At 71.9% G+C, this 57,671-nt stretch carries 41 protein-coding genes (1 of these 41 running past the window's edge); 24 read left to right on the top strand and 17 right to left on the bottom strand.

Annotated elements, in window-relative coordinates:
- From LPA41_RS30810 to LPA41_RS30795, 4 genes are all read left to right on the top strand, one after another.
- On the top strand, window positions 1-1,782 hold the 3' portion of the coding sequence (locus tag LPA41_RS30810; protein WP_229074544.1) for a SpoIIE family protein phosphatase. Its footprint begins 51 nt before the window's first position; only the last 1,782 of its 1,833 coding nucleotides appear in the window; its start codon lies off the left edge, out of view; it ends in the stop codon at window positions 1,780-1,782.
- Window positions 1,783-1,823: 41 nt separating this feature from the next.
- Window positions 1,824-3,092, top strand: coding sequence for an erythromycin esterase family protein (locus LPA41_RS30805; protein WP_229074543.1), 1,269 nt, complete (start codon window positions 1,824-1,826; stop codon window positions 3,090-3,092).
- A 166-nt stretch (window positions 3,093-3,258) separates the two neighbouring features.
- On the top strand, window positions 3,259-4,362 hold the full coding sequence (locus LPA41_RS30800; RefSeq protein WP_229074542.1) for an alpha/beta fold hydrolase: 1,104 nt from the start codon (window positions 3,259-3,261) through the stop codon (window positions 4,360-4,362).
- Window positions 4,363-4,543: 181 nt separating this feature from the next.
- Window positions 4,544-6,157, top strand: coding sequence for a methyl-accepting chemotaxis protein (locus LPA41_RS30795; RefSeq protein WP_229074541.1), 1,614 nt, complete (start codon window positions 4,544-4,546; stop codon window positions 6,155-6,157).
- Window positions 6,158-6,221: 64 nt separating this feature from the next.
- Here the strand turns inward: LPA41_RS30795 and LPA41_RS30790 are convergent, their stop codons facing one another.
- Together LPA41_RS30790 and LPA41_RS30785 are read right to left on the bottom strand one after the other, a co-directional pair.
- Complete coding sequence (locus LPA41_RS30790; RefSeq protein ID WP_229074540.1) at window positions 6,222-7,052, bottom strand: hypothetical protein; 831 nt, start codon at window positions 7,050-7,052, stop codon at window positions 6,222-6,224.
- Between the two features lie 57 nt (window positions 7,053-7,109).
- The gene (locus LPA41_RS30785; protein WP_229074539.1) at window positions 7,110-8,168 is read right to left on the bottom strand and encodes a spore photoproduct lyase family protein; all 1,059 of its coding nucleotides are present in this window, start codon (window positions 8,166-8,168) and stop codon (window positions 7,110-7,112) included.
- 165 nt (window positions 8,169-8,333) lie between these two features.
- Between LPA41_RS30785 and LPA41_RS30780 the strand changes: the two genes are divergently transcribed.
- Window positions 8,334-8,660, top strand: a complete 327-nt coding sequence (locus LPA41_RS30780; protein ID WP_229074538.1) for a hypothetical protein — start codon at window positions 8,334-8,336, stop codon at window positions 8,658-8,660.
- A gap of 25 nt (window positions 8,661-8,685) precedes the next feature.
- Here the strand turns inward: LPA41_RS30780 and LPA41_RS30775 are convergent, their stop codons facing one another.
- The gene (locus tag LPA41_RS30775; RefSeq protein ID WP_229074537.1) at window positions 8,686-9,246 is read right to left on the bottom strand and encodes a dihydrofolate reductase family protein; all 561 of its coding nucleotides are present in this window, start codon (window positions 9,244-9,246) and stop codon (window positions 8,686-8,688) included.
- A gap of 159 nt (window positions 9,247-9,405) precedes the next feature.
- Window positions 9,406-11,514 carry a glycogen debranching protein GlgX gene (glgX, locus tag LPA41_RS30770; protein WP_229074536.1) on the bottom strand — a complete coding sequence of 703 codons (2,109 nt, stop codon included), beginning with the start codon at window positions 11,512-11,514 and terminating at the stop codon, window positions 9,406-9,408.
- Between the two features lie 140 nt (window positions 11,515-11,654).
- Between glgX and LPA41_RS30765 the strand changes: the two genes are divergently transcribed.
- Window positions 11,655-12,722: a DUF2855 family protein gene (locus LPA41_RS30765; protein ID WP_229074535.1), complete on the top strand. Its 1,068-nt coding sequence runs from the start codon at window positions 11,655-11,657 to the stop codon at window positions 12,720-12,722.
- A gap of 38 nt (window positions 12,723-12,760) precedes the next feature.
- Here the strand turns inward: LPA41_RS30765 and LPA41_RS30760 are convergent, their stop codons facing one another.
- From LPA41_RS30760 to LPA41_RS30750, 3 genes are read right to left on the bottom strand one after another with little or no spacing between them, the layout of a single operon-like run.
- Window positions 12,761-13,657, bottom strand: coding sequence for an NAD(P)/FAD-dependent oxidoreductase (locus LPA41_RS30760; RefSeq protein ID WP_229074534.1), 897 nt, complete (start codon window positions 13,655-13,657; stop codon window positions 12,761-12,763).
- A 36-nt stretch (window positions 13,658-13,693) separates the two neighbouring features.
- Window positions 13,694-14,053 (bottom strand): VOC family protein, encoded by a 360-nt coding sequence (locus LPA41_RS30755; protein WP_229074533.1) that lies wholly within the window; start codon window positions 14,051-14,053, stop codon window positions 13,694-13,696.
- Entirely contained in the window at window positions 14,026-14,403 is a 378-nt protein-coding gene (locus LPA41_RS30750; protein WP_255690680.1) for a MerR family transcriptional regulator, read from the bottom strand. The genes LPA41_RS30755 and LPA41_RS30750 overlap by 28 nt, the downstream gene beginning before the upstream one ends.
- A 41-nt stretch (window positions 14,404-14,444) precedes the next feature.
- On the opposite strand from LPA41_RS30750, the gene LPA41_RS30745 reads away from it, so the two are divergent.
- From LPA41_RS30745 to LPA41_RS30720, 6 genes are all read left to right on the top strand, one after another.
- Window positions 14,445-15,374, top strand: coding sequence for an aldo/keto reductase (locus tag LPA41_RS30745; RefSeq protein ID WP_229074532.1), 930 nt, complete (start codon window positions 14,445-14,447; stop codon window positions 15,372-15,374).
- An 80-nt stretch (window positions 15,375-15,454) separates the two neighbouring features.
- On the top strand, window positions 15,455-18,379 hold the full coding sequence (locus LPA41_RS30740) for a M36 family metallopeptidase (protein ID WP_229074531.1): 2,925 nt from the start codon (window positions 15,455-15,457) through the stop codon (window positions 18,377-18,379).
- Between the two features lie 54 nt (window positions 18,380-18,433).
- Complete coding sequence (locus LPA41_RS30735) at window positions 18,434-19,255, top strand: SDR family oxidoreductase (RefSeq protein ID WP_229074530.1); 822 nt, start codon at window positions 18,434-18,436, stop codon at window positions 19,253-19,255.
- A 67-nt stretch (window positions 19,256-19,322) separates the two neighbouring features.
- The gene (locus tag LPA41_RS30730) at window positions 19,323-19,472 is read left to right on the top strand and encodes a hypothetical protein (RefSeq protein ID WP_229074529.1); all 150 of its coding nucleotides are present in this window, start codon (window positions 19,323-19,325) and stop codon (window positions 19,470-19,472) included.
- 18 nt (window positions 19,473-19,490) lie between these two features.
- The gene (locus tag LPA41_RS30725) at window positions 19,491-19,910 is read left to right on the top strand and encodes a DUF1810 domain-containing protein (RefSeq protein ID WP_229074528.1); all 420 of its coding nucleotides are present in this window, start codon (window positions 19,491-19,493) and stop codon (window positions 19,908-19,910) included.
- A gap of 9 nt (window positions 19,911-19,919) precedes the next feature.
- Entirely contained in the window at window positions 19,920-20,387 is a 468-nt protein-coding gene (locus LPA41_RS30720) for a DUF1707 domain-containing protein (RefSeq protein WP_229074527.1), read from the top strand.
- Here LPA41_RS30720 and LPA41_RS30715 read toward each other — a convergent pair.
- Together LPA41_RS30715 and LPA41_RS30710 are read right to left on the bottom strand one after the other, a co-directional pair.
- Entirely contained in the window at window positions 20,375-21,934 is a 1,560-nt protein-coding gene (locus tag LPA41_RS30715) for an alkaline phosphatase (protein ID WP_229074526.1), read from the bottom strand. The genes LPA41_RS30720 and LPA41_RS30715 overlap by 13 nt on opposite strands.
- 100 nt (window positions 21,935-22,034) lie before the next feature.
- The gene (locus tag LPA41_RS30710; RefSeq protein WP_229074525.1) at window positions 22,035-22,862 is read right to left on the bottom strand and encodes an NAD(P)H-binding protein; all 828 of its coding nucleotides are present in this window, start codon (window positions 22,860-22,862) and stop codon (window positions 22,035-22,037) included.
- Window positions 22,863-22,993: 131 nt separating this feature from the next.
- Here LPA41_RS30710 and LPA41_RS30705 point away from each other — a divergent pair, with 131 nt between their 5' ends.
- Window positions 22,994-23,992: an AraC family transcriptional regulator gene (locus LPA41_RS30705; RefSeq protein WP_229074524.1), complete on the top strand. Its 999-nt coding sequence runs from the start codon at window positions 22,994-22,996 to the stop codon at window positions 23,990-23,992.
- A 22-nt stretch (window positions 23,993-24,014) separates the two neighbouring features.
- On the opposite strand, the gene LPA41_RS30700 is transcribed toward LPA41_RS30705, so the two are convergent.
- Window positions 24,015-24,884 (bottom strand): metallophosphoesterase, encoded by an 870-nt coding sequence (locus tag LPA41_RS30700; protein WP_229074523.1) that lies wholly within the window; start codon window positions 24,882-24,884, stop codon window positions 24,015-24,017.
- A gap of 160 nt (window positions 24,885-25,044) precedes the next feature.
- Here LPA41_RS30700 and LPA41_RS30695 point away from each other — a divergent pair, with 160 nt between their 5' ends.
- Together LPA41_RS30695 and LPA41_RS30690 are read left to right on the top strand one after the other, a co-directional pair.
- Entirely contained in the window at window positions 25,045-25,698 is a 654-nt protein-coding gene (locus LPA41_RS30695) for a 4'-phosphopantetheinyl transferase superfamily protein (RefSeq protein WP_229074522.1), read from the top strand.
- 85 nt (window positions 25,699-25,783) lie between these two features.
- On the top strand, window positions 25,784-26,206 hold the full coding sequence (locus LPA41_RS30690; RefSeq protein WP_229074521.1) for a cold-shock protein: 423 nt from the start codon (window positions 25,784-25,786) through the stop codon (window positions 26,204-26,206).
- 22 nt (window positions 26,207-26,228) lie between these two features.
- On the opposite strand, the gene LPA41_RS30685 is transcribed toward LPA41_RS30690, so the two are convergent.
- The 4 genes from LPA41_RS30685 to LPA41_RS30670 all read right to left on the bottom strand — a co-directional run bounded on the left by LPA41_RS30685 (window position 26,229) and on the right by LPA41_RS30670 (window position 29,553).
- Window positions 26,229-26,582: a DoxX family protein gene (locus LPA41_RS30685; RefSeq protein ID WP_229074520.1), complete on the bottom strand. Its 354-nt coding sequence runs from the start codon at window positions 26,580-26,582 to the stop codon at window positions 26,229-26,231.
- 33 nt (window positions 26,583-26,615) lie between these two features.
- Window positions 26,616-27,371, bottom strand: a complete 756-nt coding sequence (locus tag LPA41_RS30680; protein ID WP_229074519.1) for an ABC transporter permease — start codon at window positions 27,369-27,371, stop codon at window positions 26,616-26,618.
- Window positions 27,368-28,105, bottom strand: coding sequence for an ABC transporter ATP-binding protein (locus tag LPA41_RS30675; protein ID WP_229074518.1), 738 nt, complete (start codon window positions 28,103-28,105; stop codon window positions 27,368-27,370). Before LPA41_RS30675 ends, LPA41_RS30680 begins: the two co-directional genes overlap by 4 nt.
- A gap of 80 nt (window positions 28,106-28,185) precedes the next feature.
- Window positions 28,186-29,553 (bottom strand): glycosyltransferase, encoded by a 1,368-nt coding sequence (locus LPA41_RS30670; protein ID WP_229074517.1) that lies wholly within the window; start codon window positions 29,551-29,553, stop codon window positions 28,186-28,188.
- Between the two features lie 227 nt (window positions 29,554-29,780).
- On the opposite strand from LPA41_RS30670, the gene LPA41_RS30665 reads away from it, so the two are divergent.
- A complete protein-coding gene (locus tag LPA41_RS30665; protein WP_229074516.1) occupies window positions 29,781-30,539 on the top strand; it encodes a thioesterase II family protein in 759 nt (252 codons plus the stop codon).
- A gap of 90 nt (window positions 30,540-30,629) precedes the next feature.
- The gene (locus tag LPA41_RS30660; protein ID WP_229074515.1) at window positions 30,630-31,280 is read left to right on the top strand and encodes an NAD(P)-dependent oxidoreductase; all 651 of its coding nucleotides are present in this window, start codon (window positions 30,630-30,632) and stop codon (window positions 31,278-31,280) included.
- A 43-nt stretch (window positions 31,281-31,323) separates the two neighbouring features.
- Here the strand turns inward: LPA41_RS30660 and LPA41_RS30655 are convergent, their stop codons facing one another.
- Together LPA41_RS30655 and LPA41_RS30650 are read right to left on the bottom strand one after the other, a co-directional pair.
- The gene (locus LPA41_RS30655; RefSeq protein WP_229074514.1) at window positions 31,324-32,196 is read right to left on the bottom strand and encodes an ROK family protein; all 873 of its coding nucleotides are present in this window, start codon (window positions 32,194-32,196) and stop codon (window positions 31,324-31,326) included.
- Window positions 32,193-32,618, bottom strand: coding sequence for a type II 3-dehydroquinate dehydratase (locus LPA41_RS30650; protein WP_229074513.1), 426 nt, complete (start codon window positions 32,616-32,618; stop codon window positions 32,193-32,195). Before LPA41_RS30650 ends, LPA41_RS30655 begins: the two co-directional genes overlap by 4 nt.
- A gap of 146 nt (window positions 32,619-32,764) precedes the next feature.
- Between LPA41_RS30650 and LPA41_RS30645 the strand changes: the two genes are divergently transcribed.
- From LPA41_RS30645 to LPA41_RS30620, 6 genes are all read left to right on the top strand, one after another.
- A complete protein-coding gene (locus LPA41_RS30645) occupies window positions 32,765-33,931 on the top strand; it encodes a DegT/DnrJ/EryC1/StrS family aminotransferase (protein ID WP_229074512.1) in 1,167 nt (388 codons plus the stop codon).
- Window positions 33,928-34,995, top strand: coding sequence for a Gfo/Idh/MocA family protein (locus tag LPA41_RS30640; RefSeq protein WP_229074511.1), 1,068 nt, complete (start codon window positions 33,928-33,930; stop codon window positions 34,993-34,995). The genes LPA41_RS30645 and LPA41_RS30640 overlap by 4 nt, the downstream gene beginning before the upstream one ends.
- A 32-nt stretch (window positions 34,996-35,027) precedes the next feature.
- Window positions 35,028-35,726 (top strand): HAD-IA family hydrolase, encoded by a 699-nt coding sequence (locus tag LPA41_RS30635; protein ID WP_229074510.1) that lies wholly within the window; start codon window positions 35,028-35,030, stop codon window positions 35,724-35,726.
- A gap of 95 nt (window positions 35,727-35,821) precedes the next feature.
- A complete protein-coding gene (locus tag LPA41_RS30630) occupies window positions 35,822-48,793 on the top strand; it encodes a type I polyketide synthase (RefSeq protein WP_229074509.1) in 12,972 nt (4,323 codons plus the stop codon).
- A gap of 29 nt (window positions 48,794-48,822) precedes the next feature.
- A complete protein-coding gene (locus LPA41_RS30625) occupies window positions 48,823-50,409 on the top strand; it encodes a bifunctional 3-(3-hydroxy-phenyl)propionate/3-hydroxycinnamic acid hydroxylase (protein ID WP_229074508.1) in 1,587 nt (528 codons plus the stop codon).
- Window positions 50,410-50,438: 29 nt separating this feature from the next.
- Entirely contained in the window at window positions 50,439-51,317 is an 879-nt protein-coding gene (locus LPA41_RS30620) for a cyclopropane-fatty-acyl-phospholipid synthase family protein (RefSeq protein WP_229074507.1), read from the top strand.
- 17 nt (window positions 51,318-51,334) lie between these two features.
- Here LPA41_RS30620 and LPA41_RS30615 read toward each other — a convergent pair whose 3' ends face one another.
- On the bottom strand, window positions 51,335-53,989 hold the full coding sequence (locus tag LPA41_RS30615) for an AAA family ATPase (protein ID WP_229074506.1): 2,655 nt from the start codon (window positions 53,987-53,989) through the stop codon (window positions 51,335-51,337).
- 318 nt (window positions 53,990-54,307) lie between these two features.
- Here LPA41_RS30615 and LPA41_RS30610 point away from each other — a divergent pair.
- A partial coding sequence (locus LPA41_RS30610) for a type I polyketide synthase (protein WP_229074505.1) occupies window positions 54,308-57,671 on the top strand: 3,364 nt, incomplete at its 3' end.

The following is a 57,671-nucleotide window of genomic DNA, read 5'->3' as shown; positions in this document are numbered from 1 at the left end:
GGTGACGAGTCCGCGGGCACGGCGCAGATCGGGGTCGACCGTGCCGTCGGCCTGCTCGCCGGGCGGGCCCGGTGCCGGCTTGCCGACGCGCACCGGCAGATGCTGCGGATGGCCGCCGAGCAACGCTGCGACGTGTCCGAAGTGGCCGGCCGGGTGATCCGGCTGCTGGACACCACGCAGGAGCACACCGACCTGGCCGAGGTGGTCACGGTGCTGAGCCGCGCCGAGACGGTGAGCCGCCGGGTCACGCCGTGGCCGGCCACCGTTCAGGGCGTGCTGGACGCGCTGCCCGGCATGTCCGGGTACTTCACGGCCGACCGTGACGAGGCCGGCCGCCTCATCGACCTGGTCTGGGTCGCGGCCAGCCCGGAGGCGATCACTCCGGACGGCCGGCGTGGCACGCAACTGCTCGGACTCCCGGTGAGCAGGCACAGTCCCGAGGTGATCGGCGGCGAGCGCTGGCAGACCTATCAGCGGGTGCTGGACACCGGTGAACCCGCCGACCTGGGCCCGCTGCGGATCGGCGAGGGTGAGTTCACGGTCCGTGCCCGGCTGCTCGGGCCCGGTCTGCTGCTCAGCTGGGAGCGCCGCGCCGACCCGGGCCGGGAACGCGACCGGCTGGACGGCATGGAGCAGCTCGGCAAACTCGGCTGGGGTGAATGGGACCTGGTCAGCGGCGAGATCTACTGGTCGCCGCAGATCTATCGGATCTACGAGCGGGACCCGGCCCTGGGCCCGCTCAGCCAGGAGGAGGCCGACCGCATCGCGGTCGCCGACGACCGGCCGCTGCGGGACGCCGCGCTCGACGCGTTCCGCCGCTCGGAACGGGTCGACCTGATCACCCGGATCCGGGTCGGCAACCGGGTCAAGCACGTGCGCACGGTCGCCGACGCGGTGCGCGACGCCGAAGGCCGGCCGCTGCGCATCCACGGCGTCGTGCAGGACGTCACCGACCAGCAGGCCGGGGCGGAGCGGCTCGCCGAGGTGGAGCTCCAGCTCGACCGGCAGAGCCGGACCCTCGCCGCCGAGCACGATCTCGCCGCACGCCTGCAGCGGATCATCCTGCCGATCCCGGACCAGCCGATCGAGCTGCCCGGCCTGCGCGCGGCCGTGCGTTACCTGCCGGCGACCGAGGAGACCACGGTCGGCGGCGACTGGTACCACGCGGCGGCGTTGCGCGACGGCTCGGTGCTGCTCGCCGTCGGCGACGTGGCCGGGCACGGCACCTGCGCGGCCACCACGATGGCCCAGCTGCGCAACGCCCTGCGGGCCCTGTCGGTGATCACCGGTGATCCCGGCGCCCTGCTGGGCCATCTCAACCAGCTCACCTGCGAACTCGAGTCGCAGAACCCGGAGCTGGCCGCCACGGCGGTGATCGCCCGGTTCGACCCGGCCCGGCGGGAGCTGGTGTGGGCGCAGGCCGGTCATCCGCCGCCGCTGCTCACCCGAGCCGGCCGGACCCGCCCGCTGGCCCGCCCGCCGGGTCCGATGCTCGGCGTGGTGGACGGCGCCACCTACTCCGACGCGGTCACCGACTTCCTCCCCGACGACGTGCTGCTGCTCTACACCGACGGCCTGGTCGAGCACCGCAGCCGCAGTCTCGACGCGGGCCTGGACGCGGTGATCGCCACGATCGACGACGTGGTCCGGGCGGCGCCGCGGCGGCCGCTCGGCGAGTTGCTGGGCCGGCTGCACCGCGCCAACCCGGACGACGACACGTGCATCCTGGCGGCCCGGCCCCTGCCCTGCCCGGTCTCCGCCGCGCCCTGCGCTGCCGGATAAATCGGACGTATGGGGCGGGCTGGGCCGGGTACCGGATCGGCATGATCCGGTACGGGGACGAAGTGGCGTCGATGGCCCGGCCGTTGCGCGACCCGGGCGACCTGGAGATCCTGCTGGACCGGGCGGCCGGTGCGCGGGTCGTCCAGATCGGCGAGGCCACCCACGGCACGCACGAGTTCTACGCCTGGCGCGCTGCGCTGACCCGGCGGCTGATCGAGGAGCGCGGTTTCTCGTTCGTCGCGGTCGAGGGGGACTGGCCGGACTGCGCCCGGGTGGACGCCGCGGTGCGGTGCGCGCCGGGCGCCCCGGCCGACCCGCGGGCCGCCCTGGTCCGCTACGACCGGTGGCCGACCTGGATGTGGGCGAACGAGGAGACCGTCGACTTCGTCCGCTGGCTGCGCGACCACAACGCGCGCCGGCCGCCGGACGACCGGGCCGGCTTCCACGGGCTCGACGTCTACTCGCTGTGGGAGTCGATGCGCGAGATCCTGGTCTGGCTGCGCGAGCACGACCCCGACCTGGTGCCGGCGGCGCTGGACGCCTACCGGTGCTTCGAGCCGTTCGCCGAGGACCCGAACGCCTACGGCTGGGCCACCCAGTTCGTGCCGGCGAGCTGCGAACAGAAAGTGGTCCGGATGCTCACCGAGGTCCGCGACCGCGACTTCGGGGTGTGGCAGAACGCCGAGGTGGTGGCCGGGGCGGAGGGCTACTACCGGAGCATGGTGCGAGGTGGGCCGGACGCCTGGAACATCCGCGACCGGCACATGGACCAGACGCTGGACCGCCTGCTCACCCGGTACGGGCCCACCGCCAAGGCCGTCGTCTGGGCGCACAACACCCACGTGGGCGACGCCCGGGCGACCGACCAGTCGATGTACGGCGAGGTCACCCTGGGACAGCTGGCCCGGGAGCGTTTCGGGGACGACGAGGTCGTGCTGGTGGGGTTCGGGACGTACCGGGGAAGTGTCGTCGCCGGGCCCGCCTGGGGTGGGCAGGCGGAGGTGATGGGGGTGCCGGAGGCGCGGCCCGGTTCGCTGGAGGACGTGCTGCACGAGTCCGCGCCGCCCTGCGGCCTCTTCGTCTTCCCGGCCGGGCAGGACCGCCCGGACCTGCTCACCACCGAGCTGGCGCACCGGGCGATCGGGGTGGTCTACCAGCCGCGCAAGGAGCGGTGGGCGAACTACGTGCCGACGGTTCTCGGTGATCGCTACGACGCGTTCCTGTGGTTCGACGAGACCCATGCGCTGCGGCCGTTGCACACCCTGCGGGTCGACACCAGGGAGCCGGAGACATTCCCGTCCGGGGTCTGAAATCAAATCCCGCTTAAATGGATCTTCGCTTTGCCGCAACCGATGAGTCCACATCGGATAGGTGGCCACGCATATGTGTCCCTGAATACGGATCCCGCCGGCACTGATCGGTTTTACGCTGTGCCCTCACCGACCACAACTCGGAACTCCTGGGAACGGGGTGCACATGAGAACAGTGTCACGCGTGCTGCTGGTGGTGCTGCTCACCGTCTGCGGCACGGTCACCACGGCGGCCTCCCCAGCCACCGCGGCAACATTGCCCGGCCTGGTGCTGACGAATGCGGCCACCGCGCTACCGGCCGAACTCGCACCGCTGGCCACGGGTCGCCGCATCCAATACGTCACCACCGGAGTGACCGGCGGCGTCATCACGGCGACCGGGCTGGTCCTCACTCCGAAAAGCGGAAAGAACAACAAGATAGTTGCCTGGGGGCATGGAACGACCGGGCTCGCCGACCAGTGCGCGCCGTCGTCCAATCAGGGGGTGTTCTGGGAGGAGGCGCGAATCGCGGTCGCCGAACTGCTCAGTCGCGGATGGACGGTTACGGCGCCGGATTACCCCGGTTTGGGTACGGTGCAGGCGCACCCGTACCTGATCGGTGCCAGCGCCGGCCGCTCCTTGATCGACAGTGTCCGGGCGGCGCGCAATCTGGACGCGTCCCTCGGCACCGGCTATGTCGTCGACGGCCATTCCCAGGGTGGTCAGGGCGCGCTGTTCGCCAGCCAGCTGGCACCGTCCTATGACGGGAATCTTGTCCTCAAAGGAACGGCGAGCATCGCGCCGGTCTCCAACACCGAGCAGATCACCCCGTACATCGCGGGCACCGAAGGCCAGGGATACCTGGTGATGGCCCTGTACGGGCTCGCCGCGGTGGATACGGGCTTCAACCCGTACTCGGTGCTTGCCGCTCCCGCGGAGGCCAAGACCGGGGTGCTGCAGACCGGCTGCCTCTACGAGATCCTGAACACCTACCGCACCTTCACCGACAAGCAGCTGGTCACCGGGGGCACCGTGCCACCCGCGGTGGTCGCCAGGATGGCGGCTCTGCAGAACCCGGCGCAGACCGCCCCGAGCGCACCGGTACTGATCGTGCACGGCACCGCGGACGAGGCCGTGCCGTACTTCCTCTCCGCGGATTACCTGGTTCCGCAGATCCAGGCCTACGGCGTCGCGGTGGACTTCCTCGGCATCGCCGGCGCCAACCACGACCAGGCGGTCATCGACTCCGCCGAGTATGTGGCGGATTGGATCGCCGGCCGGTTCGCCTGATCGGCACCCTGTTTCCCGTGGAGCCCGGCGGCGATCCCGCCGGGCTCCCGCACGTTGTCCGGCAATCCATCTGCGCAGGGTGAGGTCCGATGACAATGCTGTGACAGGTGGTGTCGAAACGGCCCGCCGCATGTCCGCCGATGTGCCCCTACCGGCCCGGGCGGCGTCTTACGGTGACGTCGTGAGCTCGGAAGCAACCCGCACGCCCCGGTGGTCCCCGGACGACATCAGCGTGAAGGTCAAGATCATGGGCGCCGTCCTGATGGCCGCCGTGGTGGCGGTCCTGGTCGGCATCGGCGGGCTGTTCGCGCTGAGCGAGAGCAGCGACAAGGCCAACCTCATCTACACGAGCAACGTGGCGAGCATCCGGGCGGTCGGTCAGGTCAAGGCCATAGCTATGCAGACCCGGTCGGACGTCGCCAACCAGGCGCTCTCGCCGGACGAGGCGTCGACCACCAAGTTCACCAATGCGGTGAACAAGGATGTGGACGCCTTCGAAGCGGCGATGACCAGCTACCGCAACAGCATGCCGTCCGGTAACCCGGAAACCATCGATCGCCTGGCTACTCACTGGGACACCTACGTCACCCTGGTGCGGGAGAAACTGCTGCCGGCCGGCGCCGCCAACCAGCTGACCACGTGGGCGAAGGTGCGGGACACCGAGACCATCCCGGTGCTCACCAAGATCTACGCCGACATCGACGAACTGGACGCCACCGAGACCGCCGACGCCTCCAAGAACGCCGCAGCGGCACGGTCCAGTTTCGAGTCCAGCCGCATCGTGCAGATCGCCACCCTGGTAGTGGGCCTGACGCTGGCGCTGGGCATGGGGTACTACGTCGCGTCCCGGATCGTCCGATCGCTCTCCGCCGTGCAACGGGTCTGCGAGGCCCTCGAAGCCGGTGACCTCACCCAGCGCACCGGCCTGCACAGCAACGACGAGACCGGCCGGATGGGCCGTTCGCTGGACGCGGCGACCGTCTCGCTGCGCGACGCGGTCCATACGATCGAAGGCTCCGCCGCCTCGCTGGCCGGCGCCAGCGAGGAGATGACCAGCACCGCCGCGCAGATCGCCCGGTCCGCGGAGCAGGCGTCCGACCAGTCCGCGGCCGTCTCCAGCGCCGCCGAGGAGATCTCCCGCAGCGTCGACACCGTCTCCGCCGGTGGCGAGGAGATGGGCGCGTCCATCCGCGAGATCTCCCACAACGCCAGCGAGGCCGCCCAGGTCGCCGCCGAGGCGGTCGGCCTCGCCGCGGTCACGTCGAGCACCATGAACAAACTCGGCGAATCCTCGGCGGAGATCGGCAACGTCATCAAGACGATCACCGCGATCGCCGAGCAGACCAACCTGCTGGCCCTCAACGCCACCATCGAGGCGGCCCGCGCCGGTGACGCCGGCAAAGGCTTCGCGGTGGTCGCCTCCGAGGTCAAGGACCTGGCTCAGGAGACGGCCCGGGCCACCGAGGACATCTCCCGGCGGGTCGAAGCCATCCAGGCCGACACCGAGGGCGCGGTCGACGCGATCGGGCGCATCTCCGACGTGATCGCCCGGATCAGCGACTTCCAGACCACCATCGCCTCCGCTGTCGAGGAGCAGACCGCGACCACCGCCGAGATGAACCGCAGCGTCTCCGAGGCCGCCACCGGCACGAACGACATCTCGCGCAGCATCGTCGGCGTGGCCGAGGCCGCGCAGAGCACCAGCCAGGGCGTCGCCGAGACGCAACAGGCGATCGCCGAACTGGCCCGGATGTCGACCGACCTGAACACCCTGGTCTCCCGCTTCCGCGTCTGACGGGCCGGATCGCGGTCGTGGTCGCCGCGGCCGCTCCCGGACGACCGGCCGTGCGGGGAGGCGGCTACCCGGCCGCCCTCGCACGGAGCCGCAACACCACGGCGTATCCCCAGCCGATCAGACCGAGAACGGTCAGCAACTTGAAGATCACGTAGCCCTCCCAAGGCGCCCCCGGCACGTCCGGCGGGACCGCCCCGGTGGGAGAGACCAGCTCCGACCCGGCCGCGATCGACGGCAACGCCAGCAACGCGCCCCCACCCCAGGCCGGCGCGTTCCACGGCCGGCGCCCGACATGCCGGGCCGTGAACCTCGACGCCGCCCACCCGCCGAGCAGGAGCCCGACGAGCCCGCCGGCCAGGGCCGTCGGCCGGACCAGTGCCGGCTCGGGACGCTGGAAGACAACGCCCGCACCGCCGTCGCCACTGCTGCGGAAGACCGCCAGCTCCACACCGGCGCGGCGCGCGGTCACCGACTCCACGGTGTCGGCGTCGGAGAGCCGCTCGCTCCTGACGGCCGGTGGGACCCGCCACCCGGCCCGCTCCAGCGTCCCACGGACCACGGCGAGGTCGCCGACCGGAACCGGCACCAGCACCGACCCGCCGTCGTACTCGTCATCGCTGATCAGGCGGGTCATCCAGTCCGGCGCCGGGTCGCCGAATATCGCGTCCCACCGCTCGCTGGGGCCCACCGCGGTGCCCGGCAGAACCTCGGCGACGATCTCACGGGCGCGCTGATCGCTCGGCAGCGGATCGGCGCCCCGCCAGCCCAGCCAGGCGCCGGCCGAGCCCATCCCGGCAGCGACCGTGAGTGCCACGAGGACCACCGCGACCCAGCGGACGAGCCGGTGCCAGGCCTGGGGCCGGGCGCGATGCATATGAATGGCGGGATCCGGCATTCGAGCACCTTAAAAGGCCGCAGGAATCGGATGCCTCTCCAGGGCCCGGCGAGGTGCTCAGAACGCGTAGCGCACGCGCAGGTACGGCGTCCGCTCGGCGATCAGGTCGGTCAGCTGGCGGACGTAGGCGCCCTTGTCGCCGGTGCGGTAACGGACGTTGAGGTCGCCGTTCTGAGACCGCTTGACCTGTTGCAGGTCGGGCCGCCACAACAGTTCCTCCGCCTTCGGGTGCCAGCCCAGGTTCACCTCGTGCAGGCCGCGGTTGTGCGTCAGGAAGATGATTTCGCAGGCGAGCTGCTTCTTCGCGGCCGGCCCGATCCCGGCGTCCAGGTGGTCGAGCAGGTCACGCCAGTCGGCGAGCCAGCCGTCGCGGACCACGACCGGGCTGAAGTTGACGTGCACCTCGTACCCTGCCTCGACGAAGTCGTCGATCGCCGCGATCCGGTCCGGGATCGGGCTGGTCCGGATGTCCAGCAGTTTCGCGTCGGCCGGCGGCATCAGCGAGAAACGGATCCGGGTGCGGCCCCGCGGATCCCAGTCGAGCAGATCGCGATTGACGTGCTTGGTGGCGAAACTGGCCTTCGCGGTCGGCAGATCACGGAACAGCGTGACGAAATCCCGTACGTTGTCGCTGATCCGCGCGTCGAGGGAACAATCGGAGTTCTCGCCGATGTCGTAGACCCAGCTCACCGGATCGCACTCGTTCGGCTCCGGTTTCTCGCCCTGCCGCCCGGCGTGCCGTTTCGTGTATCCCAGGATCTTCTCGATGTTGGCGAACACCGTGATCGGATTGCTGTAACCCTTGTGCCGGGGAACGTAACAGTAGGCGCAGGCCATCGCGCAGCCGTTCGCCGTGGAGGGCGCGATGAAATCCGCGGACCGCCCGTTCGGCCGCGCCGCGAGCGTCTTCTTAACCCCCAGGACGAGTGCTTCCCGCTTGATCCGCACCCAGCGCCGGACGTTCGTCTCGTCGCCGTAGACCTCGGGGATCCGCTGGTGGCTCTCCACCTCCACGATCGTGGCGTCCGGGAAACGGTCCAGCACCTCCCGCCCGCGCGGCAGGTCGGCCGCCGCCGGTTCGAGATAGATGCGCCGGATGTCCAGGAGGTCGCTCACCGGTCAATTGTCCGCTGTTCCGGCCCGTGACGCCGGGAAGGACGGGCAGGAAATCGGTGAGCGAGCCCACGCAGGCCTGCCGCCCTGCCGGTGCGGCCTGCCTCGCTGCCGGTCCGGCCCGCCGAACTGCCGGTCCGGCCCGCCGATCTGGCGCAGAATGACGGGGTGAGTGTCATCGCGCAGGCGTACCCGCTGTGGTGCGCCGCCCAGGACGGCGACGACGTGCGCGTCGGCCGGGTGTTCGGCTGGATGTCGGACCAGACGTCGCCCGAGGCCGTCGCGGCGGAGAAGATCGCCGACTCGGTGGCGGCCTCGGGTGCGGAAGCCAGGTTCTCCCCGCTGGTGACGTGGGACCCGCCGCGCGGCGGCCTGGTGGCGGGCATCCTGGTGCGGTGCGGCCGGGACGGCAAGGGCCATTTCCTGCCCCTGCACTTCGGCGAGACGCGCGAGCAGGCCCTGGCCGCGGCGCAGCAGTCATCGGGCCGCTCCTGAAGAAGCTCGGGCGCCCCGGCCACGCTCAGCTGTTCACCCGGTAGCGGGCGAAAACCGTACCCTTCGCGAAAGTGCGCTGGTCGAGCAGGGTGAGGTCGCGGCGAACGCCGTCGGGGAGGGCTCGCGTGCCGCCGCCGACGATCACCGGGCAGATGATCAGGCAGACCTCGTCGATCAGGCCCGCGCGGTACGCCTCGCCGGCCAGGGTGGGCCCGCCGATCGCGAGATCCCGGCCGGCCGACTCCTTGAGCGCGCGGACCGCCTCCGGGTCGAAGGTGCGCTCGATACGGGTACGGGCACTGCGCGGCTCCGTCAGCGTCGACGAATACACGATCTTGTCGGCGGCTCGCCAGATCTCGCTGTAGTCGAGGATGTGGCCGGGGAGGCCGGGCTCCTGGTGGGCGGTCTCCCAGAAGGACATCACGTCGTACATCCGGCGGCCGTACAGGTGGGTTCCGATGCCCCGGTCCAGGTCGTTGCAGAAGCGGTGCACCTCCTCGGTGGGTTCGCCCCAGTCGAACTTGCCGCCCTCGTCGTTCACGAATCCGTCGAGCGACACGATGTTCATGGCGATCAGCTTGGCCATCTCCGGCCCTCCGCATCCTGGCATCCTAAATCCAGTTGCATGTTGCAACCGGTCCAGCCTAGAGAGGTCGATGGGGGCGCGCAACCGGTGCGGGCCGGAAAAGCAGCCGGCCACCGCACGAACCGAAGCCCGCGCGGTGGCCGGATGTGCGCCTGTGGCTCAGTACCTGCAGCGCAGGATCGTCAGGCTGTGCCGCATCACGTTGACCTGGCTGCCCGCCTTCGCCGTCCGCCGCCGGCCGGCCAGCAGCGGGTCGGCGGTGTTCGCGACGACCTCCCAGGTCCGGCCGTAGTCGCGGCCCGGCAGGGTGAACGCCACGTCCTCGCCCAGCGGGTTGAACAGCACCAGGAACGAGTCGTCCTTGATCTCCTCGCCGAGCGCGTCCCGCTCCGGGATACCGCGCCCGTTGAGGAACACCGTCATGGTCATGCCGCTGCGGGTGCTCCAGTCGGACTCGGTCATCACCTCGCCGTCGCGGCGCAACCAGGCGATGTCCGGCAGCTTCGAGTCGCCCGCCGGTTCGCCGGTGAAGAACCGCCGGCGCCGGAAGATCGGATGCTCGGCGCGCAGCTGGAGCAGCCGGGTCACGAAGCCGGTGAGCACGTCGAAGTTGCGGGCGTCGTCCCAGTCCACCCAGGAGATGTCGTTGTCCTGGCAGTAGACGTTGTTGTTGCCGCGCTGGGTGCGTCCCAGCTCGTCGCCGTGCGCGATCATCGGCACGCCCTGGCTGAGCAGCAGCGTCGCCAGGAAGTTGCGCTTCTGCCGCTCCCGTAGCATGACGATGTCGGCGTCCTCGGTCGGCCCCTCGACCCCGCAGTTCCAGGACCGGTTGTGGCTCTCGCCGTCCCGGTTGCCTTCGCCGTTGGCCTCGTTGTGCTTGTCGTTGTAGGAGACCAGGTCGCTGAGGGTGAAGCCGTCGTGCGCCGTCACGAAGTTGATCGACGCGATCGGGCGGCGGCCGTCGTCCTGGTAGAGGTCGGAGCTGCCGGTGAAGCGGGACGCGAACTCGCCCAGGCTCCACTGGTCGCCGCGCCAGAAGTCGCGCACCGAGTCGCGGTACTTGCCGTTCCACTCGGTCCAGTTCGGCGGGAAGCCACCGACCTGGTAACCGCCGTCGCCGACGTCCCACGGCTCGGCGATCAGCTTCACCTGCGAGACCACCGGGTCCTGGTTGACCAGGTCGAAGAAGGCGGCCAGCCGGTCCACCTCGTGGAACTCGCGGGCCAGCGCGGCGGCCAGGTCGAAGCGGAAGCCGTCCACGTGCATCTCGGTCACCCAGTAGCGCAGCGAGTCCATGATCAGGCGCAGGGACTCGTGGTGCCGGACGTTGAGGCTGTTACCCGTACCCGTGGTGTCGTAGTAGTAGGACTTGTCCTGGTCGACCAGCCGGTAGTAGGCCGGGTTGTCGATGCCCCGGAACGACAGCGTCGGGCCCAGGTGGTTGCCCTCGGCCGTGTGGTTGTAGACCACGTCCAGGATGACCTCGATGCCGGCCGCGTGCAGGGCCTTCACCATCGACTTGAACTCCTGGACCTGCCCGCCGCGCCCGCCGAACGACGAGTACCCGTTGTGCGGCGCGAAGAAGCCGATCGTGTTGTAGCCCCAGTAGTTGGTGAGCCCGCGTTCCACCAGCCCGCTGTCGTGCACGAACTGGTGCACCGGCATCAGCTCGACGGCCGTGATCCCGAGCCGCTTGAAATACTCGATCATCCGGGGGTGGGCCAGCCCGGAGTACGTGCCACGGACGTCGTCCGGGATCTCCGGGTGCTGGATCGTCATGCCCTTGACGTGCGCCTCGTAGATCACCGTCTCGTACATCGGGATCTTCAGCGGGCGGTCGTTGCCCCAGTCGAAGAACGGGTTCACCACCACGGACTTCGCGGTGAAGGGCGCCGAGTCGGCGTCGTTGTACGACATCGGGTCACCGAAGTCATACGAGAACAGCGCCTGATCCCACCGGAAGTCGCCGTCGATCGCCTTGGCGTACGGGTCCAGCAACAGCTTGCTCGGGTTGCACCGCAGTCCGCGGGACGGGTCGTGAGGTCCGTGGACGCGATAGCCGTACCGCTGCCCCGGCACCACGCGCGGCAGGAAGCCGTGCCAGACCAGCGCCTCACGTTCCGGCAGGTCGACCCGGGTCTCCCGGCCCTCCTCGTCGAAAAGGCACAGCTCCACGCGGGTGGCCGCCTCGGAGAAGATGGCGAAGTTGGTGCCACCGCCGTCATATGTCGCACCCAGCGGATACGGGTTGCCAGGCCAGATTTTCATGGGCCACAGACTGCCCAATAAATGTGTTCTGGAAAACACCGTTCGATGTGACGGATGTCCTGCGTGTCGGGGGCCCCGGCGTGGGATTTTGCACTCCCAGTGCACTTGTGTGCTCCACGCTGGGCGTTTAGCGTCCTTCCATGTCGGATACATGGACGTTTGCCGTTGCCCGCGAGGACCTCGGCCGGACCGCGCTCGTTGACGGCGCGACACCGGAACCAGGCGCCGGTGAGGTGTTGCTCCGGGTCGATCGCGTCGGGCTGACCGCCAACAACGTCACCTACGCGGTGCTCGGCGAGTCGATGCGGTACTGGCAGTTCTTCCCCGGCGGCCCGCGCGGCCTCGGGCCCGAGTGGGGCCTGCCGCCGCTGTGGGGCTTCGCCGACGTCATCGAGTCACAGGTGCCGGGCATCGAACCGGGACTGCGGGTGTACGGGTACCTGCCGCCCGCCGGCCACCTGGTGGTGCGGCCGGAACGCGTCGACGCCGCCGGTTTCCGGGACGGCAGTGCGCACCGGGCCGAGCTGCCGTCACCGTACAACGCCTACCGCTCGACCGGGTCCGACGCCGCCTACCGCGCCGACCAGGAGGACCTGCTGATCCTCTACCGGCCGCTGTTCTTCACCTCGTTCATGCTCGCCGACCAGGTCGCCGACAACGACTTCTACGGTGCGCGGCAGCTCGTCCTGTCGTCGGCCTCCAGCAAGACGGCGTACGCCGCCGCCTTCGAACTCCACGGCCGGGGTCCCCGCGTGGTCGGCCTCACCTCACCCGGCAACGTGTCCTTCACCCGGTCCCTGGGCTGCTACGACGACGTGCTCTCCTACGACGACATCGACAACCTGGACGCCGTGCCCACCGCGTACCTCGACCTCTCCGGCGCGCCGGCCACCCGCGCCGCCCTGCGGCAACGGCTCGGCGACCTCCTCGTCCGCGACATCGCCGTCGGACTCACCAACCAGGTCCCCAACGCCGACGCGGCGGGCGAGGTGTTCTTCGCACCGGTGCAGATGCGCAAACGCAGCCGGGACTGGGGCCGCGACGGCCTGGACCAGCGCTTCGCCGTCGCCTGGCAGCGCTTCGCCGCCGTGGTGGGGGAGTGGCTCACGGTGCGGGCCGGCAACGGCCCGGAGGACCTGCGGCAGGCGTGGCTTGACGTCTACCACGGGCGTACGCCCCCGCAGGAGGGCCAGATCATCCAGTTCTGATCGGGTCCACGGCGGCGGGGCCGGGTGGCGTGGGGGTCTCAGCTGAGCAGGGACTGGGCGACGGCCCGGCCGGAGAGCCAGGCCGTCTGCACCCGGGGACGGCCGAAAGCGTCGCCGCACAGCCACACCCGGCCGTCGACGGCGTAGGGCGCGGATCCGGCCGGAGGCGACGGCTGGGCGTATGTCCACCGGTGCACCTGCACCTCGGGCCGCGCCGCCAGGCCCAGCAGCTCGCCGACCGCGCCCGCCAGGACGGGTCCCGCGGCGGCGGGGTCCTCGAGGTGCTGGGCGGCCAGCGCGGCTGTCGAGTGCGCGACGAGTACGGGGGCGCCGTCGCCGCGGCGGTCACCGTCGTCGCACACCGTGGCGAGCAGGGGGTGGTCGTTGACGAACGCGCCGGGCAGGGTGTCCCATTCCCGGGCCGGGTAGGTCAGGACTGCCGCGATCACCGGCTGCCAGGTCTGTGCCCGCGCGACCTCGGCGACCGCGCCGGGCGGGTCGAGGCGCAGGGCCTGCGGGCCGGGCATGGCGAGTACGACGGCGTCCGTGTCACCGGGTATCGCGTCGACCCGGGTGGACAGCCGGACGTCGAGGCCGTCGGCGAGGTCGGTGGCGAGCGAGCGCAGGCCGCCGGGTGCCGCCCACCGGACCGGTCCCGTCGACGGGTCGCCGCCGGGGTAGACCCGCAGGGTGTCGGTCCACGGCCGGGCCAGTCCGCGCGAGCGCCACGACTCGGCCTGTGCGGCGAAGGCGGGGTCGTCGGCGACGAAGTAGGCGGCACCGATGTCGGCGTACCGCCCGCCGTACCGTTTGCTGGCCAGCCGCCCACCGGCCACCCGGCCGCGTTCCAGGACCCGGACCCGCGCCCCGCCGCCGGCAAGTGCCCGCGCACACGACAGCCCGGCCACTCCGGCGCCCACCACCACAACGTCCATGATCGGACCTTATCCGGGCCCCGGCCGCCCCGTGGGTCAGGACTCGACGCAGAAGACGTTGCCCTCGGGGTCGGCCATCACGGTCAGCTCGCCCGGTGTCACCACGGTGGCGCCGAGTGCGCTGAGCCGGGCCACCTCGGCGGGCACGTCGCCGCCCGGGGCGCGCAGGTCGAAGTGCATCCGGTTCTTGGCCACCTGTGGTTCCGGCACCTTCTGGAACCACAGGTCAGGTCCACCCCAGCCGGGCGCCCGCACGTACGCCTTGTCGCTTGTCGCCTCCTGGTCCAGTTCGCCGCCGAGCACGGCTGCCCAGAACCGGGCCACGACCAGGGCGTCCACGCAGTCGAACGTGATGCTCTTGACGTACGTCAGTGTTCCGCTACCGACCGGTACCACGCGATTTTCTCCCGTACCCTCTGCTGCTCGAGTCGCAGTTGCGCGACCTTCTCGTCGATTTCGCGGTCGTGCTCCTCGAGCAGCGCGGTGCGCTGCCCCGCCGTGTCGTCGCCACCTTGGAGCAGCTCGGCGAAGCGCCGCAGCCGCGCGATCGGCATGCCGGAGTCGCGCAGGCAGCGCAGCAGCCCGAGCCGGGACAGGTCGTGGTCGGAGAAGACCCGGCGGCCGACGGAGTCGCGCTGGACCCCGTCCATCAGGCCGATCTTCTCGTAGTAGCGGATCGTGTCGATGCTGACCCCGATCCGACCGGCTGCCTCGCCCGGCGTGTACGGCACTTTCGTTACCCCCATGTATTGACCTGGAGCGCGCTCCAGCCGACAGGGTAACGGGCATGGCAACCGATATCACCATTGTTCTCGGCGCGCTCGCGTTCGGCACCCGCATCGACCACGCGCAATCCTTCGACCTGCTGGACCACTACCTCGACCTGGGCGGGGAGTGGATCGACACGGCGGACAACTACGCGTTCTGGATGGACCCGAGCGGCCGGGGCGGGCAGAGCGAGACCGTGATCGGTCGATGGCTGGATCAGCGTCCGGGCGCCCGCGAGCGGGTGCGGATCAGCACCAAGGGCGGCGCCGAGGGTTTCCCGGACAACGCCGACGGGCTGTCCGGACCGGCGCTCACGAAAGCCCTGGGCGGCAGCCTGGATCGGCTGCGGACGGAGCGGGTCGAGCTCTACTGGGCGCACATCGAGGACCGGTCGGTGCCGCTGGCGGAGACGGTCGAGACGCTCGGCGGTTTCGTCGCGGACGGCAGGGTGGTGCGGCTCGGCGTTTCGAACCATCCGACGTGGCGCGTGGACCGGGCCCGGGAGATCGCCCGCAGCCGTGGCCTGGCGGGGTACAGCGCGATCCAGTTGCGCTGGTCCTACCTGCAGCCGCTGCCGGGGTTCCCGCTGCCGCAGAGCGCGCACGTGCACGCCACGCCGGAGACCTTCGACTACCTGGCGTCGACGGACGGCATGTGGCTCTGGGCGTACAACACGCTGCTCGACGGCGGTTACACCCGTGCGGACCGGCCGCTGCCGGACGCGTACGACCACCCCGGCACCGTACGCCGGCTCGCCGCGCTCGACGCGGTGGCGGCGGAGACCGGCGCGACCCGCAACCAGGTCGTCCTCTCCTGGATCGCCGGCGGCAAGGCGGCCGTCGCGCCGATCGTCGGGGTCACCACGGCCGCGCAGATCACCGAGGCGCTGGGCGCCCGGGGCGTCCGGCTGACCGCGGAGCAACGGACACGTCTCGATCTCGCCTGCTGACCCCGCGATCGATTGACATCTATCGTGCCCTGCTGTCGGATGCAGTGGTCGGTAAAAAGGCCGTCCACAGAGGAGGTACCGTGCGCACACCATCCCGTGCGTCGGCGGCATCCACCACAGCGCTCGTCGCGGCTGTGCTGATTCTCGCTCCAGGGTCCGCCAGCAGCGCGGCGCCAGCCGGGCCAGCCCGGTCCGAGCAGGTCCACGATCATGACCATGAACAGACGAGGGACAACCGCCGCGGCCGGCTCGCGCCGACGGCGCAGCAGCGCCAGGGCGCGGCCGACGTGGACGCGCTGGCCCGCTGGAACTCGCTCGGCACCCCGGCCGCCCTGACCGCCACCGCGCAGCCGCTCGCGGCCGGGCTGCCGGCCGAGCCGGTCGCCGCCGCCCGGGCGTACGTGGCGGCGAACCTCGACGTCCTCGGCCTGACCGAGCGCGGCGCGGACGCGCTGGAGGTGCTCACCACGGCACCGCTCGGCGAGGGCGCCGTCGTGGTGCTCCGCCAGCGCTTCGGCGACCTGATCGCCGGCCGTGACGGCCTGCTCTCGGTCGGCCTGCGCGACGGCAAGGTGTGGCACGTCAGCTCCTCGCTGTCCCGCGACGCCGCCGCGCCCGCACCGGCCACGCTGACCAAGGCGGACGCCGAGCGGATCGCCGCGACCGACGCCGGCCTGGACAGCCCCACCGTGCTCGGCACCCAGCTGGTCGCGGTGCCCACGCCCGAGCAGGGCGCCCGGGCCGCCTACCAGGTCACTCTCGGTGAGAATCTGACCGGTGCCGAACCGGCCGCGTTCACCACCTGGGTGGACGCCCGCGACGGCGGGGTCCTGGTCAGCGAGAGCATCGTCGACGAGCACAGCGACGACAACCCGGAGTGGGACGTCTTCCCGAACTCGCCGCGCACCAACTACTCCTCGGCGGACACCCGCCGCACCTGGTGCCAGCAGCCCGCGCGCCGTTGCGACGAGGTCGTCGGCAACCCGGCGTCGCCGCTGGCCTGGGACGTCGACCCGGCCACCGACCTGCCCACGTTCACCACCCGCGGCAACAACGCGATCGCGGTGCAGAACTGGAACTCCAACGACGCGTTCTCGGTCGGCACCGAGACCGCCACCCCGCGGCCGAACCGCGACTACCGGTACCCCTGGACCAACCAGTGGTACGAGGAGCGGTGCGCGCCGACGGTCTTCGAGACGCCGGCCCGCAACGACATCGACGCGGCCCGGGCCAACCTGTTCGCCATGCACAACCGGATGCACGACTGGTCGTACCACCTCGGCTTCACCGAGGAGACCTGGAACATGCAGGCCGAGAACTTCACCGGCGCCGGGCTGGGCAACGACTACGAGCAGGGCAACGCGCAGGCCGGTGGGATCAGCGGCGGGCCGCCGGACTTCGCGGCGCGCAACAACGCCAACCAGATCACCCCGCCGGACGGCCAGGCGCCGATCACCAACATGTACCTGTGGCAGCCGATCGCCGGCACCTTCTACGGACCCTGCGTGGACGGCGACTACGACATGTCGGTGATCGCCCACGAGTACACGCACGCCATCACGAACCGCATGATCGCCGGTCCGAACGCCGGTCTCAGCTCGCCGCAGGGCATGAGTGAGAGCTGGTCCGACCTGCTCTCCATCGAGTACCTGTACGAGCACGGCTACATGCCGAAGGGCACCGGCGCCTACACCATCGGTGAGTACGTGACCGGGGACGACGGCGCGGGCATCCGTAACTTCAACATGAGCCGCAGCCCGCTCAACTACAGCCACGTCGACTACGACTTCGTCGGCCTGCAGGTGCACGCCTCCGGCGAGGTGTGGAGCGCGGCCAACTTCGACGTCCGGTCGGCCCTCATGAAGCGGTACGGCACCGGCAGCGCGGCCCTGCAGAAGGCCTGCGCCAACGGCAAGGTCGCGGTCACCAAGTGCCCCGGCAACCGCCGCTGGATCCAGTTGGTGTTCGACTCGTTCCTGCTGCTGGCGAACTCGGCCAACAGCCAGGTCGACGCCCGGGACGCGCTGATCGCCGCCGACCAGATCCGCTTCGGCGGGGCCAACCAGGACCTGATCTGGGGCGCGTTCGCCAAGCGTGGCCTCGGTGAGGCGGCGCTGAGCAACGGCGCCGGTGACGTCAACCCGCGGCCCGGCTTCACCTCGCCGTACGCCGGCGAAGCGACCGTCAAGTTCCGGCCGATCGACGAGAACGGCAAGGTCGTGGCCGGGGCGAAGCTGTTCGTCGGTGACTTCCAGGCCCGGGCGGTCCCGGTCGCCGACACCGACCCGGCGACGCCGCTGACCGACGAGGTAGACCTGGTCGGCGGGCGGTACACGTTCATCGCCCAGGCGCCCGGTCACGGCGAGGCCCGTGTCTCGGCGACCGACCTGCGGGCCGGGCGCGACCGGACGCTGTACGTCAAGATGCCGCGCAACCTGGCGTCCGGCACCAGCGGGGCCACGGCGACCGGTGACGGCGTCAACCTGACCGCGATCATCGACGACGACGAGTCGACGAACTGGGCGTCGCTGAACGCCCCGATCGCCGGCAAGGGCGTCACCGTCGACCTGGCCGGCGACCGGCAGCGCGTCAAGCGGGTGCAGGTCAGCGCGATGCTGCGTCCGGCGATCGAGGGCAACGCGGACGCCGGTGGCCAGAGCCGGTTCTCGGCGCTGAAGCAGTTCAAGGTCCTCGCCTGCACCGCGTCGGCCACCGCCGACTGTGCGGACGCGACGGACTTCCGGACCGTCTACGTCAGCAAGCGCGACGCGTTCCCGGCCGGCAACCCGCGGCCGCGGGGGCCCCAGTTGACCGTCCGGGAGTTCGACATCCCGGACACGACCGCGACCCACCTGCGGATCGAGGCCGTGACCAACCAGTGCACCGGCACCCCGGAGTACGCCGGCGAGCAGGACGCCGACCCGCGGGCCGCGACCGACTGCGCGACGGCCAGCCCGCAGGCGCTCAACGTGCGGATCGCCGAGTTCCAGGCGTACGCGCGGTAGTGATTTCCCCACCTGCCGGGGCGGACCACCCTTCCGCCCCGGCAGGATGGGCCCATGAGCACCGAACCCATCGCCGTGACCGGCGCGACCGGACAGCTCGGCGGGCGTGTGGCCCGCCGGTTGTCCGCGTCGGGCGTACCCCTGAGACTGCTCGTGCGCGACGTGTCGCGGGCGCCGCACCTGGCCGGTGCCACCGCGGTGGCCGCGCCCTTCGGTGACGGGCCCGCCGTGCGCGACGCCCTGGACGGCGTGCGGACCGTGCTGATGGTGTCGGCGTCGGAGACACCGGACCGGGTGGAGCAGCACCGCACGTTCGTCGACGCCGCGGCCGCCGCCGGTGTGGCGCACCTGGTCTACATCTCGTTCGCCGGTGCCGCGCCGGACGCCACGTTCACGCTGGCTCGCGACCACTGGGCCACCGAGCAGCACATCCTGGCGCGCGGCCTGGACGCCGTCTTCTTGCGGGACAACCTCTACGCCGACTTCCTGCCGCACCTCGCCGGGGCGGACGGGGTGATCCGCGGCCCGGCCGGCGACGGGCGGGTGGCCGCGGTCGCCCAGGACGACATCGCCGACGCCGCGGTGGCGGTGCTGCGCGACCCGGCGGCGCACGCGGGGCAGGCCTACGAGCTGACCGGGCCGGAGGCGCTCTGCTTCGCCGAGATCGCCGGCATCCTCGGGGTGCGCTACCACGACGAGACGATCGAGGAGGCGTACGCGTCCCGGGCGGTCTACGACGCGCCGCGCTGGCAGCTCGACGCGTGGGTCTCCACCTACCTGGCGATCGCGGCCGGTGAGATGTCCCGGGTGACCACGCACGTCGCCGAGCTGACCGGCCGTCCGGCGACGGGTGTCGCGCAGCTGCTGAAGAAGTAAATGCGGACTGACCAGCGGCGCCGCCGGCCTGTCGGCGACCGGGGGAGAGGTCCGCGCCGACGGTGAGGTGATCCTGCGGATGCCGGCCGGCGGCGAGACCCTGGTGCTGTCCGACGCGGACATCGTCGAGGTGGCCGTGGAGGGGGTCAGCGGCTTCGGCGCGGCCCGCCGCCCCGGTCCGGGCACCGCCGGCATCCGGGTCGCCCGGTTCGCCTGAGCTGTTACGTTGGGCCGCGTGAGTGATCTGGACCGGTTCGTGCGGGCACAGGACGGCGTCTACGAGCGGGCCCTCGCCGAGATCGTCGCGGGGGACAAGCAGAGCCACTGGATGTGGTTCGTCTTCCCGCAGATCGCCGGCCTCGGCTCCAGCCCCACCGCTGTGCGGTTCGCCGTGCGGGACCTCGCCGAGGCCCGTGCCTACCTGGCCCACCCGGTGCTGGGCCCGCGGCTGGTGGAGTGCTGCACCGCGCTGCTCGCCCACCGCGACCGCAGCGCCGGGCAGATCCTCGGGTACCCCGACGACCTGAAGTTACGGTCGTCGATGACGCTGTTCGCCCGCGCGGCCGACGACCCGGCCGTCTTCGATCGGGTGATCGAGCAGTTCTACGAGGGACCCGACGAGCGGACCCTTCACCTGCTTGACCGGCCCGGTTAGTCTCCGGTCATGTATCCGTCGCCGCACGTCCGGGTTTCGGACGCCGACCGTGAGGCCGTCGTGGCCCGGCTCAACCACGCCACCGCCGAGGGCCGTCTGACCATCGACGAGTTCGGGGAGCGCACGCGCGCGGCCTACGAGGCCCGCACCTGGGGCGAGCTGTCCCGGGTGGTGCACGACCTGCCGCGGGTCGCCGCACCGATGGTGATCCCGCGCCGGGAGGCGGCCGGCGGCCCGCTGCCGACCGTCTCCCTGATCCTCGGCATCACCTCGCTCGCCGCGTCGTTCTGCGTCCCACTCGGGGCGCCGGCCGCGATCGCGGCGATCGTGACCGGCATCCTCGGTCTGCGCGGTGCCGGCCGCGGCATGCCGGGCCGGACCATGGCCGTCACCGGCCTGGTCCTCGGCGTGCTCGGGCTGGTCGCGCAGGTGGCGTTCCTGCTGTTCGTCGCGGCCTCGGACAGTTACGCGGACTGAGCTCCCGGGCGTCCGCTCTCCACCGTGAACGCGGCGTGGGTGTATTGCGGTGCGTCCCGGCGCGACACGGTGGTGACCATCCGGGCCTCCATCCGCAGCGTGTCCCGGTCGATCCGGAACCGCTGGTGCCCCCGCCGGTCGCCGTCGAAGAACCGGATGTGCGGGTTGTACTTGATCATGGGGCCGTAGTAGGGGCCGTACGGTGTGCCGTCCCCGTTCGACGAGATCGAGGTGCCGACGAACTCGGTCGCCACCACCGGCGACCCCGGCCGGTCGAAGTCGGCGTGGATGTCGTTGACGAACGTGGAGTGCCAGTCGCCGGTCAGCACCACCGGGTTCGACACCCGGTTGCGGGTCCACGCCCGGGTCAGCCGGTTCCGGGCCGCCGGGTACCCGTCCCAGGCGTCGTGCCACAACCGCTCACCGGCGTCGCCGTCGTGGTCCAGGCGGGCCACCATCACGTTGCTGCCGAGCAGGTTCCAGCGGGCGTCCGACGCGGCCAGCCCCCGGTAGAGCCACTGTTCCTGGTCGGCACCGAGCATCGTCGCCTCCGGCGCGTACTGGCCGGCGCAGGCGTCGCCCTCACCCCACGAGCAGGCCGGGACCGTGCGGTACTGCCGGCCGTCCACGATGTCGAGCTGCACCAGGCGCCCCCAGTGCAGCCGGCGGTAGATCCGCGCGGCGCGGGCCGGCCGGCGGACCGGCTGGTGCTCGTACCAGGCCTGGTAGGCGGCGGCGCGCAGGGCCGCGATGTCACCCTCGTGGTACTGACTGGACGTGCCCGCGTAGTCGTTGACCACCTCGTGGTCGTCCCAGGTCACCGCGAACGGCACCCGGGCGTGCGCGGCCTGCAGGTCCGGGTCGGACTTGTAGAGCGCGTACCGGATCCGCCACTGGTCGAGGGTCTGCGGCGCCGGCCGGGCCGTCTCCGGCACCGCCACCTTGCGGTAGCCGCCGGTCGCCGAGATGCCGGTCTCGTAGACGTAGTCGCCCAGGTGCAGCACCAGGTCCACGTCGTCGCGGGCGATGTGCGCGTACGAGGGGTAGTAACCGTTGTCCCAGGCCTGGCAGGACACGACCGCGAGGTCGAGGGCGCCGCCGGCGGAGCGCCGGGCGGGCGCGGTCCGGGTGCGGCCGATCGGTGAGCGCTGATCACGGTACGCGAACCGGTAGAACCACTCGCCGTCCGGCGCGAGCCCCTCCACCTCGACGTGCACGCTGTGCCCCAGCTGCGGCAGCGCCCACGCCACACCCTCCCGGACCACCCGGGTGAACCGCTCGTCCCGGGCCACCTGCCAGCGCACCGGCAGGGCCGTCGCCGGCAGGCCGCCGTCCGGTTCGAACGGCTCCGGCGCCAGCCGTGTCCAGAGCACCACCCCGCTCGGTGTGGGGTCACCGGAGGCCACCCCGAGGGTGAACGGGTACTTGCGGCCGGGCAGCGCCGGTGCCGCCGCCACGGTGTCGGCCGGGACCTGGCCGAGCGCGGCCGCCCCGGCGACCATGCCCGCCCCGGCGAGCAACCGGCGGCGATCCAAGTTCATCTGCATGGGTGACGTTCTAGGGGACCGAGCTGACCGGCTCCCGACCTCCGCGTGACGAGGGGATGACGTACCGGACGCCGGTCAGCCGGTCAGCCGCTCCGGCAACTCATGGCCGTACCATCTGGCGCAGCGTCTCCTCGATGCCGGTGCCGCAGCTGTATGCCCGGTCGCCGCGCGGCAGCAGCAGGCCGTCCGCGTCCGCCTCGTGCAGCGCGACGAGCTCGGCCGCCAGCAGGGGCGGCAGGCCGGCGTCGGTGAACGCGGCGAGCCAGCCGGCGCGCGGCACCGTGACCACCCGCAGCGGCGTGCCGAGCAGCTCACCGAGGACCTCGGCGACCTGCCGCTCGGTGTACTCCGGGGCCTCCAGATGGATGATCTCGCTGGTGCCGGCGGGGCTGCTGAGTGCGTCCGCGACGGCGGCGCCGATGTCCCGGGTGGCGACCATCGGGATCGGCTCGTCGGCCGAGTCGGCGAAGACCGGGAAGACGCCGGCGCCGGTGGCCGCGTCCAGGACCGTCTCCACCTTCTCCTGGAAGTGCGGCGACCGGATCGCGGTCACCGCGGCGCCGGTCGCGCGCAGGCCGTTCTCCAAGTGGTGCAGCCAGCGGATCGGCCCGGTGCCGTCCGGCAGGTCGGCGCCGTAGGACGACAGCATCACGACATGCGGGACGCCGCTGTCCCGGACCGCTGCCGCGATCGAGTCGGCCAGTTCCCGGTGTGCGGCGTCGGTGAACGGCGGGACGGTCGGCAGCAGGACGAACGCGCCGTCGCAGCCGGCGAACGCCTTCGACAGGGCGGCGGTGTCGGTAAGGTCGGCGACGACGTCACCCTTCGCGGCGTCGCGGGCGACGGTACGGACGGGCCGGCCCGCCGCGCGCAGGGCACGGGCGGCAGCTCCGCCGACGTGGCCGGTGACTCCGGTGATCGCGTACATCTGGTGCCTCCTGGATTGATCCGCCCGGCTCTGGTGTCCGCCGGAAGTGGTGACTCCAGTGAAATGGCAACCGGTGAGACGATCCATGTTCGTACGCCTCGATCGCATGTCTGAGCGTCTACGCTGCCGGCATGGACCCGCTCGGAGACCTGCTGGACGGGGTGCGCGCGCGGACCGCCGCGTTCTGCCGGGCCGCGTTCGACCCGCCGTGGGCGCTGCGGATCTGCGACAAGGCCGCGATCGGCCTGGCCTCGCCGTCGCGCGGACACGCCTGGGTGGTGCCCGACGACGACGAACCCACCCTCGTCGGGACCGGTGACGTGGCGATCGTGCAGGGCCCCGAGCCGTACACCGTCGCCTCGGCGCCCGGCGTCCCGCCGACCGTCTTCGTTCATCCCGGGAACCGGTTGATCACGGCGGACGGCGTCGACATCACGGCCGAGACGCGGTTCGGGGCGAGCACCAGCGCCCTGGGCCTGGGCTCCGCCGGTATCCCGGCGCTGCGCGCCGGCGGCTCCACCGGGCCGGCTCCGCGCTTTACCGGCGCCGACGGTCCCACCGTGCTGGCGAGCGGCACCTACGACGTCTCGAGCTTCGTCAGCGGCCGGCTGCTGGCCACCCTGCCCACCGTCGTGCGGGTCTCCCACGAGCAGGTCCAGTCCCCGATCATGGATCTGCTGCACAGCGAGGTCGACCGGGACGCCCCCGGTCAGCAGGTGGTCCTCGACCGGCTGCTCGACCTCGCCCTGATCGCCACGCTGCGTGCCTGGTTCGCCCGGCCCGCCGCCGACCCGCCCGGCTGGTACCGCGCGCACGGCGACCCGCTCGTCGGTCCCGCCCTGCGGCTCATGCACGAGGATCCGGCACGGCAGTGGACGGTCGCCGGCCTGGCCGCCGCGACCGGTGCGTCCCGCGCCGCCTTCGCCCGGCGGTTCACCGAGCTCGTCGGGCAGCCCCCGATGACCTACCTGACCCACTGGCGCCTCGACCTGGCCGCCGAGGCCCTGCGCAACACCGAGGCGACCGTCGGGTCGATCGCGCGGCAGGTCGGTTATGCGAACGCGTTCGCGCTGACTGTCGCGTTCAAACGGGTCCGGGGTACGACGCCGCAGCTGTTCCGCGCCGCGTGACCGTCGGGGCCGGTCGGGGTGATCACTGGCTGGTCGATCCTCTGCTGGGTGGGGGCGGCAGGATCTGGCGCGGGCGGCCGGGCACGGTGGACCGGCGGCGCCACTCGCGGGGGTAACCGACCGACACCTCCTCGAACCGGACGCCGTCATACCAGGTGGTCCGGGGAATGTGGAGGTGGCCGTAGACGACCGCGGCGGCCTCGAACCGGACGTGCCAGTCGGCGGTCGCCTCGGTGCCGCACCACTGGGCGAACTCCGGGTAGCGCAGGACCCGGGTCGGTTCGCGGACCAACGGGAAGTGATTCACCAGCACGGTACGCCGCCCGGCACGTTCCGCCGCCAATCGCTGCTCGGTGTGCGCGACCCGGGCCCGGCACCAGGCGTCCCGGGTCGGATAGGGGTCCGGGTGCAGCAGCATCTCGTCCGTGCACACCACGCCCGTTTCGTACGCCCGGGCCAGGGCCTGCTCCCGGGTCCAGGTGCCGGGCGGCCGGAAGCTGTAGTCGTAGAGCACGTGCAGCGGCGCGACGAGCACCGGCTCGCCGTCCAGGTCCCACACCGGGTACGGGTCCTCGGGCGTCAGCACGCCGAGGCCCCGGCACAGCTCGACGAGGGCCTCGTACCGGGCCTGGCCGCGCAGCTGAACCGGATCCTCGCGCGGCGTCCAGAGTTCGTGGTTGCCCGGTGCCCAGATCACTCGGGCGAACCGGCCGGCCAGCAGGCGCAGCGCCCACTCGACGTCGGCGATCAGTTCGCCGACGTCGCCCGCGACGATCAGCCAGTCCGCCTCCCGTTCCGGGCGCAGCCGCTCGACGATGTCGCGGTTCTCCTGATAGATGACGTGCAGGTCGCTTATCGCGACCAGGCGGCCGGCCGCCTGCCGAGCGGTCACCTTGGCCGTCCGGCGAATGTGGGTGCGGCGGTGTTCATAGTGCGCACTGTAGACATCGGCGGGCCCGTCAGGCCGCTCGGTAGGGGAGGGATACGGGTACCCGGGGGAGCGCCCGCCCGGGCAGGATTCGCCTCGCGGGCGACGCCGAGGAGAACCACCTGTGCTCAACGAGATCCTGCCGCCGCTGGTGTGCGCGGCCGAGACCACTGCCGATCTGCTTGACGTGTCGCTGTACCCCGAGGAGGAGGCGGCCGTCGCACGTGCGGTACCGAAGCGGCGGCGTGAGTTCATCACGGTGCGGGCGTGTGCCCGTACCGCCCTGGCCGGGTTGGGGTGTGGTCCTTCGCCACTGATTCCTGGTGAGCGCGGTGCGCCGGGCTGGCCGTCCGGTGTGGTCGGCAGCATGACCCACTGTGACGGGTACCGAGCCGCCGCGGTGGCGATGGCCGAGCACATGGTCACGGTCGGCATCGACGCTGAGGAGCACGCCCCCCTGCCGGACGGGATCCTGGCGGCAGTGTCGTCGCCGCGGGAACGGGCCCACCTGGCGGTGCTCGCCGCCCGGTCGCCGCGGGTGCACTGGGATCGGCTGCTGTTCAGCGCCAAGGAGTCGGTCTACAAGGCGTGGTTCCCGCTGACCCGGCGATTCCTCGAGTTCGAGGAGGCCGAGGTCGAGTTCGCGGCGGATGGCACGTTCGGCGCACGTCTGCTGGTGCCCTGTCCGGTGGTGGCCGGCGCGCGACTGCGGGGCTTCACCGGGCGGTGGCTGACCCGGGACGGGATCGCGCTCACCGCGATCGCGGTGCCGCGCTGACGCGGGTTTAGGGGTGGCTACGCTGGGGCGGGGTGTGACACGCTCCCTGGGATCGCTGACGGTTTCTGTGGTTGGGGTGGTTGTGGTGGAAAAAGGTACGATCGTGCGGTTCGACGACGTCCGGGGTTACGGGTTCATCGCTCCGCTGCGTGGAGGTGACGACGTCTTCGTGCACGCGAACGACTTCGGTGACCAGCGGCATCTGATCACCACCGGGATGAAGGTGAGCTACGAGGTCGTGCAGTCCGACCGGGGGCTCAAGGTGGCGAGCGTGCAGCTGGAGTCGTCGCCGGTGCCGGAGAACGGGGTGCCACGTTCCGTGCCGGTCCGCTCCGAGTCCGGGGCGGACGACGACGGTGAGTGCGATGTCCTGGCGGCCGGCCAGTTCGAGGCCGCGGTCACCGAGGTGCTGCTGGGCAGCGTGCCGACGATGACCGGGGCACAGATCCTCGAAGCCCGGCGGGCGCTCGTGGCGATGGCTCGTAGGCACGGCTGGGTCGAGGACTGACCGGGCGCCACGAGGGCGTCACCTACAGCCGAAGGATGTGCAGGACGAGTAGCCCGGCGGCCATGGCGCCGACCATGATCGCCGGGCTCATCTCCTGGGTGGTCTGCTTCCCGCGGGCCTGGAACACGACGGCGCCGGCCATCATCAGGAGCAGCCCGGCCGCGGCGGCGAGACCCAGCGGCGCCCAGAACAGGCCGATCAGGACGCCGGCCGCGCCGGCCAGGTCCAGCCCGCCGATGATCCGGTACGACCGGGCCGAGAATCCGAGCCGGCCGCCCTCCTTGAGTTGCCGCTCGTTCCCGGTGATCTTAGCGATGCCTACCGCGGCGAAGACGAGGGCGAGCAGGACGGACAGCACGACGATGGCGATGAACATGCGAGTCCCTACTTCGGGGTTCGGGTGGTCGGCTTACTTCCAGCGGAAGGTGCGTGCGGCGACGGTCGCGAAGACGACGGTGTACGCGACCATGACGGCGAGCTGGATCCACGGTGTAGGGCGGTCGTACCAGGCTGCGGTCAGGACCTGTGAGGTGGCCCCGAGCGGGGTGAACGCGGAGATGTTGCGGAAGAGTTCGGGCATCAGGGGTCCGGGGGTCCACACCCCGGCGGTGAACATCGAGCCGATCAACAGCAGCGTGCCCAGTCCGTTGGCGGTCTGGGCGGAGCGGGCCCGCGCCGCGACGACCGCGCCGAGGCTGAGCAGGGTGGCGGCGCCGAGCACGAAGACGAGAGCGACCAGGCCGAGGTTGCGGGGCACTGAGGCGTCGAGCGCGACGATCGCAGTGGTGACGGCGACGGCAGCGCCGGCGGTCAGGGTGGCGGCGCTGATGGCCAGCTGCGCCAGCAGGATCCGGTGGGCGCCGACGGGGGTGGCTCCGAGACGGCGCAGCACGCCGTTCTCGCGGTAGCCGCCGATCGCGGAGGGGAAGTTGGTCAGACTGACCGTGGCCATCGCGACCGTCAGGGCGATCGGGATGAAGAGGTCGATGACCCGCAGCCCGGCGAACTCCGGGCCGCCGCCCTCGACCGGCGCGTCGGTGCCGGGGATGACGAAGCCCTGGAGTAGGAGCAGCACGGTCGGGAACAGCAACGCCATGAAGACGTTCGTGGGGTTGCGGGTGAAGAGGGTGGCCTCGGTGCGGGTCAGTGTGGCGAGGGCAGTCATGCCGGCTGTTCCTTTCCGCTGCCGCGGTGAATGTCCAGGGCGTGCAGGTAGGCGTCCTCAAGGGTGACTCCGCCGGCTGCCCTGATGAGGGCGTCGGGCGTGGTGGTGATCGCGGTGCGGCCGTGATCGATCACCGAGATCCGGTCGCAGAGCCGATGCGCCTCGTCGAGGAAGTGGGTGACGAGCACGATCGTCACGCCGGAGTCGCGGATCTCGCGGATCAGGCCCCAGGTGTCGCGGCGGCCTTCCGGGTCGAGGCCGGTGGTGAGCTCGTCCAGCACCGCAATGCGGGGATTGCCGATCAGAGCCAGGGCGATGGACAGACGCTGCTTCTGGCCGCCGGACAGCTTGCCGAACGGCTTGCGCCGCTGGTCGGTCAGACCCACCGCGTCGATCAGCTCGTTGATGTCGCGCGGAGCGGGATACAGCGCGGCGAACATGGTCACCGCTTCCTGTACCCGGAGCGTCGGTGGCAGCGCCGACGTCTGCAACTGGTAACCGATCAGCTCGTAGAGATGGCGGCCGTACTCGCGGGGGTCGCGGCCCATGATGCGGATCTGGCCGGAATCAGGCGGCTCACACCCGGTGATGCACTCGACGGTGGTCGACTTCCCGGCGCCGTTGGGCCCCAGGATCCCGAAGATCTCGCCCTCGTCGACGGTGAAGGTCACGTCGGCCACGGCGACGGTCGAGCCGTACGTCTTGCGCAAGTTGCTCACTTCAATGATCGACACTCTGTCACCCCCAGGTTGACAACTGGATGTGGTTACCGTGACAGGTGGGTGATGTCGTTGTCAACCCGGGGGCGACGACGTTACGGAGCCGCGCCGACGGCGTCGCGATGGGCCAGCACGAGGTCGGCGGCGGCAGCCACGCCGCCGGCCGTGCGCATCCGGCAGCCCCAGTGCGCGGCCCGGTCCCGGAACGACGGTTCGGAGAGGAGCCGGTGCAATTTAGACACGCATTCGTCGATGTCCAGTGGATCCCGGGGTTCGAGGCTCAGGCCCGCGCCACTGTCCACCAGCCGGGCCGCGCCGTCGTGGCAGTCCAGCCAGAACGGCATCGCCAGCTGGGGCTTGTCGTAGTACAGGCCCTCGTGGATGGCATTGGCGGCGCCGTGGTTGAAGAAGACGCGGACGTGCGGGTGGGCGAGTACGTGGTGCTGAGACGGTAGCCAGTCCTCGACCCGCAGGTTGGCGGGCTGTTCGCCGATGGGCCAATCGCCGAACCCGGGAAGCTTGCACAGAACGTGGTGGCGTGGCCCGAGTCGCGTGGCCACCTCGACGAGGGCCTCGGCCTGCTTCCGGGACGGCCGCATGATCGTGCCGAACCCGATGTAGACGACCGACTCGCGGCTGTCCAGCCAGTCGCTGAGCTCGGTGCCCTGGCCCGTGACGCCGTGCCGGGGCACCACCGACCCGAGCATGTGCAGATTCTCCGGAGCCTGCGGGAACGGGTATTCGAAGCCGAAGACGGTATACGCGAAGAGGGCCCTGGCGGCCCGGGCGTACTGCGACGGCTGGCCGAACGCGTTCGGCACGCCGGCGGCCCGTCGTGCGGCAGCCACGAGCATGCCGCGCCGGATCCGATCCGGCTCGGTGAACGCCTGCCGCAGGGCGAGCTTGAATCGTTCGTTCTCGGCACGTTGTGCGGGGGTCATCCGCAGCGGCAGGCCGGACATCGGCGCCGGGTAGTCGGCGGGCAGCAGGTCCTGCAGGAAGCCGCTCGGTGGCACGCTGATGCTGATGATGAACGGCACCCCGCGTACGGTCAGCGCGTCGATGCCCCAGGTGGCAAGGGAATCCACGACGGCGAGGACCGGCGCCGTGCGATCGATCGCGTCCAGGCACCGGCGGTACATGTCCATCACGGTGTCGGCGTCGTTGAGGCGGTCGACGAAGGCGGCGACGTTCGCCGCCGCCGAGCCGGACGTCATGGTCCGCATCGTCGCCTCGTCCCAGTCCTCCGGGGCCGGGGTGGCCGCGCCGGAACCCATCGACACGAACCCGACGTTCGGGATGGTCGCCACATCGGCGCGGCGTTCGTCGTGCGTGACGAAGCTCAGTCCGCATACCCCGCGGTCGCTTAGTTCGCTGGCGAGGGTCCGCAGGGGATTGAACGGACCCTTGCTCTTGGCGCAGACGAAAAGGACGGTTCCTGCGCTCTTGCCGCTGTTGTCCATACCCCATGCTGTTCGGCGGGTGAGCCCCGCTGCAACACCAGCGCGACCGGATAGGGGTTACCACCACGCCGGGGGTCCGCACCGCACACCTCGGAAGACCTGGACTTCGCCTCGGTCCTGCCCGTCGGAAGCAGGCTAGGGGCGGCACCCCCTGGCCGGGCGGGTTTAGGGGATGGCTCGCCTGCCGGCCGCCGTTAGCGTCGAGATCTACATCGGCTGGAGGCGTCATGACGACAGGCGAGACCGATCGCTGGGTCCGCAGGTTCCATCCCGCGCCGGACGGCGCGGTCCAACTGGTCTGCCTGCCGCACGCGGGCGGCTCGGCCAGCTTCTACTTCCCGGTCTCGGCGGCGCTGTCCCCGGCGATCGAGGTGCTGGCGGTGCAGTACCCGGCCCGGCAGGATCGCCGGCACGAACCGAGCATCGACGACATGGACGAGTACGCCGAGCGGGTGTACGCGGCGCTCGCACCCGCCCTCGGTGGCCAGATCGCGTTCTTCGGGCACAGCATGGGCGCGGTGCTGGCCTTCGAGGTGGCCCGACGTCTGGAACACGACGGCAAGGTGGCCAGGGCGCTGTTCCTCTCCGGTCGGCGTGGACCCGGTACGCACCGCGACGAGCGGGTGCACGAGCAGGGTGACGACGGGATCTTGGCCGAGTTGCGCAAGATGAGCGGCACCGACGCGCGGGTCTTCGGCGACGAGGAACTCGTTCGGATGATCATGCCGGCGATGCGGGCCGACTACCGTGCCGTCGAGCGGTACCGGTGCGAGCCGGACGCCACGGTGAGCTCCCCGCTGGTCGTGCTGACCGGCGACGACGATCCGAAGACCAGCGTCGACGAGGCACGAGCCTGGCAGCGAAACACCACCGGCTCCTTCGAGCTGCTGACCTTCCCGGGCGGGCACTTCTATCTCACCCGGCACGTCCCGGCCGTCCTGCAAGTGATCAAGGAGACGCTGCGGCCGGTGCCGGCGTCGTCCTGACCGCGCCGTGGCCGGCTCACCGGCGGGGCGGGCTCTCGCCGGCCTGGTTCATCGCCGGCCTGGTTCATCGACAATCGTTCAGGAGACGACATGGCCCGTATCTCGATCATCGGTGCGAACGGCTCGATTGGCCGCGTCATCACCGACGAGGCGCTCGCCCGGGGCCATCAGGTCACCGCGGTCGTGCGGGACACCGCGAAGCTGGGCCGGACGCATGACGACCTGCGGGTCGAGACCGGGGACGTGCTGGATCCCGCGGACGTCGCGCGCGTCGCCGAGCACCGTGACGTCGTAGTCAGCGCGGTCGGCGGTGGCGACGGCGCCGGGCACGTCCGGTTGATCGAGCCGGCGCTGCGCTCGCTGGTGACCGCCCTTCGCGGCCTCGGCGGTGCCGCGCCCCGGCTGATCGCGGTGGGCGGCGCCGGCAGCCTGGAGGTCATGCCGGGCATGAGGCTGTGGGACATGCCGGGTCTGCCGCCCGAGGCGTTGACCGTTATGCACGCGCACGGCGTCGGCCTGGATTACTTGCGGACCGTCAGCGACGTGCGGTGGACCTCCCTGAGCCCGGCTGCGATGATCGATCCCGGTGTCCGGACCGGTCGGTACCGCACCGGCGGCGACCGGCTGGTCAGTGACGCCACCCGGCAGAGCCGGATCAGCACGGAGGACTACGCCGTGGCCCTGATCGACGAGATCGAGACCCCGCGACACATCGGACGGCGCTTCACCGTCGCCTATTGAGCCGTGTCCAGTCGCTGTCGCGAAGATCGGCTGGACACGGCCGCTAGACCGTCGAGCGGGCCAGCAGCACCGCGCCGTGCAGAGATGCCAGCGCGCCGTACGCTGACGGCCGTACTTCCGGTGGCTGGTGCCCGGCCCGGGCCAGCGCCGCGGTCCGTCCGGCGACCTCCTCGCAGAAGCCGGGCAGGCCGGCGGCGAAACCGCCGCCTATCACGGCCAGGGGCGGGCCGAGCAGCTCTCCCACGCCGACCACTGCCGCGGCCAGTGCCGCGCAGGAGTCGGCCACCGCTTCGCGCGCCCATGCCGCACCGCAGAGCCATCCGTCGCGCAGCTCGGCGAAACCGACCGGCCTGCCGCGCAGCGCGGCCGCGTTGCGCAGCGTCGCCGGTCCCGAGGCGATGGCCTGCAGACAGCCCGCGCGCCCGCAGTCGCAGCGTGGCCCTGAGCGGTCGACGACGAGGTGCCCGAGTTCGCAGGAGCCGCGCACGGGCAACGACCGCCCGGCGTGCACGACACCGCCCCCGATCCCGGTGCCGACGCCGACGTAGAGCAGGTCCGCGCCGTGCGCCCGGGACTCGGCCAGGGCGGCGAGGCCGCCGTCGTCGGCCCAGCGGACCGGGATGCCGGGCAGCAGACCGCCGAAGGCGGCGGCCAGGTCCACCCCGATCCAGCCGGGCCGGGTCGGCCACGCGGTGACAGCGCCGTCGTCGTCCACGGTGGCGGGCATGGCGACACCCGCCGAACACACCCCCGGTGGCAGGTCGCGCAGGTGTGCGGCCAGGTCGGCGAGATCGTCCGCGACGCTGACCCCGGGCCGCCACCGCAGGCTGCTGGTGCGCGGTGGGGCGGCACCGGATTCGGTACGGACAGCGACCTTCGTCCCGCCGACGTCGATGCCCAGATAGCTCGCCGTCACACCCGCTCCAGCAGCGCCCGCGCGGCGAGCCGGTAACCGATCGGCCCGAGACCCGCGATCATCCCGAGAGCCAGTGGCGCCAGCACCGACTCGTGCCGGAACTGCTCCCGGGCCCACAGGTTGGACAGGTGCACCTCGACCCAGGGCCGGGGATAGTCGGCCAGCGCGTCACGCAGCGACCAACCGGCCATCATCAGCGCTCCCGGATTGACGATCGCCCCGACCGAGTCGTAGTTGTCCTGCACGGCACGGACCAGCGCGCCCTCGCAGTCGTGCTGAATCGCGGTCACGGTCCACCCCCGCGGCTCGACCTCCCGGGCAACCGCCGCCTCGATGTCGGCGAGTGTGTCGGTTCCATAGATTTCCGGCTGTCGGCGGCCGAGTATGCCCAGGTTGGGGCCGTTCAGAAGAAGAAGATGCACGGATCGGACGCTAGCGCGCCGGCCGGTTCCTCGACGCCGGCCGCCGCGCGGTTGAGGGGGACCTAGGGGGTCCGTAAGGGAGAACGGCGATGCCGCACCGGCCTAACTTGGGGCAACCGAGCCCACAATCGCAAAGGTAGGCCGCCATGGTTGCTCCCACCGAAGTCGGACTCCGGTTTCCCGACTGGCCGCAGTTCGACGACTCCGAGCGGTCGAACCTGCTCCATGCCCTCGAGCAGAGTGGCTGGTGGCGGATGGGCGGCTCCCACGTGGACTCGTTCGAGAACGAGTTCGCCGCTCACCACGGCGCCAAGCACGCGCTCGCCGTCACGAACGGGACGCACGCGCTGGAACTGGCGCTGCAGGTCCTCGGTGTCGGGCCGGGGACCGAGGTGATCGTTCCGGCGTTCACCTTCATCTCGTCGTCACAGGCCGCCCAGCGGCTCGGTGCGGTAGCCGTGCCGGTCGACGTGGACCCGGAGACGTACAACATCGATCCGGCCGCCGCGGCAGCCGCCGTCACCTCTCGCACCGCGGCCGTCATGCCGGTGCACATGGCCGGTCAGATGGCCGACATGACAGCTCTGGCGAAGCTCTCCGCCGATACCGGTGTACCGCTGATCCAGGACGCCGCGCACGCGCACGGCGCCACCTGGGAGGGCAAGCGGGTCGGCGAGCTGGGTTCCGTCGCGACGTTCAGCTTCCAGAACGGCAAGCTGATGACCGCCGGCGAGGGCGGTGCTGTGATCTTCCCGGACACGGAACGTCACGAGGCCGCGTTTCTGCGCCACAGTTGCGGGCGGCCCCGGACCGACCGGCACTACATGCACGCCGTCGCCGGCTCGAACTTCCGGATGAACGAGTTCTCCGCCGCCGTCCTGCGCGCGCAGCTGGGCCGGCTGGAAGAACAGATCGACACCCGGGAGCAACGCTGGCCGGTCCTGTCCGGCCTGCTGGCCCGGATCTCGGGTGTGGTGCCGCAGCGTATCGACCCGCGAGCCGACCGGAACCCGCACTACATGGCGATGTTCCGGGTGCCCGGCATGGGCGAGGAACGCCGCAACGCCTTCGTCGACGAACTGGTCGCCCGCGGCCTGCCGGCGTTCGCCGGCTTCCGGGCCATCTACCGGTGCCCCGGATTCTGGGAGGTCAACGGGCCGGAGGAGACTGTCGACGAGATCGCCCGCCGGTGCCCGACCGCCGAGGCGATCAACGGCGACGCCGTGTGGCTGCACCACCGCACGCTGCTCGGCACGGAGCAGCAGATGCACGACATCGCGGACGTCGTCGCCGACGTGCTGGAGAGGCGGTGACCGCCCCGTTCCGGGTGGCCGTGGTCGGTCTCGGCTGGGCCGCGCGGTCGATCTGGTTGCCCCGCCTGCTGGCTCAGCCCGGGTTCCGGGTGGCCGCGGTGGTCGACCCGGCGCCCGGCGCCCGTGCCGAGGTGGAGCGGGCCGGGCTCACGGTGCCGGTGTACCCGGACGTGAGCGCGCTGACCGCCGCCGACATCGACCTGGCGATCGTCGCGACACCCAACCACCTGCACGCCGACATCGGTATGCGGCTGCTGGCCGGCGGCGTCCCGGTCTTCCTGGAGAAGCCGGTCTGCCTCACCTCCGCGGAGGCCGACCTGCTCGCGGCCGCCGAACTCGCCGGTGGGGCGACCCTGATCGCGGGCAGCGCCGGCCGGTACCGCGCCGACGTGCGGGCACTGCGCGACCTGCTGCCCACGCTGGGCCGGATCCGCCATCTGGACCTGGCCTGGGTGCGTGCCCGCGGGGTACCGGCCGGCAAGGGCTGGTTCACCCACCGGGGGCAGGCCGGCGGCGGCGCCCTTATCGACCTGGGCTGGCATCTGCTGGACACGGTCACCGGGCTGCTCGGAGCGACCACGTTCGAGCAGGCTGTTGCCACGTTCTCCGACGACTTCCTGCACGACCCGGCAGCCGGCGCGGCATGGCGGCAGGACAGTGCCGGGACGGCCGGCACCGGCGACGTGGAGGACACCGCACGCGGCTTCTTGGTGACCGGCAGTGGCGTCTCCGTCTCGATGCGCGCCAGCTGGGCGTCGCACGAGGCCACCGACGTCACGGTGATCCGGGTGGAAGGGAGCGCGGCCACCGCAACGCTGCGCTGCACCTTCGGATTCAGCCCCAACCGGGAAGGACCGTCCCGGCTGACCACCATCCGGCACGGCGAGACCACGCCGGTGGCCGTTCCTGACGAGCCGATCGGGTCCGAGTACGCCCGGCAGGTCGCCGAGTTGCCCGCGCTGCTGACCGCCCCGGGAGCACGCGGACGCGCCATCACCGAGGCTCGCGGCACCGTCGCCGTCATCGAGCGCCTGTACGACTCCGCGCACCGCGTCCCGGCCTGACAACCCCGAGCACGAGAGCACTGGAGGAACCGATGCAGCACACGTTCACTTCGACTCCGGTACGCCTGGTCGTCTTCGACATGGACGGCGTGATCGTGGACAGCACGGAGGTCATGCGGCAGGCGTTCAGTACCGCGTACGCCGAGGTGGTCGGGCCGGGCGAGCCGCCGTTCACCGAGTACAACCGGCACCTCGGCCGCTACTTCCCGGACATCATGCGCCTGATGGACCTGCCGCTGGCGATGGAGGAGCCGTTCGTCCGGGAGAGCTACCGGCTGGCTCACCTGGTGCCGATGTACGACGGCGTCGAAGAACTGCTGCACACGTTGCGTGCCGGCGGAATACGCCTCGCCGTGGCGACCGGCAAGAGCGGCGTACGTGCCCGCTCGCTGCTCGGCCAGCTCGGCATCCTGGACCTGTTCGACCTGGTGGTCGGCGGTGACGAGGTGGCCCGCGCCAAGCCGGCGCCGGACATGGTCCGGCGCGCGCTCGACGAACTCGGCATCCGGCCTCAGCAGGCGATCATGGTGGGTGACGCGGTGACCGACCTGGCCAGCGCGCACGCCGCCGGGGTGCGCGCGGTGGCCGCCGTCTGGGGACCCGGTGACGAGGCTGAGCTGCGCGCGGCCGGCGCCGACATGGTGGCCCGGGAAGCCTTCGACATCCTGCGCTGGTGCGTGCCCACCGAGGCTCGGACGGCTGCCGCGGCGGCCGGCCCGGTGGCGTCTTAGGGGCACGGCAGGGGTTCGGCCGACGGCGGGCTGCCGCGAGACTGACCCTGTTCAGGCCGTCCGCCGTGACGGCACGACCGGAACGGGTGGATGGCATGCTGCGTACCGAGCTGATCAAGCCGCTGCCCGAGCTGCTGCGCGCCAACGCGGAGCGATTCGGCGACAAGATCGCGTTCCAGGACGCGACACGTCAGGTGACCTGGGCGGAGCTCGAACGCCGTACCGGGCGAATCGCCGGCGCCCTGGCCGACCTTCGCTTGCAGACCGGGGACCGGGTCGCGATCTGCCTCGGCAACCGGGTCGAGACGGTGGAGGCCTACCTCGCGACGACCCGGGCCGGCGCCATCGGTGTGCCCCTGAACCCGCGAGTCACCGACCCGGAGCTGGCATATCTGCTGGACGACAGCGGCGCCTCGGTCGTCATCACCGACGACGCGCACCTGGACCGGATCGACCGGGTGTGCAACGGTCGGGGACAGTTCACGGTGGTGGCGGCCGGGACCGAACCCGCACCGGCTGGGGTTCGGTCCCTGGAGCAGATGGCCACCGAGGAGCCGACCCGGGCGCCCCGAGACGATCTCGGCCTGGACGACTTGGCCTGGATGCTGTACACCTCCGGCACCACTGGCCGGCCCAAGGGCGTGCTCTCCACGCAGCGCAACTGTCTCTGGTCGGTCGCGGCCTGTTACGTACCCGTTCCCGGGCTCTGCGCCGAGGACCGGGTGGTCTGGCCGCTTCCACTGTTCCACAGCCTCTCGCACATCGCCTGCGTGCTCGGGGTGACCGCCGTCGGCGCGTCCGCCCGGTTGATCGACGGGCTGGCCGCCGACGAGGTGATGGAGGCGCTGGAGAGTGACGAGGCCACGTTCTTGGCCGGCGTGCCGACGATGTACCACCACTTGGTCCGGGCCGCTCGCCGCGACGGGTTCCGGGCGCCGCGGCTGCGGATGGGCCTGGTGGGCGGATCCGTCACCAGCGCCGAGCTGCGCCGCTCGTTCGAGGAGCTGTTCGACGTGCCGCTGCTCGACGCCTACGGCAGCACGGAGACATGTGGATCGATCACCATCAACTGGCCGACCGGCGCCCGGGTCGCGGGCTCCTGCGGTCTGCCGGTGCCGGGCTTGGGTGTCCGGGTCGTCGACCCGGACACCGGGCTGGACGTGCCGTACGACGCCGAGGGCGAAGTCTGGGTACGCGGCCCCAGCGTGATGGCCGGCTACCACAATCAGCCCGAGGCGACCGAGGCCGTTCTGCGTGACGGCTGGTACCGCACCGGTGACCTGGTCCGGCGCGATGACTCCGGCTACTTCACGGTGACCGGGCGGATCAAAGAACTGATCATCCGGGGCGGCGAGAACATCCATCCGGTCGAGGTGGAGGACGTGATCAGGCAGGTGCCGGGCGTGGCCGACGTGGCCGTGGCGGGCAAGCCGCACGAGACTCTCGGCGAGGTACCGGTCGCGTTCGTGGTGCCCGGCCCGGACGGGGTGGACCCGGCTGAACTGCTGGCCTTCTGCCGCGAGCACCTGACCCACTTCAAGGTCCCGGAGGAGTTGTACGAGATCACCGAAGTCCCCCGGACCGCATCCGGGAAGGTGACCAGGCATCTCCTGCTCAGCCGGCCGGCTCTGCTCCGGGCCGGGACCGGTGGACACTTCGATACCCTGTTCCGGCTGGAATGGAACCCGCTCTCCTCGGTGACCGCCCCATCGGCCGGACCCGGTCACTGCGTGGTCACCGGCCCGTCGGCCATGGCGGTGGCGGGCCGGTTACGCGCTGCCGGCCTGTCGGCCGACGTGGTGGCGGACGCGGACGGTCTGCGCGACCGTGCCGGCGCGGCGCCCGCGATGGTGATCCTCGCCCACGCGGAACCTGGAGTGCCGGCCGCCCCCACCGACGACCTGCCGGCCGCGGCCGGCAGACTCGCCGCAGCCGCGTCTGGCTGGCTCGCCGACCCGGCCGTGGCGGGAATCCCGCTGGTTTTGCTTACCTGGCACGCCGTCGCTACGACTCCGGACGAGGACGTGCCCGATCCGGCGCAGGCGGCGATGTGGGGATGGGCCGGCAGTGTGCAGAACACGCACCCGGGCCGTCTGGTCGTGGTGGACCTGCCGGACGACGAGTCGTCACCCGCTTGCGTGCCGGCCGTGTTGGCGGCCGGCGCCGCCCAGGCGGCCGTCCGGTCCGGCACGATCCTGCTGCCTCGCCTGGCCCGGGCCGGCGCCCGGACCGAGAACACCCGGCTGGACATCGGCCGTACCGTCCTGCTCACCGGTGCCGACGGCGAACCGGGTGCCGCGATCGCCCGGCACCTGGTCGCCGGGCATGGCATTCGGCACCTCATCCTGGCCGTCGGACCCGATCCGGCCGGCGGACCCGTGCAGGCACTCAAGGCCGAACTCACCCGGCTCGGCGCCCGTGTCACGGTCGAGCGGTGCGCCCTGAGCGACCGCGACGCGTTGGACGCGCTGCTGGCGGGCCAGAAGCGCCGGCTGGGCGCCGTCGTGCACGTCGCCTCCGGGGCCGGGCGGGAATCCGAGCATCTGGCGGAGGCGGTGAACCTGGACGCGGCGACCCGGAGTCTGGGCCTGTCGGCGTTCCTGATCCTGTCGTCGGTGTCCGGCCTGCTCGGCGGTACCGCGGCGACTGCGGCCGAGGCGGCGGCCGCCGCCGCGCTGAATGCTGTGGCGCAGTGCCGTCACGCGGCCGGGCAACCGGCCGTCGCCCTGGCGTACGGCGCGTGGGAGGCGGCCGGCGCGGCGTCGGCAGCCCCGGGGATCGGCGCGCTGTCCACCGCGGACGGGCTCGCGATGCTGGACGTCGCGGTGACCGGCGACCGGCCACTGCTCGCAGCGATGCGCCTGGATGTCGACGGGGTCGGCGGTCCCGCGGCGGTGCCCGCCCCGCTGCTCGGGCTCGTCGAGATGCCGTGGCAGAACGCGGCGCCGGACGGTGACCGCCGCGCCGCACTGTGCCGCACGCTGGCCGCCATGCCCCCCACCGAGCGTCGCCACCACCTGATCGGCCTGGTCCGCACTGCCGCCAACGAGGCGCTCGGTCGTGCCGGGGAGGCACCACCCGGCGCCGACCGGTCGTTCCACGAGCTCGGGCTCACGTCGGTGGTCGCCGTCGCTCTGCGGGACCGGCTGGCCGCCGCGACGGGCCTGCGCCTGCCCGCCACGCTGGCCTTCGACCGCCCCACACCGGCCGCTGTCGCGGAACGGCTGCTGATGCTGCTCACCAGCACCACCGCGGCACCCGCACGGACCCGCCCGGCCGCCGCCACGGCGCCGCCCCCCGACGAGCCGATCGCGATCGTCTCGATGGCCTGCCGTCTGCCTGGCGGCATCACGTCCCCCGACGACCTGTGGAATGTGGTCGTCGGTGAGGTCGACGCGATCTCCGAGTTCCCCGACGACCGCGGCTGGGACTTTGCCGAACTCTTCGGCCCCGACCCGACCGGTACACGGCCCGGCCGGTCGCACACCCGCCACGGCGGCTTCCTGTACGACGCGGCGGGTTTCGACGCCGGCTTCTTCGGGATCTCCCCGCGGGAGGCCCTGGCCATGGACCCGCAGCAGCGGGTTCTGCTCGAGCTTTCCTGGGAGCTGTTCGAACGGGCCGGGATCGACCCGGACACCCAGCGCGGGGCGGAGATCGCCGTCTTCGCCGGCGCGATGCGGCAGGACTACGCGAGCGGCGTGGGCCGGGTGCCGGAGACGTCGGCCGGCTACCTGGACATCGGCACCGCGGGCGGCGTGGTGTCCGGCCGCATCTCGTACACCCTCGGCCTGCAGGGACCGGCAGTCACCGTCGACACGGCCTGTTCCTCCTCGCTGGTCGCCACGCATCTGGCGATGCAGGCGCTGCGTCGCGGAGAGTGCACGCTGGCACTCGCCGGCGGCGTGGCGATCATGGCATCGCCTCGGGCGTTCGTCGAGTTCAGCCGGCAGCGGGCGCTCGCCCCGGACGGGCGTTGCAAGGCGTTCGCCGCTGCCGCGGACGGCACCGCCTGGTCCGAGGGCGCGGGGCTGCTGCTGCTCGAGCGCCTTTCCGACGCCCACCGCAACGGCCATCGGGTGCTGGCCACCATCCGGGGCTCGGCGGTGAACCAGGACGGCGCGTCGAACGGGATGACGGCGCCGAGCGGGCCGGCACAGGAACGGGTCATCCGGAGAGCGCTCGCCGCGGCCGGCCTGAACGCCGCGGACGTGGACCTGGTGGAGGCGCACGGCACCGGCACACCACTGGGCGACCCGATCGAGGCACAGGCGCTGCTCGCCACGTACGGCCAGGGCCGTCCGCAGGACGAGCCGGTATGGCTCGGCTCGCTCAAGTCGAACATCGGACACGCCCAGGCGGCGGCCGGAGTGGCCGGCGTCATCAAAGCGGTGCAGGCGATGCGACACGGTGTGTTGCCACGAACGCTGCACGTGGACCAGCCGACACCGGAAGCCGACTGGGAGACCGGCGCGGTGGCTCTGCTCCATGACGCCCGGGACTGGCCGGTCACCGGGCGGCCCCGCCGGTGCGCTGTCTCCTCGTTCGGGGTCAGCGGCACCAACGCGCACCTCATCCTGGAGGGGGCCACCGAGCCGGCGTCGCCGCCCGAGCCGCCGCGCGCCGGCTGGGTGCCCTGGCCGATCTCCGCCGCGTCCGAACCGGCACTGCGAGCCCAGGCGGGTCGGCTGGCCGAGGCGGCCGGCGGTGGCCTCGACCGGCACGCTGTCGCCCGGATGCTCGCCGGTGGCCGGGCCGCGCTGGAACACCGCGTGGTCATCCTGGCCGAGGAGGTGGGCGTCGCGGTGACCGCCGCCCGGATGACGGCAACCGGCCGTACCGGGCCGTCCGTGATCACCGGCCGTGCCGACGTCGAGGGTTCGGTCGCCTTCGTCTTCCCCGGTCAGGGCGCTCAGTGGGCGGGCATGGGGCGCGAGCTCCTGGAGACCGCACCGGTGTTCGCGGCAAGGCTGCAGGAATGCGCCGAGGCACTGAGCACCGAGGTGGACTGGTCGCTGCACGACGTGCTCCGCGGTGTCCCCGGTGCGCCGGACCTGGACCGCGTCGATGTGGTCCAGCCGGTGACATTCGCCGTGATGGTCTCGCTGGCCGCTCTGTGGCAGTCGGCCGGTGTGCAGCCGGGCACCGTGGTCGGGCACTCACAGGGCGAGGTGGCCGCGGCCTGCGTGGCAGGCGCCCTCAACCTCGCCGACGCGACCCGTGTCGTGGTTCGCCGGGCCCGCCTGATCGCCGCCCGTCTCGCCGGGCGCGGCGGCATGGCGTTCGTGCCGATGAGCCCGGCCGAGGCCGGGGAACGCCTGGCGCCCTGGGGCGACGACCTGTCGGTGGCCGCGGTGAACGGACCGGCCTCCGTGATCATTTCGGGTGCCGTCGAGCCTCTCGACGAGCTGCTGTCCCAGCTCACCGTGGAGGGGGTGCGGGCCAAACGGGTGCCGGTCGACTACGCGTCGCACTCCGTGCAGGTGGAGAGCATCGAACAGGACCTCAAGGAAGCCCTCGGCGGCATCCGGCCGGTGGGCGGTACGGTGCCGATCTGGTCCACCGTCGACAACCGGTGGGTGGACGGCGCACAGCTCACCGGCGACTACTGGTACCGCAACCTGCGACAGCCGGTGCGTTTCGCCGAGGCCACCGACGCGCTGCTCGCCTCCGGGTACGGCTTCTTCCTCGAGGTCAGCGCGCATCCGGTGCTCGTACCCGCGCTGCGTGAGCACACCGAGCGCGCCGGAGCCCGCACCGCGGTGGTGGGCACCCTGCGCCGCGACGACGGCGGCCCGCGCCGGATGCTCACCTCGCTGGCCGAGGCGCACGTCCGTGGGCTGCCGGTCGACTGGTCCAGCTTGATCCCGGGCCCCGGACCGGTTGCCGACCTGCCCACCTATGCCTTCCAGCACAGCAGGTACTGGCTCGCGGCGGAGTCGCCCGACCCGGACACCGATGGCGTCCCTCCCGCTGATCGAGCGTTCTGGGCAGCGGTCGAGCGTGAGGACGTCCGGTCGGTCACCGACGCGATGGCGGTCACCGGCGACGGCGCGGCGGAACGAGCGGTGAGCCCGGCCGTGCCGGTGCTGGCCGCCTGGCGCCGATGGCGGCAGAACCGGGACCTGATGGATTCGTGGCGGTACCGGATCGACTGGCGCCGGCTGCCGGGCATCGGGGGCGCGCCGGTGGGCCGCTGGCTGGCGGTCGTGCCGCACGGTGACACCGAGGCCGCAGTGGTACGGGACGCCCTCACCGCGGCCGGGATCGACATCGCCGCGCTGAGTATCACGCCCGAGCAGGCCACCAGGGAGAACCTGGCCGGGCTGCTGCGTGACACCGCCGAGCCGGCCGGCGTGCTGTGCCTGCTCGGCCTCGACGCGCGGCCGATGCCCGGTCACCCGGGAGTCACCGCCGGCCTGGCTGGCGTGCACGCGCTGATCGCCGCACTGGGCGATGCGGGCGTGGCCGCGCCGATGTGGACCCTGACCCGGTGCGCGGTGCCGAACTCGCCGGGCGGCGGCTCGCCCCGCCCGGAGCAGGCCCTGATCTGGGGCTTCGGTCTGGCAGCCGCGCTCGAGCACCCACGGCGCTGGGGCGGCCTGATCGATCTGCCGGAAGTGCTCGACGAGCGTGCCGGGCACCGGCTCGCCGCCGTGCTCGGCGGCCCGGAGGACCAGGTGGCGATCCGCCGGTCCGGTGCCTTCGGGCGCCGGCTGGTGCGTGCCCCGCTGCCCGCCGGCGACGAGCCGCAGCCGTGGCGCCCGCGCGGCACCGTGCTGATCACCGGCGGCACCGGAGGAGTGGCCGGCCACGTGGCACGCCGGCTCGCTGCCGAGGGGGCCAAACATCTGATCCTGGTCAGCCGCCGTGGCGACGACGCGCCGGGGGCCGAGCGGTTGGTCACCGAGTTGCGCGGTCTTGGCGCCCGGGTCACCCTCGCCGCCGGCGACATCGCCGAACGTGCGACGGTGGACCGGCTACTGGCCGGCGTGCCGGCGGATCGGCCGCTGACCGCCGTGGTGCACGCCGCCGGTGTCGGTGAGTTCCGTTCCATCGACGAGAGCGACGTCGCGGACCTGACCCGGATCATGGCCGGCAAGGTGGCCGGCGCCGCTCATCTGGACGCCGCACTCGCCGGCGTACCGCTCGACGCGTTCGTCCTGGTCTCCTCCAACGCCGGTGTCTGGGGCGCCGGCGGCCAGGCCGCCTACGGTGCGGCGAACGCCTACCTCGACGCCCTCGCCGCCCGTCGTCGCGCTTCCGGTGGCAACGCCACTTCCATCGCCTGGGGTGCCTGGGCCGGTGCCGGCATGTCCTCGGTGGACGGGAACGCGGAGCGGCTGAGCCGGCGCGGCGTGCTGCCGATGCCGGCGGATCAGGCGGTCGCCGCTCTGCTGCGCGAAGCTGGCACCGGCGTGCCGACGATCTCGGTCGCCGACGTGGACTGGCGGCGCTTCGCCCCCGCATTCACCTCCGGGCGCCCCAGCCCGCTCCTGTCCGAGCTGCCGGAAGCGGCCCCGCAGGCGCCGCCCCTCACCGAGGCCGCGGCCCCGGACCGGTCGCCGCTCGACGCCCTGCCGGCGTCCGCTCGCCGCGCTGCCTTCCTGGACCTGATCCGGCACGAGGCCGCCCTGGTGCTCGGACACGGTGACGCGTCGGCGATCGACCCCGGCCGGGCGTTCCGGGAGCAGGGATTCGACTCGATGACGGCGGTGGAGCTTCGGGTCCGCCTCGTCGACGCAATCGGCCGGGCGCTGCCCAGCACCGTGGTCTTCGACCACCCCAGCGCCGCTGCCCTCGCTGCTCACCTCGCCGGTGCGGAATCCACCGCACCGGCCGGTCCGGCCGCGCCGCGCCCGGACGACGACGACCCGATCGCCATCGTCGCCATGAGCGGCCGGTTCCCCGGCGGCGCACGCACCCCCGAGGAGCTGTGGGATCTCGTGGTGGCGGCCCGCGAGGCGGCGGTCCCGTTCCCCACCGACCGCGGCTGGGACCTCGACCGGCTCTTCGACCCGACGCCTGACCGGCCGGGCACGTCGCACGTGCGGGCGGGTGGCTTCCTCACCGACGCCGACCGGTTCGACGCCGAATTCTTCGGCATCTCGCCCCGCGAGGCCCTCGCCATGGACCCGCAGCAGCGGCTGCTGCTCGAATCTGCCTGGGAGCTGCTGGAACGCGCCGGCGTCGACCCGCACAGCCTGCGCGGCAGTCGTACCGGGGTCTTCGCCGGCGCCTTCCACCAGGGTTACGGCGACGGGACCGGACCGGCCCGGGACGGCGTCGAGGGTTACTTCGTCACCGGCAACGCGCTGAGTGTCATGTCCGGGCGGGTCGCCTACACCTTCGGTCTGGAAGGTCCCGCCGTCACCGTGGACACCGCCTGCTCCTCGTCACTGGTCGCGCTGCACCTCGCCGCTCAGGCGCTGCGCAGCGGCGAGTGCGACCTCGCGATGGCCGGCGGAGTCACCGTGATGGCCTCGCCCGATGGTTTCGTGGAGTTCTCCCGGCAGCGTGGCCTCTCCGCCGACGGACGGTGCCGGGCGTTCGGCGCCGGCGCGGACGGCACCGGATGGGCGGAGGGCGTCGGCGTGCTGCTGCTGGAACGGCTCAGCGACGCCCGCCGCAACGGCCATCCCGTCCTCGCACTGGTCCGCGGGTCGGCGGTCAACTCCGACGGCGCCTCCAACGGGCTGACCGCACCCAACGGGCCGTCACAGCAGCGGGTCATCCGGGAGGCGCTGGCGAACGGCGGGCTCACCGCGGCCGACGTCGACCTCGTGGAGGGCCACGGCACCGGCACCGAACTCGGCGACCCGATCGAGGCACACGCCGTGCTCGCCACCTACGGACAGGGGCGGGACCCGGATCGGCCCGCCTGGCTCGGCTCGCTCAAATCCAACCTCGGGCACACCCAGGCGGCTGCCGGGGTCGCCGGCGTCATCAAGGTGGTGCAGGCCATGCGGCACGGCGTACTTCCGCGCACCCTGCACGCCGCGGAACCGTCCACCCGGGTGGACTGGGAATCGGGGGCGGTGCGGCTGCTCAACCGCCAGCGCCCGTGGCCCGACCATGGCCGGCCCCGGCGGGCGGCCGTCTCCTCGTTCGGTATCAGCGGCACCAACGCCCACGTGATCCTGGAGCAGGCACCCGCCGAGCCTGCCGACACGACACCGCGTACGCCGCTGCCCGTGGTGCCCTGGCTGCTCGCTGCGAAGACCCCGGAAGGGCTGACAGACCAGGCCACCCGGCTGCTCGCCGCCACCGAAGGGATGCCGCCCGCGAACGTCGGGCTCACGCTGACCACCCGGGCCGCGCTGCCGTTCCGGGCGGTCGTCGCGGCGCCGGACAGCGATCGGCTGCGCGCCCAGCTGCGCGAACTCGCCGCCGGCAACCCGCGGGGACAGGTGGTCGCCGGTACCCCGGTGTCGGGTCGCTTGGCGTTCCTCTTCACCGGGCAGGGCGCACAGCGAGCGGGGATGGGCCATGGTCTCTACCAGGCGTATCCGGCGTTCGCGGAGGCGTTCGACGAGACAGCGGCGGAACTGGACCGGCATCTCGACCGGCAGCTTGCCGACATCGTGTTCGGCGACGATCAGGGGCTGCTGGACCGGACCGAGTTCACCCAGCCCGGCCTGTTCGCCGTGGAGGTGGCTCTCTATCGTCTGCTGGAGAGCTGGGGGGTACGGCCCGACGTGGTTGCCGGGCACTCCATCGGCGAACTCTCCGCCGCTCACGTGGCCGGCGTGCTGACACTCGCGGACGCCTGCTGTCTGGTGGCGGCCCGCGGCCGGCTCATGCAGGAACTGCCCGGTGGTGGCGCCATGTGCGTCGTCGAGGCGACCGAGGCCGAATTGGCCGAGCACCTCGACGGGCTGGCCGACCGGGTGAGCATCGCCGCGGTCAACGGCCCGCATGCGGTGGTTGTCTCCGGCGACGACGAGGTGGTGTCCCGGCTGGTCCGTTCCTTCCACCAGCTCGGCCGCCGGACCAAGCGCATCCGGGCCAGTCACGCTTTCCACTCGCCGCACATGGAGCCCATGCTCGACCGGTACCGCGGCGTGGTGGCCGAGCTGGACCTGCGCCCGCCGGCGATCCCACTGGTCTCCACCCGCACCGGCGCGCCGGCTTCCGCGGAGATGCTCCTGTCACCGGACCACTGGACCGAGCAGGTCCGGCAAGGCGTGCGATTCGCCGACGCGGTCCGGGCGTTGCACGCGGAGCGGGTCAGCACCTACCTGGAACTCGGCCCCGGCGGGGTGCTGACCGCGATGGTGCAGGACTGCCTCGGCGAGGACGCGGACACGGTCGCGGCGGTGCCCACCCTGCGGCGCGACCGCGACGAACCAGAAGCCGTGGTCGCCGCGGTGGCCGGCCTGCACGTCCGCGGTGTCGCCGTCGACTGGCCGGCGCTCTTCGCCGGTTCCGGTGCGCGACCGGTCCAGCTGCCGACATACCCGTTCCGGGGTCGCCGGTACTGGCTCGCCCCCGAGCGCACCGGCGACGTCGGCGCGGCCGGCATCGAGGCCCTCGACCACCCGCTGTTGACCGCCGCCGTCCGGGTGCCCGACGAGGACGGGCTGGTGTGTACCGGACGACTCGGCAGCGGAGGTCACGTCTGGCTGCGGGACCACGTGGTGGCCGGCACCGTGCTGGTGCCCGGCACCTGCCTGATCGACCTCGCCGCGCGTGCCGGCGTCGAGCTGGGGTACGGCGCCGTCGACGAACTGATCATCGAGGCGCCGCTGGTCATGCCCGAGTACGGCGATCTTCAGTTGCGGGTGACGGTGGGTTCCATCGACGCCACTGGCCGGCGCCCGGTTCGCATCCACACCGGCCGGGCCGAGGAGCCGGAGTGGACCCGGCACGCGACCGGCCTGCTGAGCCCCGGCAGCCCGCGGGAGCCGATGTCGTTCGCGGCGCAGTGGCCGCCACGCGCGGCCGCCCCCGTGGACATCACCGACTTCTATGCGCGGATGGCGGCCGACGGCTACGAGTACGGGCCGCCCTTCCAGGGCCTGCGCGCGGTCTGGACACGCGGCGTTGAGATCTTCGCCGAGGTGGTCCTCCCCGATGAGGTCTTCCAGGGCGCCGAACGGCACGTCGTGCATCCCGCTCTGCTCGACGCGGCGCTGCACGCGGCGAGCTTCGGCGCGCTGGACACCCGCCGGGAGGGCAAGACATTGCTGCCGTTCGCCTGGAACGGTGTCACCGTGCACACGCCCGGCAGCGCCGCGCTGCGCCTGCGGATCGTCCCGGCCGGTGCGGACGCCGTCCGGCTGGAGGCGGCCGGTCCGGAGGGCACATCCGTGGTGACCGTCGAGCGGCTGCTGTTCCGGCCGATGGCCGCTGCCGCCCGCCCTTCGTCGTTGTTCCGGGTCGAGTGGCGGCCGCTGCCGCCCGGTGACCCGGCCCCGGTGGCGCCGGCCGCCGTCGTCGACCTCACCACCGGCACGGACCTGCTCCGGCGCGCGCTGGACGCCGCCCAAAGCGCCGACGATGCCCGGGTCGTATTGCTCACCAGGAACGCCACCACGGGAAACCCGGACGCGGCCGCCGTGTGGGGGCTGATCCGGAGCGCCCAACTCGAGCAGCCGGGCCGCTTCGTCCTGGTCGACCTGGACGACGACCCCGCGTCCCGCGCCGCGGTGGCGGACCTGCCGGTGGACGCGGAACCCCAGCTCGCCGTCCGGGCCGGCGCCGCCCACGTGCCACGGCTGGCGCGGCACACCGCAGCGGACCGGCCGGCGGCACTCGACCCCGCCGGAACGGTGCTGATCACCGGCGGCACCGGTCTGATCGGAGGCCTCGCCGCACGTCGGCTGGTCACCGATCACGGCGTCCGGCACCTGCTCCTGCTCTCCCGGAGCGGTCCGGCCGCGGAATCGGCCGACGGACTCCGCGCCGAGCTGGCCGAGCTGGGTGCGACGGTCGCCGTCCGGGCCTGTGACGCCGGTGACCGGGACGCCCTCGCGGCCGCCCTGGCCGCCGTGCCGGCGGCACATCCGCTGATCGGCGTGGTGCACGCCGCCGGAGTGCTCGACGACGGCGTGCTCGACAGCCTTTCGCCGGAGCGGCTGGCGACCGTGTGGCGGCCCAAGGCCGACGCGGCCCGGCACCTGGACGAGCTGACCCGGGACGACGATCTGGCCCTGTTCGTGCTCTTCTCCTCCGCCGCCGGCACGCTCGGCAGTCCCGGGCAGAGCGGCTACGCCGCCGCGAATGCCTACCTCGACGCCCTGGCCGTGCGCCGCCGGTCCGCGGGCCTGCCCGCGCTGTCGCTGGCATGGGGGCTCTGGGCGCAGGCCAGCGAGATGACCCGGCATCTGGGTCACGGCGATCCGGCGAAGACCGGCCGAGGGGGGATGGCGGCGCTCGATTCGGCCGAGGCGCTGGACATCTTCAGCGCCGCGCTCGGTTCCCCCGAGCCTGTCCTGGTGCCCGCGCGCCTCAACCTCGCCGGCCTCGCCCCCGAACCAGCCGGAAGCGTCTCGCCGCTGCTGCGCGGACTGGTCCGCCGGCGCGCGGCGGTTCGTGGTCGTGACGCGGCGGCCGGCGGGTCGCAGCGGGAGCGGATCGCCGGTCTCGCCCCGGCCGACCGAGCCGCCGCGCTGCTGCGGCTGGTCCGGGCCGAGGCGGCGGCCGCACTCGGACACACCGGTGGTGAGCTGTTGGAGCCGGAGCGGGCGTTCCAGGAGGCTGGCTTCGACTCGCTGACCGCGGTGGACCTGCGGAACCGGCTCACCAGGGCCACCGAGGTACGACTACCGGCCGGCCTGGTGTTCGACCATCCCAACCCCGTCGCGCTCGCCGGGCATTTGGACGAGCAGATCGGAGGCACGGCGGGGCCGGTCACACCGCCGGTGCTGGCCGAGCTGGACCGGCTGGAACGCCTGTTGGCTGTCGCTCCGGACGAGGCGATCCGCGAGCAGGTGGTGGGTCGGCTCGGGCGGCTCGCCGAGCGCTGGCGACCCGGCACAACCGGCGACGAGGAGATCGACCTCGGGTCGGCGAGCGACGACGAACTCTTCGACGCCATCGACAGCGAACTGGGTTCGTCGTGAACGGCCCGCGACGGTGAGGGAGCACTGGTATGCAGACGAACGCTGACGTGGTGATCGTCGGGTACGGCCCGGTCGGTCAGGTGCTGTCCATCCTGCTGGCCCAGCGCGGCCACTCGGTGACCGTGCTGGAGCGGTACCCGGAGCCGTATCCGATGCCGCGGGCCGTCGCCTACGACGGGGAGGGCGCCCGCATCCTGGCGGCGTGCGGTGTGGCGGCCGGGCTCGTCCCCGTCACCGAGCTGACCCGCGACTACGTGTGGCGCAACGCGGCCGGCGATGTCCTGATGCGGATGGAGCCGCCGGCGCACGGCCGGCACGGCTGGCCCGAGTCGACCTCGATGTACCAGCCCGGCCTGGAAGCGGTGCTCGGCGCCCGCGGCGCGGAGCTGCCCACGCTGCGGGTGCTCCGCGGCTACCAGGCCGAGACGCTCGCGGAACGCGACGACCAGGTGGTCGTCAGGGCCAGGTCGGCCACCGCTACCGAGGACTTCACGGCGGCCTGGGTGATCGGCTGCGACGGGGCGAACAGTGTCGTCCGCGAGCACGTCGGCACATCGATGGCGGACTACCGCTTTTCCACCGACTGGCTGATCTGCGACGTGCGGCTGCACGAGGAGCAGGAGTTCAGCCCGAACAATCTCCAGATCTGCGATCCGGCTCGACCCCGTACGGCGGTGTCGGCCGGCCCTGGCCATCGCCGTTGGGAATTCCTCCGGGTGCCGGGGGAGACCCGCGACGAGATGGACGACGAGGACTTCGTCTGGCGGATGCTCGCCTTGTTCGACCTCACTCCGGACCGGGCCACGCTGGACCGGCACGCCGTGTACACCACTCAGGCCGCATGCGCGAACCGCTGGCGTTCGGGCCGCATGTTGCTGGCCGGCGATGCCGCGCACGTCATGCCGCCCTTCATCGGGCAGGGCATGTGCTCGGGCATCCGGGACGCGGCAGCTCTCGCCTGGCGCCTCGACCTGGTGCTCGCCGGGATGGCCGGTGAGACGGTGCTGGATTCGTACACCATCGAGCGCCGTGCCCACGTCCGCCCGGCCATCGAGGCCTCCATCACGCTGGGCAAGGTGCTCTGCGAGACGGATCCAGTCAAGGCGGCGGGGCGAGACACGTTCATCATGGACAGCCGCCGCCGGGGTACGCCGGTGCAGGCGCCGCAGCAGGGTTTGTCGGACACCATCCGCAACGGCTTCCTGCGCCGCAACGCGGACGGCGTGATCGTCGCACCGGCCGGGCATCTGACCCCGCAGGGACGGGTGCAACGGGAGGGTACGACCGGATTGTTCGATCAGGTCGTCGGTTCGGGCTTCACGCTGATCACCACCGCGGCGGCGGAGCTGCGCCCGGACGACAGAGTATTCCTGGACGACATCGGTGGGCACCCGGTCTGCGTCCGGCCCGCAGGCACCCCACCCGGTGATCTCGGTTCGGACGAGGTGATCGACCTCGACGGTGTCTACCTGCCCTATCTGTCCGATGCCGACGCCGTCGCCATCCTGGTACGGCCGGACTTCTATCTCTTCGGCGCCGCCCACGGCCCCGACGATGTGCCGGCGCTCATCGCCGACCTGCGTGCTCAACTGCTCGCACCGGCCGGAGTGCGCTGATCTCCATGGAGAGGACTGCCGTGTCGGACTTGCGTACGTTCGGAAAGTTTCTGTCGTCGGTGGTGCCGCTGGACCCGGTCATGCGGGTCCGGCACCTGTACCAGCTGATCCCGGAGAGTCTGGAGTTCGCGGGCAGGTCTACCCGGTACATGAACTACGGCTACTGGGACGACGGTTGCACCAGCATGGACGCGGCCTCGGAGGCGCTCGCACGGCTGCTCGCCGACGCCGCCGGCATCACTGCCGGCGACGTCGTGCTCGATGTCGGTTTCGGCCATGGCGACCAGGATTTCCTCTGGCTCCAGGAGAGGCAGCCGGCGCGGGTGCACGGCGTCAACATCACCCCGCACCACGTGGAGAGCGCGCGCCGGCGGGCGGCCGACGAGGGCGTGGCGGACCGGCTCGAGTTCCATCTCGGTTCGGCCACCGACCTTCCGTTCCCGGACGCCACGTTCGACCGGGTGGTCGCCCTGGAGTGCGCCTTCCACTTCCGGACCCGGCGTACCTTCCTCGCGGAGGCGCTCCGGGTGTTGCGTCCCGGCGGCACGATCGGACTGATCGACATCCTGCCGGTCGACCAGGAAACCCCGCAGACCGCCCTGCGTTCCATCCAGTTCGACTGGATCTCACGGACCTACGACCCCGCCAACTGGTACGGCACGGGTCGCTACCTCGGCGAACTGGCAGGCGTCGGCTTCACCGCCGGCGCGATCCGGTCGATCCGGGAGCGGGTGTACGAGCCGTACCGCCGCGCCATGGTGGAGCAACTCGCCGATCCGGACTTCGTGGCGTCGCTGGAGCCCGGCCAGCACGAGACCCTGATCAGGGTGTGGGAGGGCCAGGAAACGCTCGGGTCCGACCTGGCAATGCTCGACTATGTGGTGGTCACCGCGACCAAGCCGGCCTAGATCGTACTGTCGCTCGCTCAGGCGCTCGCGTCCAGGGCGAGCGGCAGATCCCGGCGCCGGCGCACCCCGAGCTTGCGGTAGACCCGCGTCAGGTGCTGCTCCACCGTGCTCGCGGTGACGTCAAGCCGGGTGGCGATCTCCCGGTTCGTGCAGCCCAGCACGGCCAGCGACGCAACCCGCCGCTCCGACGGCGTCAGCGACGTGAGCAGCCCGGCCGTCTCCGTCTCCGCAGCAGGCAACGGCACCGCGCCGTCCCAGGACATCAACCGCTGGGCCAGCGGCACGGCGTTCAGGACGTCGGCCAGATGCCACGCCTTGCGGAAGACCATACGCGCACGATGCCTGTCGCCGGTCTCGTGGTGAGCGGCGCACAGATCGGCGAGCACCTCGGCCTGTCCGAAGCGGTCGCCGCAGCGCTCGAACAGCTCCAGTGCCTCGCCGAGCATCTCCGGCCGGCGTGCCACCGGGCTCGTCGCCGCCAGCGCCCGCAGGTGCCGTGCCCGGGTGCGTGCCGTCGCGTCGGCCCGTCCGGCCTGCTCGTAGACCAGCTGCCGGGCTTGCTCGGGGTTGCCCAGCCGCAGCCATGCCTGCGCCGCGTCGGTGCGCCACGGCACCAGGTCGGCCGCGTCCAGCCCCCAGCCACGGACGAGTTCGCCGCAGGACATGAAATCCGCCAGGGCCGGATAGTGATGCCCGGTGGACAGGTAGTGATGACCCCGGGCGTGCAGGTAGTGCAGGCCGTACCGGCTGTCCAGCGTGCCACTGGGCAGGGCCTGATCCAGGTATTTGGCCGCTTCGTCGTGATCGCCCCGGCGGGTGGCGGCCAGGATGACGGCTGCCAGCGGAAAGCCGATCGCGGCTCCCCAGGACGCTGCGGAGAGACCGGCCAGCGCCGTCCGGCCGAAGTCACCGGCCCGGGTCAGGTCGCCACGTTGCAGCACGATGTGCGCCATCGCGGCCCCGAACATCGCCTGCCAACTGGCGGACTGCCGGGCCTGTGCCTCGGCCAGTAGGCGCAGCCCCCAGCGCTCGGCCGGGTCACTGTGATCCGCGGTGGACAGGATCAGCAGCGCCAGGCCCGCCGCCTCGGCCGCCCAGGGACGCCGCGCGTTGAGCCGCAGGCCGGCAAGAGCCTCCTCGGCCACCCGCGCGGACCCTGGTCCCGGCCCGGTGAGCAGCGCGTCGGCCAGTCGGGCTGCCTTGTGCAGCCAGGGGTCGGCGCCGGCCCGGACGGCGAAGGTGTCCGGCGCGCCCGGGCGCCGGCGGGCCAGCCTCGGGTGGGCCGCGGCCAGCCAGCTGTCCAGATCGCGTACCCCTGCCGAGTCGGCGGCACGCATCCGGTCCAGCAGCTGCCGCGCCTGGGGGGCGCGCCCCGCCGCCAGCAGACGGTTGACCACCACCGCCTGCTCGCCGGTGTCCAGAACCCCGGTTGACGCGTCCGTCACCAGTGCGTCGAGATGCTCGGCAGCGGCCGACGGATCGGCCTGCCACTCCGCCTCGGCGAGCAGCATCCGAATCCGCTCGGGGCGGACGCCGGGGGCCTGCCGGGCGAGGCGTAGCGCATCGAGCGCGTCCGGGGTACGGCCGTCGTGCAGCGCCTCGGCAGCCGCGTCGATCAGCACGTCGGCGGCCCACGGCGCGTCATCGCCGCCGGCCCGCAGCAAATGCTCGGCCACCTCCGCGACGCCGCCGCCGCGCCGACGCACCAGATGTGCCGCGGCCCGGTGCAGGTCGCGGCGGTCGGCCGGCGCGACGTCGGCCAGCACCGCGTCGCGCGCGCCCGGGTGCCGCAGCCGGCCGTCGTCGAGCAGGCCGGCCGCGTTCAGCGCCCGCAACGATCGACCCACCAGGTCCTCGCCGGCCCCGGTCATCACGGCCAGCTCAGCCGGGTCCGCGTCGTCCAGCACTGCCAGGCCGTGCAGCACCCGGGTGGCCGTCCGGGGCAGGCGGTGCAGAAGGCTGTGCAACGCCAGCCGGTACACCTCGTGCCGGCCGGCTCCAGCGTCCTGATCGTCGGCGAGCGCCCGGACCAGCAGCGGATTGCCGCCGCTTGCCCGCCACAACTCGGCGGCGCGTGGCTCGGCCGGGTCGCCGCGTGCGGTCAGTACGGCACGGACTCCGGCGGGGGAAAGCGGGCCGAGACGGACCCGGCGCAAGCCCGGCATGCGCGACAGCTCGGCGCGGAAGGTGACGTGCCGGGGCTCGGGGTCGGTGTCGTCGTCGGTCAGTACCACGAGCAGTGGTGCGGCGAAGGCCCGGCGCGCCAGATGCAGCAGGAACCCCAGTGATGCCTCGTCGGCGTGCCGGATGTCGTCCACGGTCACCAGCACCGGACGGCTCGCAGCGAGCCGCAGCAGATCGGCGCAGGCGTCGTGAACCACGCGCAACAGGTCGGTGCCGGTCGTCGCCGCCGGGTCAGGCCTTCGCAAGGCCGGATGCTGTGCCAGCTGTGTCAGCGCCCCGAGGACGAGTTCGTGCTCGCCACCGGCGCACTCGGCGGAGATGGTGACCATGCCCGCCGCCTCGGCCCGGCCAGCCAGTTCGTGCAGCAGAGCGCTCCGCCCGCAGGCGGCCGGGGCATTCATCAGCACCACGCCTCCGGTGCGGGCCCGGCACGCGGCCAATGCCCGATCCAGGAGCCCGAGGTGCTCCTCTCGCTCGACAAGAGCCATTGGGCATCACCTCATCCGAGCATCAGAATACGCAACAGCGGTCCGTGCGAACTCCTGGTAACGCCTCGACCAACCCCTATTAATCGTGGGTGGGGGCGGCCCGGCCGACGAGAAACACAGGTCGGGGGCGTGAAGGGGCTACTTAGGGGTTGAACGGCGAGAACGCGCACCCGTAGCTTCGTGGTGCAGCCGATGCCGCTCGTACCGTATTCAATTCCTGAATTCCGGCCGCAACGGATTCTTGTTGTCCTTCATGTTTTGGAGGTCCCGGATCAGTGGTCGATCGTCGAAATGGTCCGCCGGGACGGAACAGGCCACATGGATAACGAAGAAAAACTCCGGGAATATCTCAGGCGGGCAACCGCGGACCTCAAAAGGACCAAGCAGACGCTCCGCGATGCGGACGCCCGGACCCGGGAGCCGATCGCCATCATCGGCATGGCGTGCCGGTACCCCGGTGGCGTCGCCGGACCCGAGGACCTGTGGCGGCTGGTCGCCGATGGCACCGACGCGATCACCGGGTTCCCGGTGAACCGTGGCTGGGACGTCGACGCGCTGTACGACCCGGAACGCGGCCGGCCCGGCACCACCTACGCGGCCGAGGGTGGATTCCTGCACGACGCCAACGGGTTCGACCCCGCCTTCTTCGGCATCAGCCCCCGGGAAGCCCTCGCCATGGATCCGCAGCAGCGGCTGCTCCTGGAGGTCTCTTGGGAGTCGCTGGAACATGCCCGGATCGATCCGGGCACGCTGCGTGGTTCGCGGACCGGCGTCTACGCCGGGCTGATGTACCACGACTACGCCGCCAAAGCCATCGACGTGCCCGAGGGCGTCGAGGCGTTCGTCGGCGTCGGCAACTCGGGCAGCGTCGTATCCGGCCGGGTGGCGTACGCCCTCGGCCTCGAAGGACCCGCCGTCACCATCGACACCGCGTGCTCCTCCTCCCTGGTGGCGCTGCACTGGGCGGTGCAGGCGCTGCGCTCGGGTGAATGCACGCTGGCCTTGGCCGGCGGGGTGACCGTGATGGGCACCCCGCAGGTCTTCGTGGACTTCAGCCAGCAGGGTGGCCTCGCGGCGGACGGCCGCTGCAAATCGTTCGGTGCGACCGCCGACGGCACCGGCTGGTCCGAGGGCGCCGGGCTGCTCGTGGTGGAGCGGCTGTCCGACGCGCGCCGCAACGGTCACCGTGTGCTCGCTGTGGTCCGCGGCTCCGCGATCAATCAGGACGGCGCCTCCAACGGGCTGACCGCTCCGAACGGGCCGGCCCAGCAGCGCGTGATCCGGCAGGCCCTGACGAACGCCGGCCTGACGCCGGCCGACGTCGACGCGGTGGAGGCACACGGTACGGGGACCACGCTTGGTGACCCGATCGAGGCCGAGGCGTTGCTCGCCACCTACGGCCAGAACCGCGAGCAGCCACTGCGGCTCGGCTCGATCAAGTCGAACCTCGGGCACACCCAGGCGGCGGCCGGCGTCGCCGGGATCATCAAGATGGTGCAGGCGATGCGGCACGGCGTTCTGCCGCGCACCCTGCACGTCGATGAACCCAGCGGCGAGGTGGACTGGACGACCGGCGCGGTCTCCCTCCTCTCCGCGCCGGCGGCGTGGCCCGAGGTCGATCGGCCGCGGCGAGCCGCGGTGTCGTCGTTCGGCGTGAGCGGCACGAACGCGCACGTGATCCTGGAGCAGGCGGTCGAGACCCTCGATCAGGCAGTCGAGGAGACGCCGGAGCGGCCGACCGGGGAACCGAACCCGGGCCCGGTGCCGTGGCTGATCTCAGCACGCTCACCGGAGGCGCTCCCCGATCAGCTGTCCCGGCTGGCGGCCCTCGACGCCGACCCGGTGGATGTCGGATTCTCGCTGGCCACGACGCGGGCGCTGCTGCCGTACCGGGCCGTGGTGACCGACCCGTCGGCGCCGCTGGACGTCGTACACGTCACCAGTGGCCGGCTGGGCCTGCTCTTTCCCGGCCAGGGCGCGCAGTTCCCCGGCATGGGCGACGGCCTGTACCGGACCTATCCCACCTATGCGGCCGCCTACGAGGAGATCGCCCGCGAGTTCGGCTTCGCACTGCACGAGCACCTGGACGAGACCCGGTACACCCAGGCCGCGCTCTTCGCGGTCGAGGTGGCCACGTTCCGGTTGCTGGAGTCGTGGGGGGTGCGCCCGGATCTGTTGCTGGGGCATTCGATCGGTGAGCTGGCCGCCGCGCACGTGGCGGGACTGTGGTCGTTGGCCGATGCGGTGAAGGTGGTCGCGGCTCGGGGGGCGTTGATGCAGGCGCTCCCGGCGGGCGGTGCGATGGTCGCCGTACCGGCCGGCGAGGACGACGTGACGCCGTACCTCACTGATGGGGTGTCGATCGCGGCGGTCAACGGCCCTCGGGCGGTGGTGATCTCCGGAGACGAGGACGCGGTCCTGGCAGTCGCGGCCCGGTTCGACAGGTCGCGGCGGTTGCGGGTCAGTCATGCGTTCCACTCGGCCCGGATGGAGCCGATGGTCGCGGACTTCGCGGCCGTGCTGGCGACGGTGCGGTTCGAGACACCGTCGCTGCCCTGGATCTCGAACGTCACCGGCGCGCCGGCCGGGGCCGAGGTGACGGACCCGGAGTATTGGGTGCGGCAGCTCAGGCAGCCGGTGCGGTTCGCCGACGGCCTCGCCGCGATGCGGGACGCGGACGTCAGCGTCCTCGTCGAGGTAGGCCCGTCCGGTGCCCTCGCCACCCACGTCGACGGGGTGTGCCTGCCGACCCTGCGCAAGGATCGGGACGAGCCCCGGACGCTGCTGACCGCGCTCGCCGGCGCGGGTGCCGAGTGGACCCGCTTCTACCCCGGCGCTCGTACCGTGGACCTGCCGACCTACCCGTTCCAGCACGAGGATTTCTGGCTGCGCTCCGGCACGGTCGGCGGCACTCCGCCGGCCGGCCTCGGTCTCGAGGCGGCCGGCCATCCGCTTCTCGGTGCCGAGGTACATTCCGCCGGCTCCGGCGAACTGCTCTTCACCGGTACGCTCTCCGCCGCCGCGCAGCCCTGGCTGACCGACCACACGGTCCGGGACGTCGTCGTGCTGCCGGGCGCCGCACTGGTGGACCTGGCACTGCACGCGGGCCGGCGTACCGGCCGTCCGGTCCTCGACGAACTCACCATCGAGAACCCGCTGATCCTGCCCCGGCACGGCGACCTGCGGATCCAGGTCGTCGTCGGCGCGCTGGGCGAGCTGGGCATCCACTCGCAGCCGGCCGGCGATCCGGACGGCTCCTGGACCCGGCATGCCTCGGGTGTGTTGGGCGTGGCTGGTGCGGTGGTGGAGGACACGTCGCTGGCTGTGTGGCCGCCGGCGGGTGCTGAGGAGTTGCCGGTGGCCGGCTGGTATGACGCATTGGCGTCGGCTGGTTTGGGCTACGGTCCGGTGTTCCAGGGCTTGCGTGGCCTATGGCGTCGCGATGGTGAGGTGTTCGCGGACGTCAATGTTGATGTTGATGTTGAGGGTTTTGGTATTCATCCGGTGTTGTTGGATGCGGCGTTGCATCCGGTGGGTGTGTTGTTGGGGTCGGATGGGCCGTTGTTGCCGTTTGTGTGGGGTGGGGTGCGGTTGGTGGCGACGGGTGCGCGGTCGTTGCGGGTGCGTTTGACCCGGGTGGGTGATGCGGTGTCGTTGTTGTTGGCTGATGGTGCGGGTGTGC

This window comes from Actinoplanes sp. DH11 (genome assembly GCF_020873875.1).
In the GTDB taxonomy this organism is placed as follows: Bacteria; Actinomycetota; Actinomycetes; order Mycobacteriales; family Micromonosporaceae; genus Actinoplanes.
This window is presented reverse-complemented; position numbering and strand designations above follow the sequence as displayed.

Excerpts from the sequence above, each read along its gene's own strand:
- LPA41_RS30805 (WP_229074543.1), top strand. The coding sequence starts at position 1,824 with ATGATCCGGTACGGGGACGAAGTGGCGTCGATGGCCCGGCCGTTGCGC.
- LPA41_RS30800 (WP_229074542.1), top strand. The coding sequence starts at position 3,259 with ATGAGAACAGTGTCACGCGTGCTGCTGGTGGTGCTGCTCACCGTCTGC.
- LPA41_RS30790 (WP_229074540.1), bottom strand. The coding sequence starts at position 7,052 with ATGCCGGATCCCGCCATTCATATGCATCGCGCCCGGCCCCAGGCCTGG.
- LPA41_RS30775 (WP_229074537.1), bottom strand. The coding sequence starts at position 9,246 with ATGGCCAAGCTGATCGCCATGAACATCGTGTCGCTCGACGGATTCGTG.
- glgX (WP_229074536.1), bottom strand. The coding sequence starts at position 11,514 with ATGAAAATCTGGCCTGGCAACCCGTATCCGCTGGGTGCGACATATGAC.
- LPA41_RS30765 (WP_229074535.1), top strand. The coding sequence starts at position 11,655 with ATGTCGGATACATGGACGTTTGCCGTTGCCCGCGAGGACCTCGGCCGG.
- LPA41_RS30760 (WP_229074534.1), bottom strand. The coding sequence starts at position 13,657 with ATGGACGTTGTGGTGGTGGGCGCCGGAGTGGCCGGGCTGTCGTGTGCG.
- LPA41_RS30750 (WP_255690680.1), bottom strand. The coding sequence starts at position 14,403 with ATGGGGGTAACGAAAGTGCCGTACACGCCGGGCGAGGCAGCCGGTCGG.
- LPA41_RS30745 (WP_229074532.1), top strand. The coding sequence starts at position 14,445 with ATGGCAACCGATATCACCATTGTTCTCGGCGCGCTCGCGTTCGGCACC.
- LPA41_RS30735 (WP_229074530.1), top strand. The coding sequence starts at position 18,434 with ATGAGCACCGAACCCATCGCCGTGACCGGCGCGACCGGACAGCTCGGC.
- LPA41_RS30720 (WP_229074527.1), top strand. The coding sequence starts at position 19,920 with ATGTATCCGTCGCCGCACGTCCGGGTTTCGGACGCCGACCGTGAGGCC.
- LPA41_RS30715 (WP_229074526.1), bottom strand. The coding sequence starts at position 21,934 with ATGCAGATGAACTTGGATCGCCGCCGGTTGCTCGCCGGGGCGGGCATG.
- LPA41_RS30710 (WP_229074525.1), bottom strand. The coding sequence starts at position 22,862 with ATGTACGCGATCACCGGAGTCACCGGCCACGTCGGCGGAGCTGCCGCC.
- LPA41_RS30705 (WP_229074524.1), top strand. The coding sequence starts at position 22,994 with ATGGACCCGCTCGGAGACCTGCTGGACGGGGTGCGCGCGCGGACCGCC.
- LPA41_RS30685 (WP_229074520.1), bottom strand. The coding sequence starts at position 26,582 with ATGTTCATCGCCATCGTCGTGCTGTCCGTCCTGCTCGCCCTCGTCTTC.
- LPA41_RS30680 (WP_229074519.1), bottom strand. The coding sequence starts at position 27,371 with ATGACTGCCCTCGCCACACTGACCCGCACCGAGGCCACCCTCTTCACC.
- LPA41_RS30670 (WP_229074517.1), bottom strand. The coding sequence starts at position 29,553 with ATGGACAACAGCGGCAAGAGCGCAGGAACCGTCCTTTTCGTCTGCGCC.
- LPA41_RS30665 (WP_229074516.1), top strand. The coding sequence starts at position 29,781 with ATGACGACAGGCGAGACCGATCGCTGGGTCCGCAGGTTCCATCCCGCG.
- LPA41_RS30660 (WP_229074515.1), top strand. The coding sequence starts at position 30,630 with ATGGCCCGTATCTCGATCATCGGTGCGAACGGCTCGATTGGCCGCGTC.
- LPA41_RS30645 (WP_229074512.1), top strand. The coding sequence starts at position 32,765 with ATGGTTGCTCCCACCGAAGTCGGACTCCGGTTTCCCGACTGGCCGCAG.
- LPA41_RS30635 (WP_229074510.1), top strand. The coding sequence starts at position 35,028 with ATGCAGCACACGTTCACTTCGACTCCGGTACGCCTGGTCGTCTTCGAC.
- LPA41_RS30630 (WP_229074509.1), top strand. The coding sequence starts at position 35,822 with ATGCTGCGTACCGAGCTGATCAAGCCGCTGCCCGAGCTGCTGCGCGCC.
- LPA41_RS30625 (WP_229074508.1), top strand. The coding sequence starts at position 48,823 with ATGCAGACGAACGCTGACGTGGTGATCGTCGGGTACGGCCCGGTCGGT.
- LPA41_RS30615 (WP_229074506.1), bottom strand. The coding sequence starts at position 53,989 with ATGGCTCTTGTCGAGCGAGAGGAGCACCTCGGGCTCCTGGATCGGGCA.